This window comes from Facklamia languida CCUG 37842 (assembly GCF_000245795.1).
GTDB lineage: Bacteria > Bacillota > Bacilli > Lactobacillales > Aerococcaceae > Facklamia > Facklamia languida.
In genome coordinates this window covers 1186729-1244399 of the sequence record NZ_JH601133.1, presented here as the reverse complement: position 1 = coordinate 1244399, position 57671 = coordinate 1186729, and the positions used below count along the sequence as shown (strand labels likewise).

59 protein-coding genes (2 of these 59 only partly in view) are annotated in these 57671 nt (G+C 42.1%); 16 read left to right on the top strand and 43 right to left on the bottom strand.

All coding sequences use genetic code 11. The annotated features are described in order from the left end of the window. Positions 1–78, bottom strand: partial view of a CDP-alcohol phosphatidyltransferase family protein gene (locus tag HMPREF9708_RS05735; protein ID WP_006309316.1) — the beginning only. Its footprint begins 546 nt before the window's first position; 78 of the gene's 624 nt are visible here — the first part of the coding sequence; its start codon is at positions 76–78; its stop codon lies beyond the left edge, outside the window. Between the two features lie 139 nt (positions 79–217). Between HMPREF9708_RS05735 and HMPREF9708_RS05730 the strand changes: the two genes are divergently transcribed. Next, the gene (locus tag HMPREF9708_RS05730) at positions 218–1063 is read left to right on the top strand and encodes a DegV family protein (protein WP_006309315.1); all 846 of its coding nucleotides are present in this window, start codon (positions 218–220) and stop codon (positions 1061–1063) included. Between the two features lie 214 nt (positions 1064–1277). Here HMPREF9708_RS05730 and HMPREF9708_RS05725 read toward each other — a convergent pair whose 3' ends face one another. The 3 genes from HMPREF9708_RS05725 to HMPREF9708_RS05715 form a co-directional block, all read right to left on the bottom strand. Beyond that, positions 1278–2402 (bottom strand): alpha/beta fold hydrolase, encoded by a 1125-nt coding sequence (locus HMPREF9708_RS05725; protein ID WP_006309314.1) that lies wholly within the window; start codon positions 2400–2402, stop codon positions 1278–1280. A gap of 83 nt (positions 2403–2485) precedes the next feature. Next, positions 2486–3370, bottom strand: coding sequence for a polysaccharide deacetylase family protein (locus HMPREF9708_RS05720; protein ID WP_006309313.1), 885 nt, complete (start codon positions 3368–3370; stop codon positions 2486–2488). A 144-nt stretch (positions 3371–3514) separates the two neighbouring features. Beyond that, positions 3515–4342 (bottom strand): VOC family protein, encoded by an 828-nt coding sequence (locus HMPREF9708_RS05715; protein ID WP_006309312.1) that lies wholly within the window; start codon positions 4340–4342, stop codon positions 3515–3517. A gap of 301 nt (positions 4343–4643) precedes the next feature. Here HMPREF9708_RS05715 and HMPREF9708_RS05710 point away from each other — a divergent pair, with 301 nt between their 5' ends. Next, entirely contained in the window at positions 4644–5225 is a 582-nt protein-coding gene (locus HMPREF9708_RS05710; RefSeq protein ID WP_006309311.1) for a GNAT family N-acetyltransferase, read from the top strand. 112 nt (positions 5226–5337) lie between these two features. On the opposite strand, the gene HMPREF9708_RS05705 is transcribed toward HMPREF9708_RS05710, so the two are convergent. The 11 genes from HMPREF9708_RS05705 to HMPREF9708_RS05655 all read right to left on the bottom strand — a co-directional run bounded on the left by HMPREF9708_RS05705 (position 5338) and on the right by HMPREF9708_RS05655 (position 15437). After that, positions 5338–5814, bottom strand: coding sequence for an S-ribosylhomocysteine lyase (locus HMPREF9708_RS05705; protein WP_006309310.1), 477 nt, complete (start codon positions 5812–5814; stop codon positions 5338–5340). A gap of 53 nt (positions 5815–5867) precedes the next feature. Next, positions 5868–8216 carry a DNA internalization-related competence protein ComEC/Rec2 gene (locus HMPREF9708_RS05700; RefSeq protein ID WP_006309309.1) on the bottom strand — a complete coding sequence of 783 codons (2349 nt, stop codon included), beginning with the start codon at positions 8214–8216 and terminating at the stop codon, positions 5868–5870. Then, on the bottom strand, positions 8216–8899 hold the full coding sequence (locus HMPREF9708_RS05695) for a helix-hairpin-helix domain-containing protein (protein WP_006309308.1): 684 nt from the start codon (positions 8897–8899) through the stop codon (positions 8216–8218). Before HMPREF9708_RS05695 ends, HMPREF9708_RS05700 begins: the two co-directional genes overlap by 1 nt. 71 nt (positions 8900–8970) lie before the next feature. Next, the gene (gene coaD / locus HMPREF9708_RS05690; protein ID WP_006309307.1) at positions 8971–9474 is read right to left on the bottom strand and encodes a pantetheine-phosphate adenylyltransferase; all 504 of its coding nucleotides are present in this window, start codon (positions 9472–9474) and stop codon (positions 8971–8973) included. 1 nt (position 9475) lies between these two features. Then, on the bottom strand, positions 9476–10045 hold the full coding sequence (rsmD, locus tag HMPREF9708_RS05685; protein WP_006309306.1) for a 16S rRNA (guanine(966)-N(2))-methyltransferase RsmD: 570 nt from the start codon (positions 10043–10045) through the stop codon (positions 9476–9478). Between the two features lie 8 nt (positions 10046–10053). Further along, on the bottom strand, positions 10054–10410 hold the full coding sequence (locus HMPREF9708_RS05680; RefSeq protein WP_006309305.1) for a YlbG family protein: 357 nt from the start codon (positions 10408–10410) through the stop codon (positions 10054–10056). Next, entirely contained in the window at positions 10411–11550 is a 1140-nt protein-coding gene (locus HMPREF9708_RS05675; RefSeq protein ID WP_006309304.1) for an FtsW/RodA/SpoVE family cell cycle protein, read from the bottom strand. A gap of 229 nt (positions 11551–11779) precedes the next feature. Continuing rightward, complete coding sequence (locus HMPREF9708_RS05670; RefSeq protein WP_006309303.1) at positions 11780–12382, bottom strand: superoxide dismutase; 603 nt, start codon at positions 12380–12382, stop codon at positions 11780–11782. A gap of 151 nt (positions 12383–12533) precedes the next feature. Further along, on the bottom strand, positions 12534–14357 hold the full coding sequence (gene typA / locus HMPREF9708_RS05665; RefSeq protein WP_006309302.1) for a translational GTPase TypA: 1824 nt from the start codon (positions 14355–14357) through the stop codon (positions 12534–12536). Positions 14358–14366: 9 nt separating this feature from the next. Further along, positions 14367–15146: an inositol monophosphatase family protein gene (locus tag HMPREF9708_RS05660; RefSeq protein ID WP_006309301.1), complete on the bottom strand. Its 780-nt coding sequence runs from the start codon at positions 15144–15146 to the stop codon at positions 14367–14369. A gap of 9 nt (positions 15147–15155) precedes the next feature. After that, positions 15156–15437 carry a UPF0223 family protein gene (locus tag HMPREF9708_RS05655; RefSeq protein ID WP_198004236.1) on the bottom strand — a complete coding sequence of 94 codons (282 nt, stop codon included), beginning with the start codon at positions 15435–15437 and terminating at the stop codon, positions 15156–15158. 624 nt (positions 15438–16061) lie between these two features. On the opposite strand from HMPREF9708_RS05655, the gene HMPREF9708_RS05650 reads away from it, so the two are divergent. The 9 genes from HMPREF9708_RS05650 (at position 16062) to HMPREF9708_RS05610 (ending at position 25510) form a co-directional block, all read left to right on the top strand. Further along, positions 16062–16904: a hypothetical protein gene (locus HMPREF9708_RS05650; RefSeq protein WP_006309299.1), complete on the top strand. Its 843-nt coding sequence runs from the start codon at positions 16062–16064 to the stop codon at positions 16902–16904. Between the two features lie 191 nt (positions 16905–17095). Beyond that, complete coding sequence (locus HMPREF9708_RS05645; RefSeq protein ID WP_006309298.1) at positions 17096–17566, top strand: PTS sugar transporter subunit IIA; 471 nt, start codon at positions 17096–17098, stop codon at positions 17564–17566. Beyond that, entirely contained in the window at positions 17559–17834 is a 276-nt protein-coding gene (locus tag HMPREF9708_RS05640; protein ID WP_006309297.1) for a PTS sugar transporter subunit IIB, read from the top strand. The genes HMPREF9708_RS05645 and HMPREF9708_RS05640 overlap by 8 nt, the downstream gene beginning before the upstream one ends. Positions 17835–17852: 18 nt before the next feature. After that, positions 17853–19211 (top strand): PTS ascorbate transporter subunit IIC, encoded by a 1359-nt coding sequence (locus HMPREF9708_RS05635; RefSeq protein ID WP_006309296.1) that lies wholly within the window; start codon positions 17853–17855, stop codon positions 19209–19211. 27 nt (positions 19212–19238) lie between these two features. Continuing rightward, the gene (locus tag HMPREF9708_RS05630; RefSeq protein ID WP_006309295.1) at positions 19239–19949 is read left to right on the top strand and encodes a transaldolase; all 711 of its coding nucleotides are present in this window, start codon (positions 19239–19241) and stop codon (positions 19947–19949) included. A 189-nt stretch (positions 19950–20138) separates the two neighbouring features. Then, on the top strand, positions 20139–21929 hold the full coding sequence (locus tag HMPREF9708_RS05625; protein WP_198004235.1) for a sensor histidine kinase: 1791 nt from the start codon (positions 20139–20141) through the stop codon (positions 21927–21929). Then, entirely contained in the window at positions 21895–22638 is a 744-nt protein-coding gene (locus HMPREF9708_RS05620) for a LytR/AlgR family response regulator transcription factor (protein ID WP_006309293.1), read from the top strand. Before HMPREF9708_RS05625 ends, HMPREF9708_RS05620 begins: the two co-directional genes overlap by 35 nt. A gap of 137 nt (positions 22639–22775) precedes the next feature. Then, positions 22776–24248, top strand: a complete 1473-nt coding sequence (locus HMPREF9708_RS05615) for a carbon starvation CstA family protein (protein WP_040448140.1) — start codon at positions 22776–22778, stop codon at positions 24246–24248. Between the two features lie 236 nt (positions 24249–24484). Continuing rightward, a complete protein-coding gene (locus tag HMPREF9708_RS05610; protein WP_006309291.1) occupies positions 24485–25510 on the top strand; it encodes a PTS transporter subunit IIC in 1026 nt (341 codons plus the stop codon). 535 nt (positions 25511–26045) lie between these two features. Here the strand turns inward: HMPREF9708_RS05610 and HMPREF9708_RS05605 are convergent. The 5 genes from HMPREF9708_RS05605 to HMPREF9708_RS05585 form a co-directional block, all read right to left on the bottom strand. Then, complete coding sequence (locus HMPREF9708_RS05605; protein WP_006309290.1) at positions 26046–26474, bottom strand: arsenate reductase ArsC; 429 nt, start codon at positions 26472–26474, stop codon at positions 26046–26048. 17 nt (positions 26475–26491) lie between these two features. After that, positions 26492–26791 carry an ArsR/SmtB family transcription factor gene (locus HMPREF9708_RS05600; protein ID WP_006309289.1) on the bottom strand — a complete coding sequence of 100 codons (300 nt, stop codon included), beginning with the start codon at positions 26789–26791 and terminating at the stop codon, positions 26492–26494. A 376-nt stretch (positions 26792–27167) separates the two neighbouring features. Continuing rightward, on the bottom strand, positions 27168–28103 hold the full coding sequence (locus tag HMPREF9708_RS05595) for a sensor histidine kinase (RefSeq protein WP_006309288.1): 936 nt from the start codon (positions 28101–28103) through the stop codon (positions 27168–27170). After that, positions 28100–28759 (bottom strand): response regulator transcription factor, encoded by a 660-nt coding sequence (locus HMPREF9708_RS05590; protein ID WP_006309287.1) that lies wholly within the window; start codon positions 28757–28759, stop codon positions 28100–28102. The genes HMPREF9708_RS05595 and HMPREF9708_RS05590 overlap by 4 nt, the downstream gene beginning before the upstream one ends. A 10-nt stretch (positions 28760–28769) precedes the next feature. Then, a complete protein-coding gene (locus HMPREF9708_RS05585) occupies positions 28770–30554 on the bottom strand; it encodes a serine hydrolase domain-containing protein (RefSeq protein ID WP_006309286.1) in 1785 nt (594 codons plus the stop codon). A 195-nt stretch (positions 30555–30749) separates the two neighbouring features. Between HMPREF9708_RS05585 and HMPREF9708_RS05580 the strand changes: the two genes are divergently transcribed. Then, positions 30750–31499: a nitroreductase family protein gene (locus tag HMPREF9708_RS05580; RefSeq protein ID WP_006309285.1), complete on the top strand. Its 750-nt coding sequence runs from the start codon at positions 30750–30752 to the stop codon at positions 31497–31499. A gap of 210 nt (positions 31500–31709) precedes the next feature. Here the strand turns inward: HMPREF9708_RS05580 and abc-f are convergent, their stop codons facing one another. The 20 genes from abc-f to HMPREF9708_RS08610 form a co-directional block, all read right to left on the bottom strand. After that, complete coding sequence (abc-f, locus tag HMPREF9708_RS05575) at positions 31710–33233, bottom strand: ribosomal protection-like ABC-F family protein (protein ID WP_232215549.1); 1524 nt, start codon at positions 33231–33233, stop codon at positions 31710–31712. A gap of 261 nt (positions 33234–33494) precedes the next feature. Next, on the bottom strand, positions 33495–35060 hold the full coding sequence (locus tag HMPREF9708_RS05570) for a hypothetical protein (RefSeq protein WP_040447802.1): 1566 nt from the start codon (positions 35058–35060) through the stop codon (positions 33495–33497). A gap of 235 nt (positions 35061–35295) precedes the next feature. After that, on the bottom strand, positions 35296–36327 hold the full coding sequence (locus tag HMPREF9708_RS05565) for a S66 family peptidase (protein ID WP_006309282.1): 1032 nt from the start codon (positions 36325–36327) through the stop codon (positions 35296–35298). A 23-nt stretch (positions 36328–36350) separates the two neighbouring features. Beyond that, positions 36351–36683 carry a DUF2200 domain-containing protein gene (locus HMPREF9708_RS05560; RefSeq protein WP_040448138.1) on the bottom strand — a complete coding sequence of 111 codons (333 nt, stop codon included), beginning with the start codon at positions 36681–36683 and terminating at the stop codon, positions 36351–36353. Positions 36684–36765: 82 nt separating this feature from the next. Next, complete coding sequence (locus HMPREF9708_RS05555; RefSeq protein ID WP_006309280.1) at positions 36766–37170, bottom strand: GNAT family N-acetyltransferase; 405 nt, start codon at positions 37168–37170, stop codon at positions 36766–36768. Positions 37171–37464: 294 nt separating this feature from the next. After that, a complete protein-coding gene (locus tag HMPREF9708_RS05550) occupies positions 37465–39138 on the bottom strand; it encodes a sensor histidine kinase (RefSeq protein WP_006309279.1) in 1674 nt (557 codons plus the stop codon). Continuing rightward, positions 39122–39886 (bottom strand): response regulator transcription factor, encoded by a 765-nt coding sequence (locus HMPREF9708_RS05545; RefSeq protein WP_006309278.1) that lies wholly within the window; start codon positions 39884–39886, stop codon positions 39122–39124. Before HMPREF9708_RS05545 ends, HMPREF9708_RS05550 begins: the two co-directional genes overlap by 17 nt. A 6-nt stretch (positions 39887–39892) precedes the next feature. After that, the gene (gene msrAB / locus HMPREF9708_RS05540; RefSeq protein WP_006309277.1) at positions 39893–41029 is read right to left on the bottom strand and encodes a bifunctional peptide-methionine (S)-S-oxide reductase MsrA/peptide-methionine (R)-S-oxide reductase MsrB; all 1137 of its coding nucleotides are present in this window, start codon (positions 41027–41029) and stop codon (positions 39893–39895) included. A gap of 11 nt (positions 41030–41040) precedes the next feature. After that, positions 41041–41667, bottom strand: coding sequence for a redoxin family protein (locus HMPREF9708_RS05535; protein WP_006309276.1), 627 nt, complete (start codon positions 41665–41667; stop codon positions 41041–41043). Positions 41668–41686: 19 nt separating this feature from the next. Further along, on the bottom strand, positions 41687–42403 hold the full coding sequence (locus HMPREF9708_RS05530; RefSeq protein WP_006309275.1) for a cytochrome c biogenesis CcdA family protein: 717 nt from the start codon (positions 42401–42403) through the stop codon (positions 41687–41689). 343 nt (positions 42404–42746) lie between these two features. Then, complete coding sequence (locus HMPREF9708_RS05525; RefSeq protein ID WP_006309274.1) at positions 42747–43274, bottom strand: GNAT family N-acetyltransferase; 528 nt, start codon at positions 43272–43274, stop codon at positions 42747–42749. Between the two features lie 148 nt (positions 43275–43422). Further along, a complete protein-coding gene (gene phnE, locus HMPREF9708_RS05520; protein WP_006309273.1) occupies positions 43423–44232 on the bottom strand; it encodes a phosphonate ABC transporter, permease protein PhnE in 810 nt (269 codons plus the stop codon). A gap of 9 nt (positions 44233–44241) precedes the next feature. Further along, on the bottom strand, positions 44242–45066 hold the full coding sequence (gene phnE, locus HMPREF9708_RS05515) for a phosphonate ABC transporter, permease protein PhnE (protein ID WP_006309272.1): 825 nt from the start codon (positions 45064–45066) through the stop codon (positions 44242–44244). Continuing rightward, a complete protein-coding gene (gene phnC, locus HMPREF9708_RS05510) occupies positions 45059–45826 on the bottom strand; it encodes a phosphonate ABC transporter ATP-binding protein (protein WP_006309271.1) in 768 nt (255 codons plus the stop codon). The genes phnE (HMPREF9708_RS05515) and phnC overlap by 8 nt, the downstream gene beginning before the upstream one ends. An 81-nt stretch (positions 45827–45907) precedes the next feature. After that, positions 45908–46939 carry a phosphate/phosphite/phosphonate ABC transporter substrate-binding protein gene (locus HMPREF9708_RS05505; RefSeq protein WP_006309270.1) on the bottom strand — a complete coding sequence of 344 codons (1032 nt, stop codon included), beginning with the start codon at positions 46937–46939 and terminating at the stop codon, positions 45908–45910. A gap of 383 nt (positions 46940–47322) precedes the next feature. After that, positions 47323–47784 (bottom strand): hypothetical protein, encoded by a 462-nt coding sequence (locus HMPREF9708_RS05500; protein ID WP_006309269.1) that lies wholly within the window; start codon positions 47782–47784, stop codon positions 47323–47325. A 100-nt stretch (positions 47785–47884) separates the two neighbouring features. Beyond that, positions 47885–48637: a class I SAM-dependent methyltransferase gene (locus HMPREF9708_RS05495; RefSeq protein WP_006309268.1), complete on the bottom strand. Its 753-nt coding sequence runs from the start codon at positions 48635–48637 to the stop codon at positions 47885–47887. A gap of 57 nt (positions 48638–48694) precedes the next feature. After that, positions 48695–49177, bottom strand: a complete 483-nt coding sequence (locus tag HMPREF9708_RS05490) for a hypothetical protein (protein WP_006309267.1) — start codon at positions 49175–49177, stop codon at positions 48695–48697. 185 nt (positions 49178–49362) lie between these two features. Next, positions 49363–49506 carry a GrpB family protein gene (locus HMPREF9708_RS08615; protein WP_269534834.1) on the bottom strand — a complete coding sequence of 48 codons (144 nt, stop codon included), beginning with the start codon at positions 49504–49506 and terminating at the stop codon, positions 49363–49365. Between the two features lie 115 nt (positions 49507–49621). Then, positions 49622–49753: a GrpB family protein gene (locus HMPREF9708_RS08610; protein ID WP_269534839.1), complete on the bottom strand. Its 132-nt coding sequence runs from the start codon at positions 49751–49753 to the stop codon at positions 49622–49624. A 428-nt stretch (positions 49754–50181) separates the two neighbouring features. Between HMPREF9708_RS08610 and HMPREF9708_RS05485 the strand changes: the two genes are divergently transcribed. After that, positions 50182–50577 carry a helix-turn-helix domain-containing protein gene (locus HMPREF9708_RS05485; RefSeq protein ID WP_006309266.1) on the top strand — a complete coding sequence of 132 codons (396 nt, stop codon included), beginning with the start codon at positions 50182–50184 and terminating at the stop codon, positions 50575–50577. A 486-nt stretch (positions 50578–51063) separates the two neighbouring features. On the opposite strand, the gene zupT is transcribed toward HMPREF9708_RS05485, so the two are convergent. Then, positions 51064–51873, bottom strand: coding sequence for a zinc transporter ZupT (gene zupT / locus HMPREF9708_RS05480; RefSeq protein ID WP_006309265.1), 810 nt, complete (start codon positions 51871–51873; stop codon positions 51064–51066). Positions 51874–52867: 994 nt separating this feature from the next. Here zupT and HMPREF9708_RS05475 point away from each other — a divergent pair. From HMPREF9708_RS05475 to HMPREF9708_RS08185, 3 genes are all read left to right on the top strand, one after another. Then, entirely contained in the window at positions 52868–53323 is a 456-nt protein-coding gene (locus tag HMPREF9708_RS05475) for a CopY/TcrY family copper transport repressor (RefSeq protein ID WP_006309264.1), read from the top strand. 13 nt (positions 53324–53336) lie between these two features. After that, on the top strand, positions 53337–55433 hold the full coding sequence (locus HMPREF9708_RS05470; protein WP_006309261.1) for a heavy metal translocating P-type ATPase: 2097 nt from the start codon (positions 53337–53339) through the stop codon (positions 55431–55433). 212 nt (positions 55434–55645) lie between these two features. Beyond that, the gene (locus tag HMPREF9708_RS08185) at positions 55646–55774 is read left to right on the top strand and encodes an IS3 family transposase (RefSeq protein ID WP_408610323.1); all 129 of its coding nucleotides are present in this window, start codon (positions 55646–55648) and stop codon (positions 55772–55774) included. 98 nt (positions 55775–55872) lie between these two features. On the opposite strand, the gene HMPREF9708_RS05465 is transcribed toward HMPREF9708_RS08185, so the two are convergent. Together HMPREF9708_RS05465 and HMPREF9708_RS05460 are read right to left on the bottom strand one after the other, a co-directional pair. Then, the gene (locus HMPREF9708_RS05465) at positions 55873–57240 is read right to left on the bottom strand and encodes a pyridoxal phosphate-dependent decarboxylase family protein (RefSeq protein ID WP_006309260.1); all 1368 of its coding nucleotides are present in this window, start codon (positions 57238–57240) and stop codon (positions 55873–55875) included. A gap of 308 nt (positions 57241–57548) precedes the next feature. Further along, positions 57549–57671, bottom strand: partial view of a GNAT family N-acetyltransferase gene (locus tag HMPREF9708_RS05460; RefSeq protein WP_006309259.1) — the final stretch only. Its footprint extends 402 nt past the window's final position; 123 of the gene's 525 nt are visible here — the last part of the coding sequence; its start codon lies off the right edge, out of view — the gene reads right to left on this strand; its stop codon occupies positions 57549–57551.

Here is a 57671-nt window from a genome sequence, read left to right as displayed (position 1 = left end):
AGCAAAGGCAACCCCGAGGGCCCCGAAAACAAATCGGACAAGTATCGGTAAATTGGATTGATGAATATTTCCCAACATAACGCTTCCTCCTAGCAATCATTTATATTCATTTTACCTATTATACCATAGAATTTGCAAGTCCTAACCAACAAAGAAATTGCAAGAATATTATTAGTTCGTTATACTAGGACCAAAGAAATCAAAAGAGGTTTTGCCTATGACTTGGAAAATTGTAAGTGATTCTGGGGCAGACATTCAGTCAATCAGTGACTTGTCCCCCACCATTCAATACGAACGTGTTCCACTAATTTTAAATATTGATAACCATATTTTTACAGACGATCATACACTGAAGATAGCGCAAATTATGGACCGAATGGAAGCAACTAAGATTGCCGCAACTTCTGCTTGTCCTGGTCCAGATGCTTACGCTAAGGCTTATGAAGGAGCAGACAATATTTTGTGCTTTACCCTATCAGCCAATATCTCTGGTTCTTACAACTCAGCCGTCCTCGCCAAAGAAATGGTCTTAGAAAAGAATCCGCATGCGAACATCTATATCTTCAATACCCATTCAGCGGGTGCTGAAATTGACTTGTTGATCTATCAGGCGATCGACCTCATCCAACAAGACCTAGACTTCGAAACTGTTATCTCAAAGTTAGAAGCCTTCCACCGATCCACTCATACGAACTTCTTATTAGAGTCCGTCGATAGTCTAGTCAAGAATGGCCGCATTTCAAAAATTATTGGTCAAATGATTGGCCTCCTCGGGATTCGTTTGATTGGCAAACGCTCACCGGAAGGAACCATTGAATTAGCCCAAAAAGCTAAAGGAACAAGACGAGCCATGAAAGCCATGTTAGAAGAAATGAAGCATAATCATTTTGACGGTTTGGAACTAGTCATTAGCCATGTTCTAAATCCCGACGGCTGTCAAGATTTTGCCAACCTAGTCCGCCAGCATTACCCACAAGTTAAGGTCACCACCTTAGCTTGTTCAGGACTTTGTAGTTTTTATGCCCAACGTCACGGGCTCATTATTGCTTATTCTGGCAAATAGCCTAACTCCTATCATTAAAGCCTTTCAAGGCGTCGATAACTCGCCCTGGCTGACTGATTGATAATGAATGACTCGATAATTACTTTCAAAGAATTAACAACACAAGACACCGAATGATTGCCCACTGAGCGAGGTTCTCCTGCCAGTAGCTTCTCATTCGGTGTCTTTCCTTTTCTCAAAGAGGTCGAGAGGATTACCACCCTATTCTTTGCCTTTAACTGTGACTTTGAATAAAGGATAGAGTCTGACTGATAACTGCCTGAACTTGCGGATCATGGCCTGCAAGAATTTCATGCTGGCTATTTGGAACAACTATGTTCAAGACATTTGGTAAGTAATAGCCAAGATTATAATTCCCATTTGCTCGGACAATCTGGTCCTTCTCTGCTCTAAATTGAAGAACCGGCAGGTTCATCCCTTCAATTCTTTCTGGTTGATTGATCTCTTGAAGAAAGTCGAGAGCGGAATCGAGCCAATTAATCGAAGCTGAAAAAGTTGGGTATAGGTGTTCAGAAAAATTTAAAGCATGGTAAAAACTACCACGAGAATCTGAATTACAGAGCTTATTATTGGTTTGATAGGTCAAGCGCTTTAGAGCTTCCTTGTCTGTGGTTGTTGGGATATAGCGATGGCCATAGGCTAATTTCTTTGCCCTATCCGTAAAGAGATGGAGCCATTCATCCGGGATACCTCCAGTCTCAATCGCCATCATAGGAGCTGACAAGACCAAGCCATCAATCTTTTGCTCTTGTGCCTGGCCATACCCTGTTACAACGGCTCCCCCCATGGAGTGTCCCATTAACCACACGGGGGTGGCTGAATCACTCCGTTGACGAGCGTAGTCTACCATCAAATCGAGATCGGTCAGGTAGTCTTCAAAGCTATGACAATCAACCATCGTATGGTGGTCCGACTTCTTGGAATGGCCATGTCCACGGGCATCATAAACCAGCACTTGAATACCCGCTTGCAGGAAGTAGTAAATAACTTCGCGATATTTTTCTTTAAATTCATTAAATCCATGCACAAGCACCAGGGTCGCTTGGGCTTGGTCAGCTTGGTAGAAGTCATATGCTAGGGCAAAATCTTGCGATTGAATCCTGCCCGATTCCATCCGGTCCAAAAGGTAAGGCATGAGCTGCTGGTTCCATTCTTCTTCAAAACAATCCTCATGCAACCATTTAATCGCTAGGTGGTCATCATATGGGGCTAATAATCGCTCCTTAGGATTAAAAGACTGCAAGGGGTGACGGAACGGTTTAATAGACTGCAAAACTTTATAAGTAGCAAAGCCTACTAAGCTGCCAGCTAATAATTTTTTGGGAAATTGAGTCATCATCTCTTCCTTTCTCCTGATCTAAAGTTCCATTAACAATTAACTAGGAGCTTAATCGCGATTCCAAAAGAACATTTACTCATAAACTAGGACTCACTGGCTAGGATGTTTTCTCTGGATTCAATTAAGAGCGGATCAACAATTTGATAGCCCATTTCGCGATAGCCATCAATCATCTGATCGAGTGCTTCAAGCGTCCAGGACCGGTCATGCATGAGAACATTTGCTCCGTCATGCAAATGATGGGTGGTGAGGGAAATATTGACCAAAGCTTGGGCATCCAAATACTCATCCATCCAATCATAGCCAAAGTTCCAAGTCATTAATTGCATGCCCAGCTCATTACAGATCGCAATTGTATCTTTCGTATAAAGTCCAAAAGGTGGCCGAAACCATCGCGGCTTCTCACCTGTTATTTCTTCAACCAGTTGGCTAGTCTGACTGATTTCAGCATATTCTTGATCATAATCGAGTTCATGGAGGTTGGGATGTGTCTGGGTATGGTTCCCAATCTCAAATCCAAGATCATAAATTTCCTTGGTGATCTGCCGGCCTTCTTCGGTCTCTAAGTACATACCATTCACTAGAAAGATGGCATTCACATCTTTAGCCTTGAGTGTCTTGGCTATTTCAAGGGCATATGGATTTGGCATCTGAGGGGCGTCATCAAAGGTGAATAATAGGACCTTAGAATACGTCGAATCGGTAATGGGATAAACTTCTGATGAAAAACTTGGATCATTATAAATCTGATAGGCGTAACCCTCCTCATTAGGAGCAGCGTAATGCGCATAGTCCGTCCATGCTTGACGACCCTGAGAACCTTCTGGAGTAGCCTGGGCCTCTTCACTGGTTTCATGATGGGTTTCTTGAGTGGTTCCAACCAGGCTCGTCTCGATTTGATCTTCACTCTGATGCGTCTGACATCCAACAAGCAGAAGGCCCAGTACCAATAGCCATAATCGTTTCATAATCCTTTTCCTTTCTTTAAGACCTCATCTAGATAGAACAATTACATTATAGCATGATTGAGAGTCAAATATCACTCAAGAAACAGCATTGTCTTTGGACCTCACCCAAAGATTATCCACCCACCTTTCATAAAAAACCAAATTTTATAAAGGCTTATCTGCTGTCAATTCAATCCTAAAGTGCCCCAAATGGGTCGTGAGCGAATAGAATGGGCCATGATCTTCAATCCCGGATGACCGGATAGACAAGGCCTGATAACGACCATACCAGGCTTGTAAATCTTGGAGATCACTGACACTAAAGGCAAAATGATAAACAGCTCCTGCCCCAAGACTAGCCTGGGGACCTTTATCCTTTAGGCGCAAGAGGATTCTTGGTTCACCCGATCCTGGCCCCACTTCTAATAAGCACATCTGGTCATTTTTTTGAACTAGGTAAAAATTATACAGCGATTGAAGCATCCTTTGCATCTCCTCATAATAGGCCACATCGATCACAATGGGGCCCAATCCAAGGATCGGATTGCGGTGAGGCAGGCTCTCTTGTTTAGATGAAGCCTGGCTCTCCAAGCAGTCTGAAATAAGTTGAAAATGGAGTCCATCTTTTGTTTCAAAAGGAAGGACCGAGTAGCCAAAAAACTCCGAGATGGACCCATGTTGAATACCCAATGCATCAAAACGTTTGAGATAGCCTGTCAAGGCTGAGGCATTTGCCACCCGCAAAGAAATACCATGTACTTGATTGGTACCACCCTTGGCAACAGAGTATCGAGGAGAATAAAAAAAGTTTAGGTAGGGAGCCCTTGAGTGATTAAATAGCCCATATGCCTTTGTCTGATCATCTCCTACTGGCGGATTTACTCGCTGGTGAATGGGGACCAGTCCGAGTAAATCAGTCATCACTGAATCGATCGTTTGCATCCTATTGGTTAGGGCCGTCACGTGGTGAATACCCATTAACTTCTTGGGCATCCAATCAGCCTCCTTTCAAGTTTCCAGCAATACTTGTTTCAATCTTACTCTTTTCATTGGAAAGCGAAAATGCGAATGATCGAATTTTTATATTTTGGGCAGTCAGTTTGACTAAAACACTAGTCTTATACCAGGTGGAATAAAACCGGCTAAAGACTGATACCAATCGTCTTAACTCCATAGTCAAGAAGCTCAAATTGACTTTAAAAAAATTTACAAAAAAATTACAATTAAAGTATTGTAGTTTGGCTAAAAATAAATATAATGACAAGGTAAATATATTTAAGGAGGCTTCCACCCTATGTTTAATCAACCATCACTCACTATTCGTCGTGCCCTAACAAGTGATGCTGCGGCTATTCAAAGCATCTACCGTCCCTACATTGAGAAAACCAACTATAACTTAGAGGTGGAAATCCCTAGCCTTGAGAGCTTAAGAGACCGAATCCTAACCACCTCACAAAAGTACCCCTTCTTGGTAGCAGAATACCAAGGTCGGGTGATCGGCTTTGTTTATCTCAGTGATTTCTATGACTTTCCCCTTCTGAATGCTGGCTTACTCAGTATTTATTTGGCAGAAGATGCCCCGATCCGGGGCGTCGGACAAGAACTCTATACCCTAATGGAATACTTGTTAGTTAAACAAGGCAAAGTCCAACATATTATCTCATCTATCATTGCTGATAACGATCGTTCAATTCGCTTCCACCAAAAACAGGGCTTCAACCAAATTTTACACATCTCGAACCTGGCTCATAAAGGAAATGATGCAGTCGATGTCACCTGGTATCACAAACCCCTGGCTCAGGCCATTCCCTATATGGAGGAAACGCCAATCTTTGACCTCGCTTCCTTCAGTGACCTCTTGCAAGAGTCTTTCTAAACCATAAACACAAAGGCGCAAACTTAAAAAGTTGCGCCTTTTTATCATGCCGATTGACCTTGGGGAACCGTTTGGTTTTTAAGGGGTATTTTTTATGGTTCAAACCAAATATTTACTCAGGATAGGTAAAGGTCAGGTCTGTCCATTGGTCTAGGACTTGGATATATTTCTTGGCTTGGTACTTAGCCATTGGGAGATTCTGGTCAAGATAGTTCCCACAATCTCTAGCTGTGGCACCTGGAATATCCCCTTCAAAGTCTGCTGTGAACTGAAAGGCTTCCCGAATGAAATCAAGTAGGGCTTGCCCCTTAATTCGATCAGTTAATATCAAATAAAATCCAGTCCGACAGCCCATAGGTCCGAAATAAATCACATCCTGCTTGTGCTTTGGATGGTTCCTTAAGAAGGTTGCAACAATATGTTCAATGGTATGGATCTCCGCTGTATTCATAACGGGCTCAATGTTAGGAGCCGTCATCCGTAAATCATACGTCAGGACTTCTGTTTCTCCGACCTGGTCTGTTCTGGAAAGGTAGACCCCTGGTTGCAAGATTAAATGATTAATTGTGAAGCTTGGTATTTTTTCCATCACTATCTCCTTTCACCTCTTTTTCCTCAATTTAAGCCAAATGGAAGGTCTTGTCAACTTTCACTGCCAAGTGCAGTGCGTAGTCTTATCCCCCACCAGGGATGCCATTCTAGCTGAATGGCCCCTTGGCGATTCGTTTGGTAGCAGGGAATCGAACGAAGCCTTAGCCGATCCAGGACTTCTGGGTGAGGATGGCCATAAAGATTGTTCTCCCCAGCAGAAACTAGGCCAACTTTGACCTGCAAGTGATCGAGAAAAGCCAGACTCGATGAATGACGGCTACCATGGTGACCAAGCTTTAGAAAATCTGCCCTAAGATCTGGGTAGTGTTCCATCAGCTCAGCTTCCTGGTCGCTATTTAAATCTCCCATATTTAAGACTTGGTACGGCCCTAACTGTAATCGACTGATAATTGATGAATTGTTACTCACATCTGGATCATTGGGGTCATTGGACAATGTGATTAATTCTAGTTGGCCTGATAATAAGGACAGTTCCTGACTTTCCTTGAGTGGATGAACCTTTACTCGCGGATCAATCTCTTTCTCAATTTGACGCCACTGGTCACTCTCTAGGGTATAAGTCGTCAGGTAAAGGTGATGGACCTTAACACGGTTCATTAGACTTGCGAGATTCCCAATATGGTCACTATCTGGATGGGTTACGATAACTCCATGCAGTGATCCGACCCCTAAGGCCTTCAGAGCTGGCAATAAATTTCGCTTAGCAAAGTTTGGATCTACCAATTCACCCTGTTTCCAATTTGCTCGACCCCCTGTATCGATCAACCAGGCCCCCTGGTTAAAGGCGGGTTGGTACAAGAGAGCGTCTCCTTGCCCCACATCGATAATTGTCACTCGATGGGAAAGGTTTAAATAAGGGGACGTAAAAACCACTAAGTAAACAATCAAGCAGTAGAGTCCCGCTTGCTTAGGCTTTGTTCTTAACCAGTAGACCATCACAATGCCAGCGCTCAATAGCAGCAGGGTCTCCCAGACAATTGGTTGTCCATGAACAACAGTGGAAAGATTGAAAATGGATTGAATGGGGACATGGTTCCAAAACCAATCCATTAAGGCTGATGCCTCTGTAAATAGGACCGATAAAAAAGCAAACGGACCTGATGCAAAGCCTATGAGGGTCACAAATAGTAACCCATTCATCATGTAGCGGTCAAAAACATAGGAGAAGCCTAGGATGATGACTAATTGAAGGTAATTCCATTCATGGGAAATATGGAGCGTGATCGGCCAGGTAAACAATAAACAAATCAATGTCATTTCTAAGTGCTGTAGGTGGATCGATCGATTGAAATCAACCGTTTGCTGGTAGAACAACAAAATAAAGGAAATCAGAAAAGAAAGAAGGAAGCCGATATCGAAGAGATAGTGAGGTTGATAAAGTAGTAAAACCATGCCAATAAGCGCTAGTAAATCAATTCTTGATAAAGGCCAACCCAATCCCCTGCATACTTGCTGAGCAAAATAAAGTGTCAGGGACCTGACAACCCCGATCGGCCAAGAAATCAGACTCGCATAGAGTACTAACACCAGGCCAACCAACAGCCTGACGAACTCCACCTGGATTCCGGACCTTTTGAGGATTGAGTCCAAGCGGGTGCGGATAAAATCAATATGAAAACCCGAAATAGCAAAATAGTGTAGGACCCCTAATAAGGCAAAGACTTCTTTGATCTCTGACCATCGCGAAGATTCTAAATTAAAGAGCAGCTTATTACGGATAGCCACCAGAATCGATTGATCATGGTGGCGAAGTGAATTCAGGAAGTGAGTCCTAATATTTGTCCACCAAATCCAAGGGGCTTGAAATAAGTTATCCGTTAAGCGAACCGCTCGATTAATCTTCTTGACTTTTAGGGACCAGATCACCGATTGTTTCGCCAGATAATCCCGGTAGTTAAAAGTAGAGAAATTACGGGCAGGAGCAGGATAAGTTAGAACCCCCTCACACTCAATAAAATGATAATTAGCTTGACAAGCTTTCATCAAGTCATCATTATCAGCTGTTATCGGCCCCTGGTAAGTCATTCGAATCATTCGATCCCCGACTTTAACCTGCCCCCTGCCAGAAAAATAATCTTCCTCAAAACGTAAGCTTAAGGGATCCACCATGACTTGCAGAGTCTGGACCTGCCCTTCTTCAAACAGCCCTTTTTGTAGGATCATTTCTTGATTTTGGTGATAGAGTCGAAGGGCTATTAGACCCGATAAAATCATAAAAATTGGAATCAAGGCAACTTTCTTGGCGGACACGAGCCTGAATATCATTACAATGAATATCCCGACCGTCCATCCATTCAAATGCGTGATGGCAAATACTAAAGATCCGCAGCTCAGTAAAAGGAGGAGCCAATGGAATTTAAGGTCTCTTATCGGATTCATTAGGGCCCCACTGTAATCAAATCACGTAAAGATTCAAAAGTCTTAGGGCCAATCCCCGAGACTTGTTGCAATTCTTCAATGGTTTGAAAAGACCCATGTTCTTGGCGGTAGGCAATAATCTTTTGAGCCTTACTTGGTCCAATATTAGGGAGCGTCTCCAATTGACTTTGATCAGCAGTATTAATATTTATCTGCAGCTCTTTCCTTTCCGAACCACTTGTTGTAGCGTTCGGAAGATTAGTCAAAGGCATCTGGGCGCTATCTACTGGTTCTTCTGCTTGGCTGGCTTGGTATTCTTTCTGGGTTAAAACCTTCACCAGCATCTGATCTTCCAACAAGACGGCGAGATTCAAAGAATCTTCTGCTGCATCTGGTCTTAAGCCCCCTGCTCGCTCAATCAGGTCAAACAACCTGGAACCCAATGGTAAGGCATAGACCCCTTGCTGGTTCACAGCTCCTTTGATATCACAATAGATCAGCGCTTGTTGGCTTGTCTCATGTGTGACAAGCTCGTCGACCGGGTCTGAAAGCTGGCTTTCTAATGGGAGTTCGTCTGAAGGTGACTGCCAAGATTGACCCTTTACAAAGAAACACACCACCAGAATAAGAACCGCCAGAAAAAAGGCGGGGGCTCGTAGATAGTGAAAAGATCTTGGAAATTTAGAATTTGGATAATAGGTCATAGCCCTCGCTCCTGTAATTTATTATCCATAAATACACTTCTTTTCTTATTTTTGCGTCAAAAAAAACGAATCTAGGATTCGTTTTGACTTGTTTGATATTTATCTTGTAAGGCCCTGGCTACATTCTCTGGAACCATCTGGGACACATCGCCACCAAAATAGGCAATTTCTTTAATTAAGCTCGATGAGATATAGCGGTACTTGTCATCTGCTAAGAGAAGGACGGTCTCTAGGTGGTCAACTTGAGTCTGATTCACAGAAGCGATACTGGCTTCATATTCAAAGTCTTTACCTGAGCGCACCCCACGAATGAGCGAAGTCGCTTGTACGGATTGGTAGTAATGGGCAATTAAGCCATCTGTTAAGGTGTCAATTCGGACATTATCGAGATGGCTGGTCACCTCTTGAATTAATTGTTGACGTTCTTCTAATGTGAACACCGCTTGCTTGGCCGTATTCACTGCAATCAAGACAATAACTTGGTCAAAAAGACGACTCGATCGCTCAATTAAATTCAAATGCCCATAGGTTAGCGGGTCAAACGAACCGCCAAAAATGCCAATTTTTTTTGTCAATTTATTCCCCCCTTGCCTGGTAATGATAAAGGCTCACTATACTCATGCCATACTGTCTTTGTTTGTAGAGGACCAATTGGTCCATCTGGTCTGGTACCACATGACCCGTATCACTCTCACAAACAATCACACAGCCATCTGCCAGCATTCCTTCTTGACCGAGCCATAGGATATCCCCTGATAAATCTGCCTGCTTATATGGAGGATCGAGAAAAACCAAGTCAAACCCCTCCTCACCAGAGCGGAACCACTGGCTAAGTCGCTTGCGGTTAGGACCCCCTAAAACGGTAAACCGATCGGGTTCATTTGTCATCTGGATATTTTCGGAAATAACCCGAAGGGCCCGGTCACTTTTCTCGCAGAGGACCGCATGGTCGACCCCACGCGAGACGGCTTCAATCCCCAAAGCTCCTGATCCTGCATAAAAATCTAGGGCGAGCTGACATTTTCCAAGGTCGGGACCTATGAGATTGAACATAGCTTCCTTAATCTTATCGGTCGTCGGTCGAGTTGACTGGCCAGGGACCGCCTTGAGAGGACGTGAACGGTATTCTCCAGCAATAATCCGCATTTCATCACCTATTCTTCACTTGCTTCTTGTTCAATGGATTGGGCCAAGTCTTTAAAGAAGGTCTTGTAATCTGTCTGGGTGGGTTTTTCTTCTTTCTTCAAGTCTGGATCAATTCGATCTGGAATTGAATCTTTAAAGGTCATATCGATCTCATCCCGATAAGAAGGCTCCACCTCTCGAACAAAGTTCAAGCTCTTTAACTGGGTCATAATCGAAGAGGCATCGGCTTCATTCACATAAAGAATTACATACTTTAAGCGATCACTAATAAAGTGAACCGTCCCAAATTTTCTTAATTGTTTCCACTGCTTCAGCGTATAAAGCCAAACGACAAGTGATTGCCGTTTTACTACTTCAAAAGTCATTTATACCAACCTTTCTACTTTTACCATTTGTGCTCGTTGGCGCATTCTTCTCTCTTCTGCGATCATCTTCTGGACAAAGCCAATCAAGGTCAAGTTAATGATCATACTCGTTCCCCCGTAGGATAGGAAGGGTAAGGTGACCCCCGTTAAGGGAATTAAGCCGCAAAGGCCGCCAACATTGACACAGGTCTGAATGAGTAATAAGAGGGCAAATCCTGCGATACTGACCCGGTGGAAGCGACGATTCATGGTAGCTGCCACCCTCAAAAGATAAAAAATTAAGGTCATCAAAACCAGGACAACCAAACTACAGCCAATAAAGCCAAATTCTTCAGCAATCACAGCGAGAATAAAATCGGTATCAGCTGCTGGCAGGATCGCCTTCAGATGCCCCTGCCCCAACCCAAGTCCGAACCAGCCTCCTTTAGCAAAGGAAAGATAGGAACTAATAATTTGGAAGCCATCTGTCTGGGCATAGTTAAAGGGATTGATATAGATCCCAATCCGTTCAAAGACATGATAATTTGAATTAACAAGGAAATCACCAAAAACCCGACTTGCGCCTAAAGCCAGTCCAATCAATACTAGCGCCCCTGCTACCAGTAAGAGATTGGTCTTTGGGGGTAGAAGAAAGAGCATGGCCATGGCAACCCCTAATCCAACTAGGATGAGAACTGAGCCATAGTCCGGCTGGCTGCCAATTAAAATCAGGGACAAGACTACTAAGACAAGGGGAATATAGTAGTTGGAGACCGCTCCCTTTTCATACTTTAATAAATAGGTCCGTTTGGTATAGGTAATGACCCGGGCAATCGTTAGCACCATCAAGGGCTTCATCACTTCAGAAGGTTGAAATTTAAAGATTTTCAAGTCAATCCAGGATCTTGCCCCCCCACCATCGACACCAAATAAACTGGCAAACATAATCAGTCCGGTTGTGATCAATAATAAAAAATTAAGAAAATGCTTGTTGTCGATCCATCGATTAGGTATGAGGCGGATGACGAGGATCCCCGCCAATCCGATTAAAATAGCAACCCCTTGTACGACCACCTGCCGGATAGGTTGGGTATATAAATTAGCCGAGAAGACCATGACACATGAAATAACCAGTAAGGCACCCACTAAGCCAGTGATCATGGAGTCTCCCTTAGTGATCAATTTTAGATTTGACTGTATTTCTTGTAGCCAGGATGGACGATCTAGGGTCCTACTCCCTGGTTGAGAAAGAACTTCACCATTTAGATTCTCTTTAATCGTCTTCCCCCCCTTTCAAATTTATCCTATTATAGCACATGTCTCGAATCAAGAAGTGAATCACATGAAAAAAACCTAAGCCATTCGGCTTAGGCCAGAATTAATTTCGAATTTATTTAGTCAAACGCTCGCTGACTTTATCCCAATTGATAATCGTCCAAAAGGCTTCAATATAGTCTGGACGGCGATTTTGGTAATTTAGATAGTAGGCATGTTCCCAGACATCAATGCCTAAGAGGGGATTCCATCCATCAGAGATTGGGTTGTCTTGGTTGGGTGTGCCGATCACTTTCAATTGACCATCTTTCTCAGCTAGCCATGCCCAACCAGAACCAAATTGGCCAGCAGCCGCTTCACTAAAGGCTTCCTTAAAGTCTGCAAATGAACCAAAATTCGCTTCAATCTTATCCGCTAAGTCCCCTTGAGGCTGGTTGTCTTCAGCAGATGGTTGGAGCGCCTCCCAGAAAAGCGTATGGTTTAAGTGGCCGCCCCCATTATTTCGGACAGCAGTTTGAATGTCATTGGGTACTTGGTCAAGATTTGCGATCAAGTCTTCGATCGTCTTATCCGCCAATTCTGTTCCTTCCACTGCCTTATTTAGTTTTGTCACATAGCCATTATGATGCTTACTATGGTGGATTTCCATGGTCTTTTGATCAATAGCTGGTTCAAGCGCATCATAAGCGTAGGGTAGTTCTGGTAATTTAAAGGTCATCGTGATTCCTCCTTATCCTTGATGGCCTTATTTTAGCATGTTTCCATTATCCTCTAAAGCAAAATGCTTAATGCCAAGTATTAAGCTCGCTCGCTTATCAAAAAAAGACACCCCTACCTCAATGAGTATAGGGGTGCCAGGAAGTGATAATTTATTTCTTATTCGCCTTCTCACGCTGACCCTTATCCAAGATCTTCTTGCGTAGGCGGACGCTTTCAGGTGTAATTTCACAATATTCATCATCAGCCATGAATTGAATCGACTCTTCGAGCGTCATCTTACGCGGTGTCTTAATGACGGCTGTCTGGTCTTTGGTAGCTGAACGAACATTGGTCAGCTGCTTGGCCTTAGTGATGTTGACCGTTAAGTCCTTCTCCCGGTTATTCTCTCCGACAATCATACCAGCATAAACTTCTGTTCCGGGTTCCACGAAGATCGTTCCCCGGTCTTCCAAGTTCATAATCGAATAGGTCGTTGCCGTCCCATTATCAATGGAGACCAGTGTCCCATTACGACGTTGACCGATCTCGGCATGAATCAAAGGACGGTACTCATCAAAGGTATGGTTCATAATACCATATCCCCGGGTTAAGCTCATAAATTCGGTTGAAAAACCAATCAAACCACGTGCAGGCACTGAAAAGACCAAGCGCATTTGGCCGTTACCTGTTGAGACCATGTCAGCCATCTCCCCTCGGCGGTGACCTAAGGCTTCAATAATGCCGCCCATGTATTCTTCCGGTGTGTCGATTTGGACACGCTCAAAGGGCTCACACTGTACCCCATCCACTTCACGAACAATGACCTGCGGCCGTGACACTTGGAATTCATAGCCTTGGCGGCGCATATTTTCAATGAGGATGGAGAGGTGTAATTCACCCCGTCCTGCTACCCGGAAGGTATCAGGAGAATCCGTTGGTGTAACATTTAAGGAGACATCTGTATGTAATTCTTGCATCAACCGGTCTTCTAAGTTACGGGCCGTCACATACTTGCCTTCGCGACCCGCAAAGGGTGAATTGTTTGTTAAGAAATTCATTTCCAAGGTCGGTTCATCAATATGCAGCAGGGGCATTCCCTCTGGCGCTTCCACCGACGTAATTGTTTCACCCACATAAATATCGTCCATTCCGGAAATGGCGATCAAATCCCCTGCGACCGCCTCCTTGATCTCGATCCGGTCCAAGCCCAAGAAACCATAGAGTTTGGTGACACGGAAATTCTTCTTAGATCCATCAATCTTCAAGACCGTCACAGCATCCCCCACACGAATCTTGCCACGGAAGACTCGGCCAATTCCGATTCGTCCAACAAAGTCATTGTAGTCTAACATGGTGACTTGGCATTGCAAGGGTTCTTCTGAATTATCAATAGGAGCTGGCACATGTTCGATCACTGCATCAAAGATATAATCCATCGTATGCTCTTGATCAGCAGGATTCGATGAATCAGAAGAGGTACCGTTCAAAGCTGAAGCATAGACCACTGGGAATTCCAATTGATCGTCATCTGCCCCTAATTCAATCAAGAGTTCTAAGACCTCATCCACCACTTCATCCGGACGGGCCGAAGGCTTATCAATCTTATTGACAACCACAATCGGGGTCTTACCTTCCTCTAAAGCTTTCTTTAGAACAAAGCGTGTTTGCGGCATAGTCCCTTCATAAGCATCCACGACTAAAACCACTCCGTCGACCATCTTCATGATCCGTTCAACTTCCCCCCCAAAGTCTGCGTGCCCTGGGGTATCCATAATGTTAATGCGCTTGCCCTTATAATTTACGGCTGTATTCTTAGCCAGAATAGTAATCCCGCGTTCTCTTTCAATATCATTTCGGTCCATCGCCCGGTCATCTAACTGAGCGCGCGCATCGAGGGTGTCCGATTGTTTGAGTAATTCATTGACCAGAGTCGTCTTACCATGGTCGACGTGGGCAATGATCGCAATATTTCGAATATCATCTCTAGTTTTCATTCAAATCTCCTAATTCTCTGGCTGATTGATGATGGTCATCACTTCTTCATAAACATTGGGATGGGCAAAAACAGCAGGCCCTCCCTCTAATAAATTAATGGGATCCCCGTTCGGCCGGCTGTACCGGTAGCCCATCAAGTCTAAAATCACCATCCCGGCTGCAACATCCCAGGGCATCAAGCGCTTAGACAAGTAGCAGGCGGCTTCCCCGCGAATCACCGCGATTAATTCATAAGCCGCACAGCCGTAAGATCTTGATCCTAGGCTTTGGGTTAATAATTGATGGCTATGGTAATCATTGCGCATCAAAATGGAGCCACTGGTTATGATCAGACTCTGGGAAAGAGTGGATACTTCTCTCGCTTGGATGGGACGTTCATTACAAAAGACACCTATCCCTTTGATCCCATAATACAAATCATCATGCATCACATCATAGATATAGCCTGCTAAGGGCTGCCCGTCTTGATAAATCCCAATCATAATCCCAAAAATACGTCCCTGCTTCACAAAATTCAGGGTTCCATCGATTGGATCAAGGATCCACACGGTCCCCGCCAGGTCGGACAGTTCATGCCCCTTGCCTTCTTCGCCAATGACCTTATGGTCCGGATAATAGGTCTCAATCTTGTGAACAAAGTAGGCCTCAATTTCGCGATCCATCCGCGTCACCAGGTCATTAGGTTGGGTCTTCTCTTCGACCGCCAGGTCACTGGTCAAGGAATCCTTGAGGGAATCGCCCGCTATTTTTAACCATGAAATCACCCTTTGGTGTAGCTGAAAATCCATAAATGCCTCCTATTCCATACTCAAAGTCTGGCCTTCTTTGATAGTCTTGGCCTTTTGGACGGTTCGATAGATCGAATACCCGGATACTTCTTGGAAGGCACGGTCGATCTGTTTTTCTTCACTGATCGAATCCACAATGCCTTTAAAGGCTCGGTACTTGTCCAGCAAGTCTTTGGCGGTAATTTTAGACTCATAAGCTGTCTCAACAGCGACCATCAAGTCAATCACCGTAGCGATTTCTTCACTCGACCAGTCCGGATTCAACGGGTATGCATAATTCAATCGTGCCAACCTCCTCTAGATTCAATCAACTAGTAATAATATAACGTATTTGCCGCTAAAATAAAAAGTTTTTTTGACAATCAAAAGTTGATTGTCAAATACAAGGAATAATACCTCTCGATCACGCAAAGCAAAATATCCTCAATTCATCATTTGGTGGGGAGATAGATAAAAAAGAAGGCTGTCCAATCTTCATTAAAGGGGGCTGCTCTTCAAAACTGTCGCTTTTTCGGGCTCGATCCACTAGACAGTGCCTAAACGGTTACCCGTAAGGCATTGCATGCTAGGAAAACAAAGTAATTAAACATATTTAATTAAAAATTAAAAGGCAAGATAACCGTCAATCAGTCAGGTTTCACTGCTTATCATAGGGGACCGCCCTTCAAAGCCAAGCTTTTCCGGGCTAGGACCACTAGGCAATGCCTAAACGGTAAACCGTAAGGCTTTGCACGCTAGTTGGATCATCATACCCCTTAGGACTTCCTTTACCTCCCGATCCTTCTCTTCTAATTTTTTGAACCACTAGCTCCATCTTTTCAACTTTAGGCCCCCTTCCTATGCTATAATAATAGCGATTTTAAGGCTTTCATTGCTTAATATCAGACCCAATTTATAAAGAAAAGGAGTACGCTCATGCTAAATTCAAAAAACCGCTTAGCTAAAGTCTGGCTGGAACTTTTTATTTTCATACTGGTCATCTTCTTAACCAGTCTCAACTATTCACCAGAGGTCGCGGGTCAAAATGCCTGGTCGTTGATCCAGTTCTACACCTTGGGGCTCAGCCTCCATGCTCTCTGGCGGCTCGGTTTGCCTCAAGCCAATTCTTATCTCAAGGCTTTACCCTTAGGACTCCTAGTGGGAGCATCCTATATTGATACGAGCCTTCTAGTCCGACCTGTATTCGATCTGGCAGTTCTGATGCCCTTTCTGGTCATGGGCGGCTACACCTTTATCTGCTCTCTCAGCTTCTTTCGCTTACGGGAGGTCTACCCCTCATCCCCGATCGCCTTCTTCAATAATAAGCCTAGTCAGTCGGTTGCCTACAGCCTCTTGATCGGTCTTGTTTCAGGGCTTGTCCTTGGAGGTGTGAATCTCCTAATTGCCCAAGAGCCTCTTCATTTCCAAGGGTCGATCCATCCTTTTATCCTTTCACTCAGCCCTGGGATTATGGAAGAAATTGGGATGCGAACCAGTTTCTATGTCCATTGTCTGGTATTAATCAAGAACCAACCCCTCAAGCCAGCAGAGAATCGAACCCTATGGGCCATGATGCTTTTGCCTCATACCTTGATCCACCTGCCCTCGGTCTTCATTCAGGCTGGTTTCTCTTCAGGAATGCTCAGCTTAGTCCTGCTTGTTCTCCTCTTTGGTCTCCCCTTTGCCTGGCTCCAACGGCGGGTCAGTTTGCTATCTGCTTGCCTGAGTCATTGGTTGGTTGACACGATTCGTTTTCTCATGATTGGACTCCCCATTTAAGCGAGACGAACCCATCTGACTTTCGAAGGGGTATCTCTACATTCTTCTGTATAAAATTTATATGAGAAAATACTGATTATTCTCCTATAACAAAAGGATAAAATCCTCTTTTTGCCATATCCTAAGACGCGAATTTGTAGTAATATAGAGGTATCAAAGTTTTTAATGATTGATTAGAAGGAGGTGGTTTCTTGACCAAATTAATTACAAGTGAATTGCTTAGGATTGTCGATCAAGCTCCAAACTGGGAGACAGCCATCCGAATTGCTGCTGAAAGTTTGTTAGCAAATCATTACATTAATGATGCCTATGTGGAAAGTATGATTCAAAATGTCAGGGATCTCGGACCCTATATTGTGTTAGCACCGAATGTAGCCGTTCCGCATGCTCGACCTGATGGGAATGTCAACCGGATGGGAATCAGTCTAACCAAGTTCAAACAGCCCGTTAACTTTAGAAATGAGCAAGAGGATGAAGATAATTGGGTGAGCCTAATCTTCTGCTTGGCTGCAGTTGATGCTTCTTCGCATCTGGTTGCCTTACAGCAATTAGGCAGTATTCTCGATTCGGACGAAGTGATTGACCAACTCATTGCTGCAGACAATGAAGACCAGCTATTAGCTATCATCAATACGAAATTGGAGGAAGATCTCGATGATTAATATTGTGACAGTATGTGGAAACGGTATTGGAAGTAGTTTGTTATTAAAGATGAAAGTCGAAGCGATTTGTGACAGCATGGGTATTGACGCCAATGTTGAATCCTGTGACTCTAATGCGGCTGTCGGTAAGGAAGCAGACTTATTCGTAACGGTCAAAGAATTTAAGTCCATCTTTTCTGATGACCAAAAAGTAGCAATTGTTAAAAGCTATACCAACAGGAAGAAAATCGAAGAAGATTTGATCCCGGCTTTGGAAGCGTTTAAATAATGATTGGGGGATATAACGATGGACTTATTGAATTTTTTTAAAGATATTTTATCAGAACCTGCCTTCTTAATGGGGCTTATCGCGATGGTCGGGTTGATTGCCCTTAGAAAGCCAGCCCATAAAGTCATGACAGGAACCTTAGGACCCATCCTTGGCTATCTGATGTTGGCTGCAGGTGCCAATGTTATCGTGACTAACCTTGAACCCTTGAGCCAAATGATCCAACATGGCTTCAACATCACGGGTGTCGTTCCCAATAACGAAGCGATCACCTCTCTTGCCCAAGAAGTACTGGGTGTGGAAACCATGTCGATCTTATTAGTTGGACTTGTCTTTAACTTAATCATCGCCCGCTTTACCCGTTATAAGTATATCTTCTTAACGGGGCACCACAGCTTCTTCATGGCTTGTCTACTCTCCGCAACACTCGGAGCTATTGGCTTTAAGGGGGTCTTACTGGTCCTTTCCGGTGGCTTTATCTTAGGTGCATGGAGCGCCATCTCACCAGCCATTGGACAAAAATACACCTTACAAGCGACAGATGGTGACGAAATTGCCATGGGACACTTTGGTTCTTTAGGCTATTACCTATCCGCCTTCATTGGTTCGCTTGTGGGATCAGATTCCAAGTCGACTGAAGATATCGAAATCCCAGAAAAATGGAGTTTTCTTCGTAATACCACCATTTCCACTGCCTTAACCATGATCGTCTTCTACTTGATCGCCTGCTTCAAGGCTGGTCCAGAATTTGTAGGCAGTCTCTCTCAAGGACAAAACCCTTATATCTTCGCAATAGTGTCCGCTTTAAGCTTTGCGGTAGGGGTTGCGATTGTTTATTCTGGGGTAAGAATGATCTTAGCGGACTTAATTCCAGCCTTTGAAGGAATTGCAACCAAGCTGATCCCCAACTCAGTTCCGGCTGTGGATTGTGCCGTCTTCTTCCCTTATGCACCAACGGCTGTCATCCTAGGCTTTGCCTTCAGTTTCCTCGGCGGCTTAATTGGAATGTTCATCCTGGGTGCCATTGGTGGTGTCTTAATTATTCCAGGTCTCGTTCCTCACTTCTTCTGTGGGGCAACAGCCGGAATCTATGGGAATGCAACCGGTGGCCGAAGAGGGGCAATGGTTGGAGCCTTCATTAATGGATTATTCCTTGCCTTCTTACCTGCCTTCCTCTTACCCGTTCTCGGTCAACTCGGCTTCAGTAATACGACCTTTGGTGACTTTGACTTTGGTGTGATCGGAATTTTACTCGGTAAGATCGGTAACTCATTGGGACACTTGGGTGTCTTTGTGATCATGGCTGCCCTCTTGGCTGCTCTAATCATCCCATCCTTCATGTCTCAGAAAGATACAGCCATTAACAACGAACAATAGCCTGATAGACTAAAAGTGAGGTGCAAAATGGAGAACATTAAAACAAAAATTTATTCAGACGGTGCTGTCTTAGCCGACATGATTGAATCCTTGAATTCAGGAAAGGTAACGGGCTTTACAACAAACCCTTCCTTGATGAAGAAGGCGGGGATCACCGACTATGTTGAATTTGCCAAGGAAGTCCTGCAGGAAATAACCGAATATCCCGTTTCTTTTGAAGTCTTCTCGGATGATTTAGAGACGATGGAGAAGGAAGCAGATAAGATAGCAGCCTTGGGTCAAAATGTCTATGTCAAAATCCCCGTAACCACCAGTAATGGGACATCCACTGCTCCCCTCTTGAAGAAGTTAAGTAGCAAGGGGGTCAAACTGAATGTCACAGCGATCTTTACCGTTGAACAAGTCCAAGAAGTGGTTGACCATTTAACGGATGGGGTAGCAAGTATCGTCTCTGTCTTTGCGGGTCGCATTGCCGATACTGGCGTGGACCCTATGCCAATTATGAAAGAAGCCTTGGCTATCTGCCAGACTAAGGAAGGCTGTGAACTGCTCTGGGCCTCTCCGCGAGAAGTACTGAACATCTACCAAGCGAATGCGTTAGGCGTTGATATCATCACTTGTACGCCCGCTATCATCAAGAAGCTCTCCCTAAGTGGCAAAGACTTAAATGAGTATTCACTGGAGACAGTCAAGACCTTCTGTAAAGACTCACAGGAATTAGGCTTCTCAATTCTCTAATCCTTTCTTTGCTTATCAAAAAGGCGACTCGCATTGCTGCGGGTCGCCATTTTTTTATTTCGATAGGATTCACTCAGTTCAGATGCCTTATAAGAATAGATGGTTGGTTATCCAATTTAATACGCCTTACCTATCTTTCATAAGAAGGGTATAATGAGAACAATGACCGATCTAAAGGATGGTGTTGCTATGTCCATGTTAACTTTATTCATGCTTTTACTCGAACGAACTGCTCTGATGCTCCTATTTGCCTATATCTTGATGAACTTTACCTTTCTCAAGGCCCCCCTCTCCCAACGTGACCAGAAACGGTCGATCGTCATTCTAACTTTGGTCTTCTTGATCTTTGGATTTTTCTCCAACCTATCGGGTGTGGTGGTTCAAGTCCCCCATCTCACGCTTTCCAGTTTCTCCTTGAAACTGCCTGATGATGCCGTGATTGCCAATTCCCGGGTCCTCTCCATTTCCGTGGCAGGGTTAATTGGAGGTCCTTGGGTCGGCGGAATTGTCGGAATCACAACAGGAATCCTTCGCTTCTTACAAGGTGGGCTCAGCCCCTTGACCTATCTAATTTCTTCTTCACTAACCGGGATTGCCTCCGGTCTGATTGGTCGCCACTTCATTCATAAAAGTGAACTCCCTCAACCCGCCATAGGAGGCTTAACGGGGCTGGTACTTGAAGGCGTACAAATTATCTGTATCTACCTCTTGGCCTGGGATAGTCAAGAAGCCCTCGCTCTCATCCAACTGATCGCCCTCCCTATGGCTCTGATTAATAGTTTGGGGCTCTACCTCTTCTTAGCCATTATCCGGCAAAGCTTGCGGCATGAAGACTCTTTGAAAGCCGTCCAAACAGAAGACGTCTTAAACTTGACCCAGCAAACCTTCTCCCTCTTCCACGATGGTCTCAATCAGGAGACCGCCCAAAAAGCGGCTCAACTAATTTACCAAACCATGAAAATCGCAGCCGTTTCAATCACGGACCAGAAGGAGATTTTGGCCTTCATCGGGGCTGGCAGTGACCACCACCTGGTGGGAATGCCCTTGCAGACCAACTTATCTTATACCTCCATTGACACAGGTCAGACCCACCTCGCCTTGGACCCTGATGATATTGGCTGCCACCATCCTGGATGCCCACTCAAGGCTGGCATTATTGTTCCGCTTAAGACAGAAGACACGGTCGCAGGAACCTTGAAATTCTACTTTGACGACGAGAACCAACTCACCCAAGAAAAGGAGAATTGGGCAACGGGACTGGGCGCCATCTTCTCCACCCAGCTCCAACTGGGAATTGCCCAGAGGCAGAAGGCCCTCCTCAAAGAAGCAGAATTACGGTCGTTACAAGGGCAAGTCAATCCCCACTTCTTCTTCAATGCCATGAATACCATTCGCGCTGTGATTCGAACCGACCCGGACCAGGCCCGTCAACTTTTAAGCAAGTTAAGTAACTACTTCCGATCAAATATTAAGGGCCACCGCGAGACGCAAATCCCCTTAACGGAAGAACTCCAATATGTTCAAAACTACCTTGAAATTGAACAAACCCGGTTTCCTGACCGTTTCCAAGTCGACTTCCAAATGGATCCAGGCCTCGAGATGATTCGAGTCCCCCCTTTCATCATCCAAGTCCTAGTCGAGAATGCCATTAAACATGCCTTCGGCAGTCGGCCCAAAGACAATCAGATTCGAGTCGAAATCCTGGACCAAGACCAGCTTATCCAAATTAAGGTCCAAGATAATGGCCTTGGGATTTCCGACGCGATCATCAGCCGACTGGGCAAGGAAGCTATCAGTGAGAGCCAAGGGTCGGGTACTGCCATTGAAAATCTTAACAAGCGATTGATGGGTCTCTATGGCCCTCAACATTCCTTGGCCATTCAGACCAGCCCTCAAGGCACATCCTTCACCATTCGAATCCCTAAAGAGAAAGGAAAGATCGCTCATGACGAAAGCAACCCAGATCCTACTCGTAGATGATGAGGCCTTAGCACGCAATGAGCTCAGCTACTTGCTCACCACCCATCGGGAAGATCTCGAAATTCATGAAGCCAGCTCCATTAAGGAGGCCTTAAACTGCTTGATCAGCCAAAAGATTGACCTCATCTTTCTCGACATGCAACTTCAAGATGAGCAGGGGGTGGAACTGCTGGATTCTCTCTCTCACTTGAATCAAAAGCCGCTGGTCATCTTCGCGACTGCCTTTGATGACTATGCGGTCAAAGCCTTTGAAGTCCAAGCCCAAGATTACCTGCTCAAACCCTTTGAAGATGAACGGGTGGCTCAAGTTCTCGACCGGGCACTGGCTGAATTAGACAAGTCCCCTCGCAAAGTGTCCCCCAAGCCCCTCCCATCAAGCAAATGGGTCAGCCTGCCTATTCAAGGAGACGACCGGATCCATGTCTTGAATTTTGCGGAGATGGTTGTCCTGGAAGCGCGCCAAGGCCTCGTTGAAATCCACACACCCAACCAGGTCTTTACCACACAAAAAACCTTAAAAGACTTAGAAAGTCAGCTTCCTGCTGACGACTTCATTCGAACCCACCGGTCCTTTATCCTGAATCGCAACCATATCAAGGAGATCCAGCCCTGGTTCAACCGGACCTACCAAGTCACCCTAACAGGCAATATTAAAGTCCCTGTCAGCCGGTCTTATCTGGACGATTTCCGCAACAAGATCGGAATCTAACCGATTTCACTTATGCATAATGACCATTTCAACCCATAATATGTGCATCTCATCGAAATATCCTCTTTACATTCCTTTCTTAGTTATACTAGCGATAAGAGAAAACCAAGTATTCAATCAAGGAAAGGATGATGAAGATGATTTCCCTATTAGGTGGAATTGGTCTTTTAATTATTGGCTATGTAATCTATGGACGATTTATCGAAGCAAACTTTCAAATTGAGCCAGACCGCAAGACACCAGCTGAAGTGCTACGGGACAACATGGACTTTGTTCCCATGCCTCGGTGGAAGAATGCCATCATTGAGCTCTTAAACATTGCGGGAACGGGTCCAATCTTTGGTCCCATCATGGGAGCCCTCTATGGTCCTGTGGCTTATGTCTGGATTGTGATCGGTTGTATCTTCGGTGGAGCTGTTCATGACTATATGATCGGCATGATCTCCTTACGCAACAACGGTGCCCACTTACCAGAACTGACCAGCAAGTACATTGGTAAACCTGTCAAGCATGTCGTAAATATCTTTGCGATTATTCTCTTACTCTTGGTCGGAACCGTCTTCGTGATTTCACCTGCCAATTTAATTTCTAACTTCACACCTTCTTGGTTATCAGTCGGAATGATTACGGGATTGATCTTTATCTATTATTTCGTTTCAACCTTCTTACCGATTGATAAGACCATGGGTAAGATCTACCCCATATTTGGTGCAATCCTCATCGTATCAACAGTGGCCATCGGTATCATGCTGCTCTTCCAAGGGAAGCCATTACCAGAGTTAACATCTGCTAATCTCTACTTAGAAAATGTCAATGGAACGCCAATCTTTCCAGCTCTCTTCTTCACCGTCTCCTGTGGAGCCTTATCCGGCTTCCATGCTACCCAGTCCCCAATGGTTGCACGAACCATGAAGTCTGAAAAGGGAGGTCGTCCGGTATTCTATGGTATGATGATCGGTGAAGGGGTCATCGCCATGATTTGGGCTGCTGCTTCCATGACCCTCTTTGATGGCCAAACGCTCAGCCAACTCATTGCTCAAGGAACCCCGTCAGCCGTCGTTAACCAAGTATCCTACATGCTTTTAGGTTCAGTCTTTGGTTTCCTGGCAATTCTTGGCGTCATTGTCCTTCCCATCTCTTCTGGTTTATCCGCCTTCCGTTCCTTAAGAAACATTGTGGCAGAGTATATCCACCTACCCCAAAACAAGATTCGCAATGTCTTAATCCTAACGATACCAATCTTTGTGATTTCCTTTATCTTAACCCTGATGGACTTTAACGCCCTCTGGCGTTACTTTAACTGGGCCAACCAAGTGACAGCAGTTATCTCACTTTTCGTTTCAACCCGGTACTTGCGCTTAAAGGGACGCAACTTTATGGTGACCCTAATTCCTGGCATCTTCATGCTCTACGCTTGTGTGGTATATATCTTGAGTGAACCCATTGGCTTAAATCTTGGCCTTACCCCACTCTGCTATGGCTTGTCCCTAGCAGTCTCCCTGGGTCTACTCGGCCTCTTATATTATACGGGCAGCCATAAGATTCAGGAATTGCCATCGGACTCCCCTCTTCTCAATGACCACCTTCCGATCACAACTCCTAATACTTAACCTCATCGAAGGTTCCCCGTTTTTGAATCAAAATCAACCCGCACAGAACTTGGCTTTCTACCAGTTCGTGCGGGTTTTTCTTTGGAGATTCACTGACAAGCAGGATTAAGGCCTCATTCTGGCAACCCTAAAGAGAAAATCCAGAAAAGAAGAAAATCACTAATCAAGGGAATTCCCACCCTTCGAGTAGTCTTTTGTACTATAATAGTCAGTAAGAATCAAATAAGGAGCTCATCATGAAAGCATTTTTAAAGAGAAAAAATATTCATTTATCTGCTAAAACATACCTAGTCGATGCCTTAGGATCGGTCGCATTTGGCTTGTTCGCGACCTTACTAGTGGGCACCATCCTCAACTCTATTGGAAATGTCTTTGACATACCTTTCCTAACAGACCGTCTCTTTCCTTTAGCTCAGTTAAGTGCTGGACCAGCGATTGCTGTAGCCATCGCGCTTAGCCTAAAAGCCGACCGCTTGATCCTCCTCGCCATTCCCGTTGTGGGCCTGAGCGCCTATGAGAGCGGTGGGGTCATCGGTGTCTATCTCTCGAGTATCATTGCGATTGAACTCGCTAAAATCATCTCCAAAGAGACCAAGCTTGACATCATTCTAACCCCCGCCTTCACCCTTTTAACGGGTGTCTTACTGGGCGATTTCATCGGAGCTCCCATCGGTCGCATGACCCAATCTTTAGGTGAATTAATCATCCATGCGACCAATCTGAATCCCTTCCTGATGGGAATCCTCGTCTCACTTCTTATTGGAATGGCACTCACCATGCCGATCTCTTCAGCCGCAATCTGTATGATGCTAGGCCTCAATGGCCTGGCAGCTGGGGCCGCTACAGTTGGCTGCTCCTCTCAGATGATTGGCTTTGCGGTCATCTCCTATAAGGATAACGGACTGGATGGCTTACTGGCTCAAGGACTTGGCACAAGCATGTTTCAAGTCGGTAACATCCTTAAAAACCCCTGGATCTGGTTGCCTCCTAGTCTGGCCAGTGTGATCATCGCACCCTTAGCGACTATGGTCTTTAAATTGGAAAATTCCCCTCTCGGTGCCGGCATGGGGACTAGCGGCTTGGTTGGCCAAATTGCAACCCTGTCGGAGATGGCCCCCCATTCGGATCTCTCTTCTACTTTACTCGCCATCGCCCTTCTTCATTTCATCTTGCCTGCCCTAATCTCCTACATCACCTACAAAATTCTCTACAAGTACCGGCTCATTAAGGATTCGGATATGAAGATTGATTTTTCAAATTAGGAGTTGACACACATCGCCCTCACTTAACTAAAAAGACACAGCCCTTGTCGAACTGATAAAAGGCTGTGTCTTTTTTATTTAGTCTAAGATCTTGATTAAGGACTTAATTTTCATGATAGACCACATTGAATCTCTCATCAGGACCCCACTGATGTGAAGCCATAGTGGTCTTCAATCATCTGGTTAATCTTAGTATGCATCATCTTCCTCCTTTCGCAGAAACTTACTTTCATTGTACTATCAGTCCTCATAAATATTATATACGAAAGTGATGCATTATTTAGGGACTTCCCAACAGAAAAAGAGCAGCCCTGTAAAATGGCTGCCCTTTGAATCCTTTAATTAATTTTGAAACTTTTGACTCATTGAATTGGCTATTCTGACAAAGTAGAATGGTTGTTGGAATTGAAACATTATAAAATTTATAATGAGCTAAGGTATTTGGAATTTGAGGCAGAAAAGTTCCAATCGTCACTCCGACAAACATACATATCAGTAGCTAAACGGTCAGGTGACGCTCAAAAAACTGATTTCTTTATTGTTTTTCATAACAATAGTCTCCTTTATTTTTTATTTCTTCAATTAACCGAAGCACTTCCTCTTGAATTTGATGGATCACGCTGACGTAAGCGGCATCTTCTTTACCACTTGGATCTTCTAGACCCCAGTCAAAGCGCTGATGCTTATAGGGTAGATTTGGACAAGCCACATTACACCCCATCGTAATGACATAATCAACAGGAGGAATCTCAGTGATTAACTTTGGTTTTTGTGTCTCCTCCATATCAATTTGATGCAGCTTTTTCATCAATCGAACGGCATCTTGGTTAATCTGATCCTTCAATTCAGTGCCGGCTGAATAAACCTCTAACGTATCGCTCCCCCATTTTTTGGCTAGCGCTTCTGCAATTTGACTCCGACAAGCATTATGAACACAGACAAAGGCAACTTTAACTCTTACCATCTTTATCCCCTCATTCTTTATTTATGACAAATACAATCCTTATTTTCAGTGGTCATGCTCTCGATAAATGATTTTAAGTCGTTGAATGTTGTCTCATTTAAAGTATAACGCATCCAGGACCCTTCTTTTCTCGCATTAACGAGTTCACTTTTATTCAATAAATTCATATGATAGCTTAAAGTTGACTGGGAGATATTTAATTTTTCTAGAATATCACACGCACACATTTCACCGCAGGACAACATATCAATAATTTTTAAGCGCGTCTCCTCCCCTAGGGTCTTCAGGGTGGTAGCATAATCACGATACGATTCCACTTCTCTTCTTCCCTCCTGTCGATTTGAATTCGACATATCGAAACATATCAATGTCTAAGCCAATCTTACCAAAACACATTGATAAATATCAATATTTTTTGGTGGATTGATTATGCCACATGTATGAATCATCCTAAAATATCTGATGCTCTCCACAACCGTTAGAATCATTTATATGACTGGTTGATGCAGCTAAGTGAAAATCCTCTAATACACTAACTATTAGACTCTTTGATCAACGAACTCAATAAAGTTATATAAAGATCATTTAAAATTAGTTAAAACCACCTTTCTCTCTGATTGCATCCAATTGAGTGAAAGGTGGTAGTTTTATAAAGTAACAATTTATTAACATGATGTTCAAATGAGTATAGTTTTATCTTTTTTGATTTATCTTAGGAAATCGTACGATAAATGCCTTGGTGAAGGAGTCATAGGGGGATTCAAAACCAATGCTGCCATGGTATTTCTCAACCAACTTAGACACAATTGCGAGTCCAAGGCCATATCCCTTGCCAGCAGTACGAGCGCTATCTCCAGTATAAAAAGCTTCAAAGAGATGGTCATCCTGAATTTCATTGCCAGAATCTGCTAGATAAATGAGAAGCTCCTTGTCTCTTTCCTGTATACCGAATTTTAAGGAAGTTCCTGGCGGATTATGCTTGATGGCATTTACCAATAAATTCTCACAGATTCGGTAAAAGTCCATTTCCAATATTGGGAATTCAAATTGCCCGTCAACATCCAGTTCATAATGAATCGCTCTTTCTTCAATCATCCAGTAATTATCTGCTATCAGACGAACGATCACTGAAGATAGATCAATGGGGTCAACCACCTCTTGGAGATTGGAAGTGGCATGAAGCAGACGCGAATAGGTGAGAAGATCATTCAAAAGAATAACAGCATGGTCGGTTTTTTCCCGAATGATACCATATATTTCTTTTTGTTTGGCTTCTTCAATCTTATCGTCCATCAAGGCCTGAGCATAACCCTTAATAACCGTCATGGGTGTCTTTAAATCATGGGCAATCGCAGAATATAAGAAATGTTCCCGCGCGACCTGTTGATGGACCTCATCGTCGATAAAGACTTTGATCCTTCGATAAAAAGATCGACCTACCAAAGCAAAAACAATGCAGAATAGGACAAGATTTAGGACCAGCATTAAGACGAGATAGGCTGTTCCAAGGTCTTGAACGTATCTCTCTAGGAAATAATCAACCCCGTCATTGATCACAGCCAAAATGAAGCTGAGTAAGAGTGTGTGAAGGATGAAAGAACGTATAATCTTTTGCTTTAATCGTTTCATGACCGCCACCGATACCCTATTCCTCGGATCGTCTCTATCCGATCATCGCCCACGATCTGTCTCAGCCGATTCATGATGACTCGAATAGAGTTGTCATTATAAAGATACTCTTCTTCCCATCCAGCCTTATAAATTTGTTCTTTAGTGAAGACCCGCATGGGTTCACTCATTAATAAATAAAGGACAGCAAACTCAACTTTTGTTAAATCTGCTAAATGATCCTCTACTTTTACTTGGCAGCAGTGAAGGTCTAAAAGAATCCCGTCTCTTTCTAAATAATGGTCTGGTTCCGTCGACTTTTTCAACCGGCTCTTCACTTTGGCTAAGACTTCCATCGGTTCAAAAGGCTTCGTGATATAATCATCCGCTCCGATTTCATAACCCTTTAGCTTGTCCTCTAAGCTATCAAGCGCGGAAATAATAATCAAGGGAATATCGAGTTGATCTCGGACCAACCGAATCAAATCCAGCCCATTTATTGAGGGCATCATGATATCGATCAACGCCAGATCAATGGGTTCCTTCTTTAGTATCTCTAGAGCCCTTTGTCCTTGATTAGCTGAATGAATCTGATAGAGGTCCGAATCAAAATAGAGCACGAGCAGGTCGATGATGGCTTGTTCATCATCGCAGATAAGAATTTGATACTTCTTCATCATTTCCCTCCTAAGACCAGAAATTATAAAGTTCAAAGAAATAGACAAAGACCGGGGCAAGCAAGGGCCAGGAAACTGAGATGAGAGAGGCATGACTTCTCCCTTTAAACTTATTATAGAGTTCTTTACAGAAAATTACGATCGTCACACCGCTAGCCAAGACACAAATCAGCGATACGAAACACAATTTCAGTCGTGTATAGTCACTTGTCATTAACCATAAGTGAAGAAAGGCAAGGCCAACGATTAATCCCGCTATCTGACTAATCAATCCGGATGTGATAGCTTGAGCTTTTCCTCTTAACCGTCTGATCAATCGGATGACCAACCGAATTATGGTGACGACCATACTGATGAGAAGACCGATGATTAAGCCATAAGCTAGGATGCATTCGCTTAGCGATAAGCGCACCCTATCCGTTGAGAAATCCTCTAGCACATGTCCATCCCCTCTTTCCACAACTTTATAGGCAAAACCATTCTCATTATCAAATTGGTAACGGTGGTTTCCCATAGAAGTGACCTGCAAATCGGCTAAAGGTACACGAAAAAGACTGGCATCCTCCGTTTGCTGAATCGGTAAGACCCCAGCTAAGTACTTAATAAACCGTAAGGATCCTCGATGAATACTGCGCTGGCTCGTATATAAGCCTGAAATCTTGCTTCCCTTTTGAGGGGTCCCCTCACCACTTCCATATAATAATTGTGCGAGTCCATAATTATAGGCTGTCTCCCCGGGCTCGTTGGTCATAACAGCATATCCCGTTTCAGTTATCGGATTAAACCAAAAGGATGAAGTATATCCTTGAGTATTTCCACTATGTCCGATCAAATGGACGGCATGATCAAAGGCTAGTAAACCATGGTGAATCCTTGCGAGTCCATCCTCATAGAAGACACTCGCTTCTTTCATCCGATCAAAAGTCTCCGCTTTCTTAAAAAAACGGGGATGGCTGCGAGTAAACTCCATTGCGAACGTAAGAAAATCATCAAATGTCCCAGCAGTCGCCCCAGCTGGATAGAGTCCAATATGCGTGATGCAAGAACCCAAACTTTCTTTATCCTCCGATGTATAATAGTAACTTTTTGATTGACGTCGATGTTCTTTGACATATAGATTATCCTGCCAATCAGCCGCTACCGCGGTATGATCCATTCCTAATGGTTCAAAGATATTGGCTTGAACATACGCATGAAAGGCTTGTCCACTTACGGATTCTACTAGATAAGCCGCCAAAGCCGGTGTCCAATTATTGTAAGCAGTCACCCCGCCTGGTTTGAAAACCTGGTCCGGTTGGCTATCAATCAACAGGTCTCCTAAGTCTGGTATGACTTCATTCTCCGCATATTCAACTTTGAGTCCAACTTCTTGAAAGCCTGTTTGTAAGTTCATAATATCTAGGACTCGAACTGGGTCAGGATAGGTCAACTTGGCGGCAAAGTCCTCTGGCAAGTAAGTCTTGATATCTTCATTCAGGTCAATTTGACCAGATTCTTGCAGCTGCATTAAAGCCACCCAAACCAAGACCTTGGAAACAGACCCCCACTCATAAATGCTGTTTTCATCCGCAGCAATCTGCCCTTCCCGATCGATAAAGCCATAATGAGTCTGATAGACTGGGGCCCCTCGTTGAAAGACACCCAGAGACACTGCAGCAGTGCCCTCCTTTCTTTCTTCAATGAAGGCTGCAACCTCTTGACCAATTTCTTCTTGCTCAAGAGCATGGATCGTTCCATCTGCGCCGATGTGAGATAATAATAAGACACTTGTGAAGAATACGATTAATCGTTTCATAAGACCACCTCCTGCATCTAATATAAACTAGGCTGCTTAATCTAAGATTAACTCGTATTAACTGAATATTATTTCACCCTTCTTTCATCTGATAGCTAGCTCAAAAAGATCCCCTCCCAGCTGCCATTACCAAAGATCTCCCAGAAATGTTATCATTAGAATGAAATCGTAAGATTCAATATAAAGGAGCGTCTCATGAACCAAACCATTACTCACCAATTAAACCATCGAACCATCAGAGAATTTAAGAAAGAAAAACTCGATGACCAGACCATCCAAACCCTGTTAAAGGTTGCTAATGCCAGCGCTACCAGCAATGGCATGCAGTCCTATTCGATCATCCGTGTTGAAAGTCAAACCCTTAAGGATGCCTTGGCTGAGAATGGGCAGCAAGCCTATATGGCACAAGCGCCTCATTTGTGGATCTTTATCGCAGACCTTCACCGTAACTACTCCATTGCCCGCGAGAATGAGGTCGAGAATGATCTGATGATTGGCTTTGATAAGTTCATCCAAGCCTTTACCGATGCGATTATTGCAGCCCAGAATGTCGTCAATGCTGCAGAAAGTATGGGCTTGGGAACCAATTATTTCGGTAACATTCATAATGATACAGCCCATGTCATTGACTTATTGAAGCTCCCCCAATTAACCTACCCTGCAGTTGGACTTAGCTTTGGAATTCCGGACCAAGACCCCCAAATCAAACCCAAGATGTCAATGGCTATCAAGAGTTTTGTCGACCATTACCAAGAATTCGACCATTATATGGAAGTCATTGCGGATTATGACCAAGAAATGCAGACCTACTACGACTTGAGAGATTCCAATCGCCGGTCCGATAAATTCTCAAGCCAAATCTTGAAGAAACAAGGGACCCGGCTAGAAAAACGGGAAGAAATGTTTAAAACACTGATCAAACAAGGCTTCGTGATCAAGCAATAGCCGCTTAATGCAAGGAAAGCGCTGGGACATGTGACTTACAATAAATTAAAGAACGAAATACCCAATGTGCGATCACATGAAAGAAGACGCCGGCTCCCCAGCTAGCAAAAGCTTGGCTCCGGAGTCCGATTCTGTGATGGTTCATTCAGAGTATTTCGTTCTTTTCATTTTTAAAATAACTTTGTCGACTTACGAAAAGTCGTCTTGCCTTTAACGGTTCTGTCTGCGCCTTATTTCTTCTTTAAGGGCTTTGATCTCAGTCCAATCAACCTCTGGGTCTGCTATCATTTGGTCAAGCTGAAATTCCAATAAGGCGAGTTCCTTATCTTTGTGATCCTGGTTTTTCGCCAAATAAGAAACCGTTACCATTTGTTGGTTCTCAATATAATAAGACCGATCCACTGTATGCTCAACAAAAACCTGGTCATGGGAAACTAATAGAATGGCTGCTGGATGATGGTTGATAAATTTCTCAACAGTTTCAAGCGTCTGGAGATCCAAAAAGTTGGTCGGCTCATCCAAGATCAATAGGTGATAATCGCCCAACAAAAGCTTAGCAAAGGACAAGCGAACGCGTTCGCCACCAGACAGAGTCGCTACTTGTTCATTAAGCCTTGTGATATCGAACCCCATTGCGGCCAAGACATTTCGGATAACGGCCTCATCTTGTAGACTCCCTTCGACCACATTCGCTAGAACCGTCTTGTCCTTATCTAAATGATCAAAATTTTGATCATAATAACCAATGCTTAAGGCATCTGCATAGTATCCTTTCAATCCACCCTGCACCAGGAGTTTCAAGAAGGTTGTCTTCCCCGCCTGATTGGCCCCTTGAATGGCTACCTTATCGCCTGCTTTTATGGTGAATTCGGCGAAGGTAAATAAAAGGCGATCGTTGACTTTAACTGCACCGGAATCGAGGTTGATCAAAGTTTGCCCCTTAGTACTTGCTAAGTTCCCAACAGACTTGAAAGTATAAGATCGCTCGGCTTGAGGACGGTCGACTGCTTCCATCTGGTCGATTCGTTTTTGCAGCGCTTTGGCTGATTTGGCCAGGCCTTTTTGTTGGCCATCGTATTTCCCCATCCGGCTGTTCACCTTATAGTCTGAGTAAGAGATGGTCTTTTTCTTCTTCTTGAAGGTCTGGGCCCGCTCTCGACGCTGGCTTGCTTCATGCTCTAATTGTTGAATTTTCTTTTGATAGTTTTGATAAGCTTGACGCTGGTTTTCAAGCTGGGCCAGCTTCATTTGTTCATAATCCAGATAATTACCAACAAACACCTTCAAGTGTCCTTGGTCGAGTGCCCAGATTTGGCTAACGATTGCATTCAAAAATTCACGATTGTGTGAAACAACTAAAAGTGTCCCATCATAAGCCTCTAGGTCCTGCATTAATTGATGAATATTCGCTTGATCGAGATTAGCGGTCGGTTCATCCAGAATCAGGATCGGTGGCTTCTTGGCCATGGCCTCCTCGATCATCCGCTTCATTTGTTGCCCACCTGATTCAGAGGTCCCTTGCTTGATTTGCGGCACATAGGCAAAATCTTGATGCAAACGAATGTGTCCGCGGTAATTTAAGTCCAGTCCGACGATCATCTTCAATAGCGTCGACTTACCAGCCCCATTCTGACCGATGAGACCAATTCGGTCTCCTTGATTAACGGTGGCATCATTAATTTGAAACAATGAACTGCCTTTAATTTCCTTGGTCACACTTGATAATTTAATCATTTCCATTGGATACTACCCCATTTCTTAACCGATAGCTAGCAAAAAATTGATCTCTGAGCTAAAAAATGGGTACACAAAAAGGACAGGGTCCTTCCAACCAACTGTCTGAGTGCACACTCCTCCCTTGAATGAAGGGTTCTTGCTCAGATGTTAGATGGAAATGTTCATGTCCTTTTACCTCGTATTCTTAATGATGCATTCATTATAACATTTCCAGGGGCAAATACCAAAAAAATTAGGATGAAAGGTCTGGCAATCCCCTTATAGCTTAGAAATTCCAACGATTTGATCGACAAGATCCTGGTTTAGTTGATAGTCGCTAGGGACAGACAGACTTGGCTGATAAGGTCCAGGATCCACCCCGTGATTTCTTTCAATGGCAGTAGTGGTGATCAATTCTTGGTCACCAGCCAATCCTTCATAGAATATGTCGCCGGTCGTTAGATCATAGACAAAGACAGGATATTCTGAAGCAAAAGGTTCATACAATCCCAGGCCAATTCTAATGCTAGAACCTGCTTGTTCTAGCAGGTAGAGGTCATGTCCCTGCAGGGTCATCCCAGAAGAAATGGCCACCTGGTTAAAAATCTCATTCAAGATCGGATCCTGCTTAATCTTCTCCGAGTTATATAAACGATCAGCCAAGGCAACTTTAGAACTTCGCAAATATTGCTCAAACCGCGCCGGGTCTTCCGTGCGACGAATAAAATCATAGGCTCTTAGCCGGATGAGATTAGCCAGTTCTGCTTCAAGGTCACTATAGCCACCCTTAATCAATTCATAAATAAAGGTCTCGTCATAGACTTGAAGCGCCGTCTCTAAGTCTGGTTCCACTGATAATACCTGATCGTACCAAATAGCCAACAAGGGATCGACGGTGAAATCATAAGAACCCGCACGGATCCCATCTAAATTTACCGTATGGGCCACATTAAATTCGGCATCGATCCGGGCGAGCAGATCCCACCACTCACGACTAGGATCAAACTCAGGGCGGCCATTCATAATATCATAGTGATCAATCATTCGCATCCGGCCATCATAATTACCCACCATCCGATACTCGAGCCAAACTTGCTCATCCATCTCATTAAGTAAGCCTGTTAAATCCGGGTATGCCAGGGAGAGCGTTCCTTGCGAATTATGAAATAAGAAAGCTTGGTCGGTTCCATAATGATAATTGGCATTCAGCCCTTGGACCACGACATTGGTAGAGACCGTTACTTCCCGAACACCTGACCCATCACTACTATAGACCTTGATGATCTGGTTGGGTAATTCTTGGAAGAAAAAATCATAATTAGCGGACGCATCGAAAATATTACCCTGAAAGTTTACTTCTCCATTCTTTGTATCCATCTGAATATGACGAAAAGTCGGCGTCAACAGATAAAAATCAACAATCGAATCGATTAAGGAGACATCAACAGAATAATCTTTGCTGTCATCAGTTGCTTGAGGGCCAGATGAGACTCCCTCTTCTTCATTTAAACTATCCACATATTCAATAAAATATTCCGGCATCGTCTTATAGACAGCCCCCATCCTATTCGGTGGAATATGGGATTCAACCATATTGTAGAAAGCCTGACGATTATCTTTTTGATAGTGCATATAATTGGCATCGATATCTGCGATAATCGCTTCGATAATCTCATCAGCTTCCGCTTGGGACATAACATTCCCGTCAAAGTCAGGCGCCATCAGCATATGATAAGCCTCTTCCATCATGATCAAATTTCGATCAGCAGCCTCAATTTCACTTCGCCCAAACGAGGAAAAGAAGCCAGCAACAAGGATTAACAAAGTCAAGAACCTTTTACTCATCCCACACCCTCCATTAATCATAGTAAATATAATACGATCAACCTCAGTATAGACCATTATCGCTCCCAAAGGAATAAGGAATTGATTTTTTGGTGAATAACTAGTCCAACAAAAAAGCCACCCTTTCAGGTGACAGTCTTTAGAGGCTGGTAGGCCATCCTCAAAGAAAATTCTAAAATTTGCCGCTATCTACTAGATTGTGACATTCAGACTTAGTCGATAATAAAGCGGGCTCTTAGTCCTCAAATCGAATCCGCTGTTCAACTGCATCCACGAAAGCAGGGACACCGAAGGGAACGATACAGCGTGGCATGGCATGCCCCACATTTAGATTGTAGAGAATGGGCAGATTCGTATTTCCTATCTCTTGCACTAAAATGTCCTTATAGGCTTCATAATAGGCTTCATCTTGAGGCTTACCCACCAAGAGACCTGAAAGGACCTCAAAAATTCCATAATCCGCCAGGGTTTGAATCATCTTCTTGAATAAATCAGGGGCTGTTTTTTCTTCACTGGTCTCTAAGAGTAGGATTTTATCACGCCAGTCTTCAAGGGAGGGGAAGAGTTGATACTTGTTTGTGATTGCGACCGAATCTGCATGCCTGGCGTTATTAAAGAATTGATCGATCGATTCTAAGCAGCCTCCCAGTATTTCTCCCTCAAATTTAGTAGGGCCTTGTAGGAGCTCAAAGCCATTATTTTGATAAGCAGGCATCTCAGTTCCAACCTGGCTGACACCAAAGTCCTCGCGATTGGGGTACCAAACGTCACTCGGTCGAATTTCCGTAATCCTTCCTTTATGGATCAGTTCCTCAAAGTAATGGGCGGTATAATCAAGCATCTGGTCAGACAGCTCTGCGATATCTGGCAAGAAGGCTTGCCCATAGAAAGTTTTGATGCCAAGTTTATGGAACATAAAGTGGTTGGCGGTGGTATCCGAAAAACCAAGGAAGACCTTTTGCTTGGCCACCTTGGCCAGGGCATCCTGGTCAAAGAGATGAGGCGCCAAGCGATAAGTATCATCCCCACCGATGGCACATAAGATCATGTCAATCGAATCATCCGCCATTGCTTGTAAGAGGTCCTCCGCCCTAGCCTCTGGGTGGGCTTGAAGATAGGTGATGCCTTTTCTTGAATTGGGGAGGAATTCCACTTCGAGACCAAGGCTTATTAAACGTTCTAAACCAATCGCAATCTGGTGGTCAACAAAAGCCTCGCCTAAGAGGCCACTCGATAGGCTCACAATTCCTATTTTTTTTATTTTCATACTCTGCCTCCTTCTTTTAATAATCAAACCCCTTTACGTAAAATCTTATCCATGGCTTTCCCCTTGGCTAGTTCATCCACCAGCTTATCCAAGTAGCGGATCTCTTGCATGAGCGGTTCTTCAATTTGCTCGACAGCCACTCCACACACTTTCCCAGTAATCAACTTGCGATCGGGATTGAGCTGGGGTGCCTCTAAAAAGAAGTCGCCATAGTTTATTTCAGATTGCATATAGGCTTCAATCACTTCAGGGTCATAGCCCGTTAGCCATGTCGTAATTTGTAGGACTTCGTCCTTGGTGCGCCCTTTTCTTTCAGCTTTAGCGATCAACATGGGATAAACCTTAGCAAAAGGCATGGTATAGATTTTATGATTCAACCTAGCATCCTCCTTTAAGTTCTTGACTAATAGTTAAGCTAAAGGTTACTATAAACGTTCTTTACAATAAACGCATAAAGCCACAACAGCCCAATTCCGAATACTCCTTAAATCCTACCGACTGGTAGAAGGCAATAGTTTTGTCGGTTATGTCCGTAGCCAACTCAACTTGTCGAACGTCTTGGTACAGATCGAGCATGGCCTTAACCAGACCGCTGCCGATTCCTTGTCGCTGATAAGCAGGATCGACCAAGAGATCTTGGATAAAAACAATGGTAGCCCCATCACCAACGGCTCGGATAATCCCTAGTAATTGGTCTTGGTCATAGGCCGCCAATATTTTCAAAGATCTTTTATAACCTTTCCTTAGAGCAGGCATATTCTTTGTATAAACTTGCCACCCAACGGCATCGTAGAGTTGCTTAATCGCATCGAAGTTAAAATCTGTGTATTCTTTAATCTCCATACATACTTTCTCCCTTCTATCTGACTTCATGTGTGCGAAACCAAGACAGACCATGATCATCTTGAGCCATCCCACCCAACCTTTGAAAAAAAAGGCTATATTTAAGAGTTCCATTTACTTGGGGGGCCACCCCTCTTTCTTGAACGGAAAGTCCTAGTCCTCTCTGAAGTTGGGGCACACTTGCTGATTTGTTGAACAAATCATAGCATAAAGGCAACAGACGGTCACTCTTTAAGCCAACAAAAAGACCATGGCATCGTATCTGAAATCGATCCTTAATGATCCAGACATTTTCTATAGGCTTAATCGATATTCAACGACTGTGACATCTGCTTGCCGGTACATTTTTATGCCGTATCGGTTGCCACATAGGATCTTGATTCTTTGGTCGACATTTTGCATGCCGATGCCACCAAGTTTAGTTTTGATTCGATTTTGGGGGTCTCGTTCAAAGTCTACCCCATTATTTTCGACTTTAATGATCAAGTCTTCGTCATCGAGGTAGGAAGAGATTTTGATCAATGATTTTGTTTTTTTGGGCTTGATCCCGTGATAAATGGCATTCTCTACAATCGGTTGGAGAATGAGTTTTGGAACCTGTAGTTCTAGCGTATTTTCTTCGATTGCCAACAAATAGTCAAATCTATCGTCATAGCGAACTTTTTGGATATCCATGTAATGTTTGACATGGTCGAGTTCTTTTTCCAAAGCGATAAAATCTTGGTTAATACTCAAGGTACTTCTTAAGATCCAGCCTAAGGATTTGGTGACCTCGATGGCCTTGTCATTTTCCTCAAGTTCAACCAGCCAGAGGATCGTGTCTAAAGTATTGTAGATAAAGTGTGGATTGATCTGACTCTGCAGCGCCCTCAATTCATAGAGACGCTTGGCATTCTCTTTCTCTTCGATATTTTTTGTAAGCTCTTTAATTCGGTCCAATAAGAGATTGTATTCTTTCTTTAAGGTGTGAATTTCAATCGAGTCGGTAGCTTCCATTTCAATCTTGGAAAAACTTGCATCAACCTTCTTCATTTCTTCGACTAACCTGGTCAGTGGCTTGCTGACCCACCTTGAAATCAGGATCGATAAGGCAATCGATGCAAACAAAATGATCATAGACCATGTCACTGTATTGCCAATCAGCTTGTTTTGAAGCTGGTCGATTTGGTCTGTCGAAGAAACTCCTACGAGTAACCAATCCGTATTCGGAATGTAGACATTGGCACCAACAAATCCCTCATCTAATGACTTCATTCGATTGTTGATGAGTTGTAAATACTTATCCTGTTCTTCCAAGGAGCTGGTATTCATCTGGTTTGAATCAAACAATAATTTTTCTTCAGACGAAGTGATAAAGGCATAGCCCTTCTCCCCAAAATTGATCGAAGACACATAATCTTCGATCAACCGATAAGACAAATCGATCACGACATACCCCTGAACTTGTTGGTCCTGCACAATTTCATGACTGATTGATATGACTCTTTCAGTTTTATTCATCGAGAAGCCTTTATGATTCTCTGTAGTCACCATGGCCATATTTTTTGATTTCTGCAGGTCTTGATACCACTTTATATTCTTCATATTGTCAGCCAATTCAAAATCGGTGGGGCTGGTCGAAATCAGTTTACCCTTACTTGAGATAACCGTTATCCTCTTGATCAGGGCATCATTTTGTTCAGTTAAGTCAATAATGGTCTTAATTGATTGCTTAGAGGACTGGTTTAGATTTTCAATCTCGGGTGTCATGGCCAGGACACTTGAGATTCCTTTTATTTTTTCTAAATAGGATGAAATATAGATACTGGCATTTTTCAGTTGTTGCTCAGTTTGTTGTAACTTACTATCTCTCAAGATCGAAACCGAATAGGTGTAATGACGATAGGACAAAAGGCTGACCAAAAGGATTGAAATAATAAAGAAATAGAGGCTAATTTTCGTGCTAAATTTTTTAAGAATGTTTTTCATCTGTCAATCCTTGCTTAAACTGCTTGGGGGTTATCTTATAATACTTCTTAAATTTGGTCACAAAGTAATTCACGTCTTCAATCCCAATTTTCTGAGCAATTTCATAGTTTTTCATATCTGTTGATAGAAGGAGAATTTTGGCCTTTTCCATCCTTCTCTTATTAATATAATCTTGAAAAGCCAGTCCATATATCTGTTTGACTAGGACACTTAAATAGCTGCTATTATATCCAATCTCTTCCCCCATTTTGCTTAAGGAGAAGTCGATATTAAATAGATTCGCTTCAATGTAATCCTTAATATACTGCTTTTCCTCACCGACTTCGATGATTTCCTCTTGGTTGATACTCTTAAGTGTTTCTTCTTTTCTTAAATGCGTAATTTTATCGATCGCATTGGTCAGAATATACTCAATATCCTTTTTGGATACAGGTTTTAAGATGTAATCATCTACCCCGGCTCTTATGGCTGTCTGAGCATATTCAAAGTAGTCATAGCCGGTCAGGATGACAATATACACATGGGGGTTCTTTTCTTTAATTATCTTGACAGCGGTTAGCCCGTCCACCTCTGGCATGTTGATATCCATCAAAACCATGTCAGGGTCATGGGCATTGGCCAAATCGATAGCTTCCTGGCCGTCCTCCGCTTCAAACACTTCCGTAATATTGAGCTTGTCATAATCAACTAATTTTTTGATTCCTTTTCGGATGATAGATTCATCATCGGCAATTAATAATTTATACATGTCGACCTACTTTATCAAATGGGTTAAATAGCCATATCCTTCTTCTTCCATATCCTCTAGAGGAACAAATCGGATGGAGGCACTATTGATACAAAATCTTAAGCCACCTAACTCTGCTGGGCCATCTTCAAACACATGCCCCAAGTGTGAATTGCCTGAACGACTTCTGACTTCTGTTCTTTCCATATTATAACTCATATCTTTATGGTAAGTCACGACCTCTTTGGCAATGGGTTTGGCGAAGGAGGGCCAACCACAGCCCGAATCAAATTTATCGGTGGAAGTAAATAAGGGTTCGCCTGTTGCTACATCCACATAAATTCCTGGGTCCTTATTATCCCAATACTCATTGGAAAAGGCATGTTCCGTGTCATTTTCTTGAGTCACCTTATATTGAATGTCCGTCAATTGCTTCTTCAATTCTTCATCTGAAGGTTTTGGATACTGGGAAGGGTCAATAATCACTTCATTCGCTTTTGAGAGATCAATATGGCAATAACCATTTGGGTTTTTCTTTAAGTAGTCTTGATGGTAGTCTTCCGCTTCATAGAAATTATCTAGCTTCTCAACTTCAACGACAATCTTGGCCTGATACTTTTCTTGTTCTTGTCCCAGCCTCTCTTCAATCACTGTTCGTTCAGTCTCATCGGTATAATATACACCTGAGCGATATTGGGGTCCCCGGTCATTTCCCTGTTTATTTAAACTGGTTGGATCCACCACTCGCAGATAATAATCGAGAATTTTTTCCAAGGAAATTATGGCGGGGTCATAATCCACCCTTACCGTTTCAGCATGACCGGAATTCTTGTGGGAAACATCGTCATAAGTTGGGTTTTCTGTCTTACCATTGGCATAACCACTTACTACATCTGCCACGCCATACACCTTCTCTAGATAGGCTTCTAAGCCCCAGAAGCAACCCCCTGCTAAATAAATGGTTTTTAATTTTGACTTGGAATAATCGACCGCATCATTCGGATTATCATTTGCAGCTTTCTTTTGCTGTTGGCTGATAATAGCGTCGATCTTCTGACTCATCTCATCCTTCATCTCGTCCTGATTCGGCATGTTGGCATTGATAGTACAAGCTGTAACCAAGAAAGTCATTGACAATACAATGAGAAATAGCAACTTCTTCATGTTAATCCTCCTTACTTCACTTCGGCGTAAATTTGATCGAGTGTTTCTTTATTTAATTGCCCTGGAGCCACTTTAACCAAAACACCATCAGATCCCACAATAGCATTGGTCGGTGTTGAACGAACGCCATAATCTTCAATAAATTGACCAGACTCATCCATTAATACTTTTATATTTTTATAGTTGAGGCTTTCAAACCATTTGATAAAGTCTTCTTTACTCTTCTCGCCATTATGACCGGGTGAAACGACCGTGACAATTTCATACTCTTCTGTATTTTTCGAAAGTTCATCTAATTCAGATAAGCCGGCTAAACAAATCGGACACCATGAAGCCCAATATTTAACATAGACTTTCTTCCCTTGCTGATCACTTAGCTTGTATCGATTTCCATCTAAGTCTGGCAAGTCGAAGTCTGGAGCCAAGTCGCCTTGATTCATCTTCTTACTTGCCATGGCTTCTGCCATTTCGTCTGATGACTGACCCACCTTTTCTTCCGATTTCATAGTATTCATCTTATCTTCCATAGTTGTTTCTTTGTCTTCCTGCATCTTATCCTGGTTTGCTTGATTTCCTGTTGAGCAAGCTGTTAATAAGAGGGACAATGCGATGAATCCTGTTAATAAGCCTTTTTTCATGATAGTTTCTCCTTTTCTCCTAATTGAACAAGTTATTAAAGAATGCGGTTAAATTGGGTAATTGATTACTCATAAGCACAATTCCCATTAAAGCTACTAGAAATCCGCCAATACGCTTAATTGTCACCAGATGTTTCTTAAATAATTTAAAGTGATTCATCAGGGCACTTGACGCAATCGCCATGATTAGAAAGGGAATCATCAAGCCGATTGAATAAATTAACATCAAGAAGGCTCCGTAAAATTGTTGCCCACTGCTTGCTGAGGTAATGAGTACAGCCGCTAAGATTGGTCCAACACAAGGGGTCCACCCTAGGCTAAACGAGACACCCATTAAGTAAGCTCCCAAGGCTCTTGGTTTATGATGGTTAAATTGGAAGCCCTTGATTTTGTTGATTTGGTCAAGATGAATGAGATCCATTTGATGAATTCCCAATAGAAAGACCAAAAATCCCGCAGCCGTCAAAACCCATCGATTGTTTATGACGCTTCCAATGACACCTGCTCCAAATCCTAAAATCGCAAAACTTGTTGACAGCCCTAACACGAAGGCCATGGTTTTAATCATCGCTCCCTTATTTAATTCATACCTCCCAAATTTAATTTTCTTATATTCTCCTGCCTTATCTGTCAATAGACCAATATATACCGGTATGAGTGGAAATGTGCACGGTGCAAAAAATGAGAGAAAACCTGCAATAAACACTGAACTGACTAATAACTCATTTTGTAACATGATCCTGCGCCTCCTTTAGTTTTTTTATTGTTGTCTTTACTATACGTTCATTCTTGCAAGCGGTTAATCGAAAATAATCAATAAAAACTTGAAAATCGTTAGATACCTAAGTTTAAAATGCAAAATCCCCGAAAAGCGAGTGTTTTAGACTCGCTTTTCGGGGATCTTTGTCGATCAATTGGCATCCAGATCTAGCTCTGTGAAGTAGAGGGTGGAGGACCCAAGTGATACAGTCCTAATCCTTCATTTATGAGTTAGTGAATATGATTTTCACCCGACAGTTAGACTGTCTTGTTTCCCTATCTTCATTGCCCTATTTGCAGGCTCTATCTTTTTATACTGATCAATGAACCGAGATCCAGTAGCGCTGCTCGATTTGACCTTCCGAATTGACAAATTCATTCTCCAGAAGCCCTCCATTTTTCATAATGGACTTCGCTGAGCCGACGTTCTCTTTATCACAGGTCATCAAAACTTTTGAAATGCCGAGCTTTTGACACTCAATCAAGGCCAGTCGGATCATTTCCGTGGCGTAACCCTTCCTTCTTTCGCTCGGCCGAATGCCAGTCGCAATGTGACCACCTGTTTGTAGAAGAGAGTCGGTTAAATAGTGGCGAATCGTCACGGCTCCCACAAGTCTGTCGCGCTCTTCATCCAGTAGAAAGAAAACCGATTCAGGCACCCGGCCATCTCTTTCAACTCGATTCTCTAACTTGGCAAGATAATCATCAAAATCATGGTAGTCATGTCTAAAAATAGCGGATGGTGAACGATTGGTGTGATGGATCTCCTGGTCACGTTTCCACTCAGACAACATTTCTGCCAGTTCTTCTTGGTAGTCATTGGTTAATTTAATTAATTTTACTTTCATTGATTCGATTCCTTTACATTGGTTAATAACTTCCTAATGCAAAACCTCCCAGCCAAGTCATTTGACATGAATGGAATGGGAGGTGTGGGTCATAAAGACTAAAAGTTCACTCTTGTAGAATCAAAGCACTGGAGGCTTCCCTTCAAAATTAGCCATTGGTCAATCGTTTGCGAATAGCTGAAGAAGAGAATTCCACAACAAGGATCAGAACGACAAGTCCGACGAGAATCGCGCCGACTTGCGACCAACGGTTAGAAGACATGGCAAATTTAAGTGGGGCCCCAATCCCACCACCTCCTACCAGACCGAGAATCGAAGCATCTCTTAAGTTCATGTCAAAGCGGAAGATCATGGTGGATAGTAAGCTGGACCATAATTGAGGGATAATCCCACAACGAATCTTCTCAAAGGTATTACAACCCGCTGCATCGAGGGCTTCTAGAATAGACTTATCCATATCATCAATGGCCTCACTAAACAACTTGGTCAACATCCCGATCGAAGTCACGGAGATGGTCATTACCCCCGCAAAGGGGCCAGGACCCGTCACTCGAATAAACATCAGCCCATAGACAAAGGCTGGGATGGTCCGAATGGCCATCACCAAGAAGCGCGTTACTACGACAACCGGCACTGGAACCACTTTGCTCGATGCCAGGAAGGAAAGAGGAAATGAGAAGACAGCTCCAACCAGGGTTCCTAAGAAAGCAATCGCCATGGTCTCTAATAATAAATAGGGAACAGACTGCTTGGTCGTGTTAAAGAGGAGGTCCTTGTCAGGATTGACAATTCCTTGAATAATACTCAGGGCGAAAGTTAATCCCTTCTTTGCAATTCCCACCTCCGTAATGGTTGAGGCTGACCAGATCACCAAGGCAGCTACTAAGAGGGTCCAGGCCATTAATTGCCACCGTCTGGTCTCTTTACTTTCATACATTTGATTAATTTTATCTAACATGACTTCCTCCTAAGTGAGCCGCGTTCTCAGATAGCGACTGATACTTTCAATCACTACGACCGTTAAGAAGAGACAAAGCAGGATCATTCCGACATTCTGATATTCGCGCCAGCCAAGGTTCTCATCAAGAATAATCCCGATCCCCCCTGCTCCAACATAACCCAGAATAGCCGCGTGGCGGACATTTCCTTCGAAGGTATACAAGACCACGGATAAGTAACTCGGTAGGACCTGAGGCTTGATCGCCCCCAGAAAACTATACAATTTATTGGCCCCTAAGGCTTCCATGGCTTCATAGGGTGACATGTCGGCTGTCTCAATCGCTTCATAGAGTTGTTTCGTTACGAATGAGAAGGTAAAGAGGGCAATCGCCAAGGTCCCAGCAAAAGTCCCTAAACCAAAAATATAAGTCAAAATCAATGCAGAGACTAGAGTCGGTAAGGTTCTGATCAGACTCAAGAGTAATTTCAAAAGGCTAGTAATCCAGTGGTTGCGGGTTAAGTTGGTAGCCGACCACATGGCATAAGGGATAGCCAAAAGGGCCCCAATAAAGGTCCCCAAGACAGACATTTTAATCGTATCGAGCAGCGGAGGAATTACTTCCTTAAAGTAGGCGGTATTCGGTGGCACCATCCGCTTTAAGATCACAAAGAACTCTTCTCCTCGTTTGATTAGGACTTGGAGGTCAAACCCCGTCATCCGGCCTGACCAATAAATCAGTAAAGCAATTAACAAGACGATGATGAGGCTATAAGAACGTTTCTTATAAACCTTCTTACCATTGGCCAGCACCAGTTCTTTGGGCCGCATAAATGAAGGAAATTGTTTATTCATTGGACTCACGTCCCTCTGCTATGCTTTTTCCTTTATAAATATGATTCAGAACTTCTTGCGTCACCTCATTAGAGGGTCCATCATAAACGATTGCACCTTGCCGGATGCCAATAATACGGTCACAATACTCCAGTGCTAATTCCACGTGGTGAATATTAATGATCACGGTAATGTTGTCAGTTTTATTAATATTTTGGAAATCACGCATCACCACTGCTGCTGTCACAGGGTCTAAGGAAGCGACTGGTTCATCGGCAAGAATGATCCGGGGGTCTTGAGCCAGGGTTCTAGCCAAGGCCACCCGCTGCTGTTGCCCCCCTGACAGGTGGTCCACCCGGGTATAGGCCTTGTCGAGAATACCAACCCGATCTAAGGCTTCCAAGGCTTTTAGTTCTTCTTCTTTCTTGTAATAGCCAATCAGAACACGCCAAAAAGGCAGGTCAGGAACAAAAGCCGATAAGACGTTGGTAATAACCTTGGCACGCGTCACCAAGTTAAAAGATTGGAAGATCATCCCGATCTTACGACGAAACTGGCGCAAGCTTTTACCCTTCAAGCTATTCACATCCACCCCATCAACGGTTAATTCCCCTTCTGAAATGGAATGCATTTTGTTGATGGTTCGAATGAGGGTTGACTTTCCTGCTCCAGATAGGCCGATAATGCCTACGAATTCTCCCTGATCGATCTCTAAATTAATATCTTGTAATGCTAGGATACCCTTGGGATATCTCTTAAAGACATGCTCAAATTTGATCATAGCGTTCTCCTTTTAATCGCTTAACTAAAGAAACACCCACCATCCAGTGGGTGTTTGACTAAATGAATTGGACTGTATGAATTAGTTACCTTGTTCGCGTAAAATCTTTTGTGCTTCACGCTCAGTCTCATAATCTTCAGCTTTGGCTGGTTTATAACCTTCGTGGCTGTAGATGGCAATAACTTCTTTACCTTCTTCGGTTTCAGCGATATTGATGAAGGCATTTTGAAGCGCTGTTTTTAATTCATCGGTCATTGTTTCAGAAGTCTTACTTACAGAAACAGTGTCATTATAGACATTTGGTGTGACACCGATGACATTGGTTTCTTCCCAGATGCTTGCTTCGCGTCCCATATCGGCTGTCCAAGCTTCTTCATTATCACGACGTAAGTCCGCAAAACCAACGACCACGTCCACTTGTTCTGAAGCTAAACGTGCAATAGACGATGGGTAAGAGTCCGCTTGAACAACATTTGAGAGATCAGAAATTTGTTTACCATCGAATTTGCTACCTAACCAAATAGAAGGGTAGATATAACCTGATGAAGAAGAGGAGGACATTACAGACCACTTAGCAGAATCTAAGTCTTCCCAAGTTAATTCTTCGCCATTGTTGACCTTGTCTGCTAATTCTTGTCCCTTTTCAGAAGGTCCAGCGATGATTAAGCCCTTGTAGTAAGATACTTGATCTTCAATTAACTCAGTCGGTTTACCGTCATTCCAGTCTGCTGGATTCTCAGAGTCTTTTGAGAGACCTTGACGAGTGGAGGTTAAAATAACATCGACATCGTCTTCAAATAGGACATACGTTCCACCAGGAATGAGCCCCACATCAATCGTACCTGCTGCCATTCCTTCACCAACTGCTTCATAAGAAGTTCCGACTGTAATTTCAACATTCTTCACGTCGAAACCTTCCTTAGCTAACTCATCAATCAAAAGTTGTTTTAAAGGTTCTGTTGTTGTAATGATTTCTTCTGGATCACGAGATGGTACAAAAGCAACTTTTAAGGTATCAATTTCAACAGGTTCTTGAGCATTGACACTAAAGACATTAAAGAAAACACTCACCAAAAGCGATAGGACGAGTAAAAGACCAAATTTTTTCTTCACAGATATAACCTCCGTATAGTTGATAAATCAATTATAACCGACTCCATACGGTCGGACAACTTGTATCGCTAACTTTACATAAACTTTACAATTCACCAGTGGACCAGCCAAAGACCTTCAAAAAGAATTCAAAGACAATCGCTGAAACACCGGCTATTTATTATGAAAACGACTCCCCCCTGACTCCCGTCCATCTCAGCGCTACTAGTAGAAACCGTCCTCCAGGTATAAGTCCATGCTAAGTTTGGCCTATCAGCTAACGCCAAAGAGACCTTGCAGTAGATAGTGCTGGGTCTCATTAAAAATCCCTTCTATTCAGTGAAGTACCTGTATAGCAGGATCGGTCTAGTAATTTCAGCCCGATGACAGAGGTTCACTGAACATTAATCAATCTTTCTTAAGCCATCATATAGGTCATTAAACGACTTAATGTTTTGCATTCTTCCAAAGGACAAGTCTTTATCCTCGCCGAACTCGAATAAGAAGCACTTGGCAAGTTCTTCGACAGTCGTTTCTAAGGCAGTGAAGAATTCTCGATAGGCAAAGTTTTGTTCTTTGCTATCTGTTTCAAAGAGATTGATAATCAAACTCTCACACACTTGGTCAAGTGGGTAGAGCTTGATATGCATCAGCTCATGAACAATAGTTTCTTCGATATTCTCATCTTTGGGATTGGCGGCATCGATCATTAGGATCGCCTTTTTATCGGTCGGATCAATTTTAAAATCACCTGTTTTATGCCAATTTTCATCTTCAATAAATTCAAGTTTAACGTCCCACTCAGGCACAATGCGCAATTTTTTTGTGTAAAGATCAAATAAACGTTTCGCCTTTTCTCTATCCATATTCTTCCTCCAAGTTTATATAGTTAGAAATCCAAAAGTCTTAAAGAGCTAGTTCTACCTTCTGGAATTATTTGAGGTTAAGAGACCAAATTTAAGTCTTTTAATACTTCACAGCTTTCGTCACAATATAGGATTTGATGTTTAAGTCATGCAGCCTGCCAAAACCATTTGTATCCTCATAAAGGTCAAGTAAAGTAAAGCCCGCCTTCAGTTGGCCACCAATTTGTTCGGTCATATTATGGGAAAATTGCATGCCCCCATCTTCTTGCTCCATATAGGCTCTTGATTTTTCATCTTTTAAGGGATTAAAGGGCATTTTGAATACAATTTCTTTTTCATTCTGATCGACAATGTAATTAATTTCATTATTTAATCCTGCTAATAATAGACCACCCTTTTTTAGAACGCGATACGCCTCATTAAAGACATGATAGACATCTTCCACGTAACAATTGGATACGGGATGAAATACTAGATCAAATGATTCATCCTCAAAGGGTAACCTTTTTGTCATATCGCCTTCAATTGCTTGAATTTGATAGGACTCTCTTTCAGAAATCTTAAGTTCTGATTCGATTTGTTTTGAAGAATAATCAAGAACGGTACAGTCGGCACCAAGCGCTTGGAAGATTGGCATCTGTTGGCCCCCACCGGAAGCTAAGCCTAGGATCTTCTTGCCTTTCAAATCCCCAAACCAATCTTTTGGAACCGCTACTGTGGGCGTCAGGAAGACTTTCCACTCACCATTCTTTGCCTTGATGTAATCCTCATGGGAAATCGGTTTGCCCCACTCCCAACCTTCTTCAACCCATCTGTTAATCGTTTCTTTGTTAATATCCTGATAGGATTTCATCAATACCTGACCTCCATACTTTGCTGATTGCAATAAATTCTCAACTGCACTAATTGATTAGGATACCGGATTCTCAAGGACCACCTGATAACCTTGGTCGGCGCTACCCGTTACTTTGAAGCGATAGGTTTCACCATACCTGGCATCAATTGTCATCCAATCCATCCTCTTTGAATCCTCTTCCGGATAAATATTCTCATAGTTGGGGGCAACATACTTCGTGATAATAGAAAAACGGACTTTGAGATCATCTAGGTCTTCCAACCTGTTAAGGTCCTCTTTAGTATAATGATTAACCAGTAAATCATCCTGTTTGAGAAGGGACTTATCGGCATTTGAAATCCCTCCACTAAAAGTCTCTCCCGCAACTTCTAAATCAATAATGAATAGGCCAATATCCTCTTCAACATCAAGTTGGATTTCCATTCTAATTTCATCATCCGCCACTGACACCTTAGGATCTAAGTGGAAAAACCTAAAATAAATAAACGCTATCAGTAGCACGGTGGCTACTATAATCAACCCTTTTGATTTCTTCATGTCGGTCTCCCATCCTCCTCTCTTAGTTGGTAAATTCGATTTACCCACTATCGCTTCCCGGATTTTCTTGGATCACTGTAAGGAATAAAAGCATGTGGTCTACAAACCTTTATCCAGATATGTTACTCGTTTAATTTCTTAATTTCCGCGCCTATTAATCATAACATTTTTTTACAAACAGCTACTTAAATGCGTCCTATTTCTTCCGGATGGAGTTTTGCCCCCTGCTCTTTAATCGATGAATATTCGGAGACGGCATCAGGATGAACCCTAAGATAATCTCTAAAGGCGATATATTTTTTGCTCGAGCGAATCGAATGGGCATACATATAAGTGATAGTGAGTCAAATGGTCTTTGCCATTATATTTGAAGGCTTCTCGTCCTAGAATTCCAAGATTACCTTCATGTTGATAATCTATTTTCTCTAAAGCCCTTATGACGGGTTACAAATATGTATCCTCTTTAACGACGATATCAATATCAATTATTGGCTTTGCAGACAAGCCCGGGACTGACCTACTCCCACCATGGTCAATCCCAATAATTAATTTCTCTAATACAGTTAATCGTTCCACTTTTATTTTTAAGAAATCTCGTTTCCATCGCTCATCATAAGGTACAACAACCACCTTTTTAAAATCTAGTTTATCTTATTTAACAACCCCATGTGTACTCCTGTCACTAACATAATTTAAAATAATCATTTTCGGCCCACTATCTTTCCAGAATCATTTCAATAAATTTTAAATGCCCTTATTCTCCACTACCTCTGATAGAATAAAATGGATACAATAAAGACATATTACTTTTACCGATTAAAAATAATAAATATTTAACTTTACTTATTAGTCCTAACTAAATTCCAACCGTTTAACCCAGGATCACATCAATCGATCACTGGTAAATTTATTAGGTGTGAATCTCCTTCACATCAAGCTTTGTGAAAGAGTGGAACACAAAACAAGCTAGCAATCTTGTAAGATAAAATCATGGAGGGGAAAACATGTTTGCGTCAAAAATTAAAGAGCTTAGACAAAACCAGAATTTAACACAGCAGGACTTAGCAGAAATTTTAAAAGTTTCGAGGAGTTCTATTTCGAAATGGGAAACTAAAGCAAGTTACCCTGACATAACAACCTTGATTCAAATTTCTGATCACTTTTCAGTTTCTCTTGATTATCTATTGAAAGGAGATATAGAAATGACAGGCCAATTAGACAAAGAAGTAAATAGGGGTCGGTTTATTTTGAAATGGTATATTGAGTTACCTTTATTTATCATTTCTTTTTTTGGGATCACTTTGATTCTCAACAATTTGTTGGGAGTAAAGTTCAATACAGTCACAGAGTTATTTACAGCCATTTTATTTTATGGTGTATATAAATATTTAGATAAGTAGCTCTGGATACAGTATCCAACCTAGAGCTATCATTACTGCAACAATGGTCATTGTTGCATTTACAATACTGAATGGAAAGCACAGTTTAAAATATTTAATGATTTTTGTTCAGCAAAAGGCTGGTAATCCATTTTAAAGACCACTTTCCTTCTCCTAATCCAAGTCAATTTTTATTAAAATGGCTTGGATTTTTTTATTATCATTTTATTGGGGGTTTTTAAACACTAAATTCCTTCGCATATTTCATAACACCTACTATCGTATCAGAAGAAGGAATAACATAATCCGTTTATCGGAATAATACCTATTTATGGTATCGGAAGACCGAATGGGTGTTATTTAGGGTATTGGGTAGCTGGCTACTTTTTGCCTGAATTTGTACTAAACAAAGGATTTTAATGTAAAGATTTATGAGAAAAGAGTTGCCACAAAACAAGTCTTTTGCAGCAACTCCTGAACGAATTATTTTAATTATTTTTTCCCCAATTAGAAGAACAGCACGATACTAAATGCGATGACCACCATTCCAAAACATAGACCATAAGTTGAGTTATGATGCCCTCCATATTTTTCAGCAGTTGGCAATAATTTATCCACAGAAATAAACACCATGATCCCTGCGACAATCGAGAAAATGAGTCCAAACATTGAAACAGATGTAAATGAACTTAAGAACAGATAGGCAACGACGCCGCCAAGTGGCTCAAATAAGCCTGATAAGAAGGCATAATAGATGGCTTTCTTCTTATTTCCTGTTGAATAATAAATCGGAATGGCCACGGTCATTCCTTCTGGAATGTTATGGATAGCGATCGCAATTGCAATGGTTAGACCAAGTTTTGGATCATGCATCGTCGCAACAAATGTGGCTAATCCTTCCGGAAAATTATGTAATGCGATTGCTAAGGCAGACTTAATGCCGGTTTTATATAATTCTTGGTCCCCAAGATGCGCTAATTCCCTCTTTTCTTTTTCGGTATAGGAATAGTATTCATGGGGGTTGTCTTTTTCTGGAACTACTTTATCAATAATCGCATTGACAAAAAAGCCAATAAAAAATCCTAAACAGGCTAGAATAAATCCATTTCTTTCTCCATAGACTTCTTGTAGAGAAGACAAGGTACTCGGAAACATGTCGACGAATGAGAGGAAAATCATGATACCGGCTGAAAAACCTAATGACAAGGATAAAAATTTAGTATTATCTAATTTAGACTTCAGCACAATTAAGCCACCTATTCCAGTTGCTAAACCTGCGATGACAGTCAATAAGACTGCTGTTATTATATTCTCCATTGTGACCTCCTCTTGTGATACTTTGTTTTCTAAATCACAAAAAATCATACTAACATATCCGACTGATTTAGTCCAAATTAAAATAATTTTCTAAGAGAAGACATTATTCAAACCTCCTCTTGAATTCTGGTTCTAGGTGAGGAACCTCTTGAAAGAGTTAATATCAAGATCTTTGGAAATATACACAAAAAAAGAACTAGGCGACTCAAGGCAGCCTAGTTTCTAAAAAGTATTCGATCTCTCTTTGGCGAAGAGCTTATATTCCTTCAAAAGGCAATCTGTATCCACTCGATTTATTTAGAGAATTTTCGCTGGCAGATTAAAAAATCAACTTGCCACCATTAAAAGTTAAAAAGCCATGTCTATTGATCTTCTATCTAAGTGACCATACGAAAATGTTGGAAGGATGATCTTACCTGACAAAACCCACTCAACCACATTTGATCATAAATCAAATCACTGATCTTTCAAGGAAAGGGATCAAGTGGATTGTCGTCGAATCTAAGACCAGAAGTCCTCAAACACTGCTTATATAAAGAGCGACTATCTCAGGCATACGGTCCGGATTAACAACGAGTAACTCAGCATGGTTTTTGTTTTAAGGAGGTGACTCCTAACCTGTGAGCCAAACGATCATGCTTCAGCTCTTTGTCAAGCCGTAACTATCAGAGAGGAAGAACTTTAGATAGAACGTTAACCTGGTGGCTAACTTATACTTGAAGTTTACAATAAAGAAAATTTTAAATTTATTACTATTTAACCTTCGAAACTGGCATAATAACCAATTTACATAAAATCACTTTTTAATTTTAGTCCTTGATTCTTAACACCCTCTCAAAGTTTTAGCCCATTAAATCCATTGGATAAAAGTACAGAATAAAAATCGGTTGTAAACCTTACATTTATTAAAAAGACTTGACATATTTCGTTTACAACAGTAGACTTAATTTGAGCATATTTGTTTACTTCTGTAAACAACGAGGAGGAAAAAAGAATGAGCACAATAGAATTTAATACTTATATCACAGATGCTGAATGGGAGGTCATGCGTGTAGTTTGGGCAAATGATCGAGTAACTAGTAAAAAAGTCATCTCCATATTGCAAGAAAAAATGGACTGGACACAATCCACTATCAAAACGATCTTAGGTCGATTAGTTGAAAAAGGCGTTCTAAAGACAGAGCAAGAAGGTAGAAAGTTTATTTATACTGCCAATATTGAAGAGAAAAAAGCCATAAGAGATTATACAGACAATATTTTTAAACGTATTTGTCGAAAAAAAGTCGGAAAAGTCATAGGAAGTATCATTGAAGATCATGTCTTAAGCTTCGATGATATAGAGCGACTAGAAGAAATATTAGAGATGAAAAAATCTTCCGCATTAGAAGAAGTGGATTGCAATTGTCTAGAAGGACAATGTGAATGTCATTTACATCAGTATGGAGAATAAGGAGGAATTTAAAATGAAGAATAACAACAAACATTCGTCCCACCGTCACCATAATCACGGCGATACGAATCACTTAAAACACAACAATAGCAAAACAGAACAACATGGAGACCATAAACATCACGATCATCATGCGGGTCATGAACACGGCGGACACGGAGGGCATGAGCATCATCATCACGGTAACTTTAAGGAACTATTCTTAAAGTCATTACCACTAGGAATCATTATTATGCTCTTATCCCCTATGGCTGGCTTCGAGCTACCATTCCAGTTTACTTTTCCATATTCTGATATTGTAGTCGCTATTTTATCTACTATTTTAATTATTTATGGTGGACGTCCATTCTATCAAGGTGCAGTTGATGAATTTAAACAAAAAGAACCTGGAATGATGGCTCTAGTTTCTTTAGGTTTAAGTGTTTCATATTTATACAGTATTTATGCTGTGATCAGTACCTACGTAACGGGTAAACACGTGATGGACTTTTTCTTTGAATTTGCCTCATTACTATTAATCATGCTATTAGGTCACTGGATTGAGATGAAAGCTATTGGAGAAGCAGGCGACGCACAAAGAGAATTGGCTAAGTTGGTACCAAAAGATGCTCATGTTGTATTAGAAGATGATTCAATTGAAACACGTCCAGTTGCTGACTTAAAGGTAGGTGATTTAATTCGTGTTCAAGCCGGAGAAAATGTGCCAGCAGACGGAACTATCGAGCGTGGCGAATCACGTTTAAATGAAGCTCTTTTAACTGGGGAATCCAAAGCAGTTAAAAAAGGTCCTGGCGATGAAGTAATCGGGGGCTCAACAAATGGAGAAGGGGTTCTTTATATTAAAGTACTTGAGACAGGCGATAAGTCCTTTATCTCTCAAGTACAGGATTTAATCAGCCAAGCTCAAAGTCAACCTTCTCGTGCAGAAAATATTGCGCAAAAGGTTGCAGGGTGGCTCTTCTATATTGCTGTTATTGTCGCGCTAATTGCTTTTGTAACATGGATGGTTATAGAAGATGTGCCAACGGCAGTTATATTTACTATCACGACATTAGTTATTGCTTGTCCGCACGCATTGGGTCTGGCTATTCCATTGGTAACCGCCCGTAGCACAAGCTTAGGAGCTAGCCGTGGCTTACTAGTAAAAGACCGCCAAGCCTTAGAAATAGCTCAAGATGCAGATGTGATGATTTTAGATAAAACAGGTACTTTAACAACTGGTGAGTTTAAAGTATTAGATGTAAAACTTCTTAATGACAAATATACAAAAGAGGAAATCACTGCCTTGTTGGCAGGTATTGAAGGAGGATCTAGCCACCCAATTGCTCAATCAATTATTAGTTTCGCTAAGCAGCAAGGTATAAGTCCAGTATCTTTTGATTCAATTGATGTGATTTCCGGTGCTGGCGTAGAAGGTAAAGCCAACGGACATAGTTACCAATTAATCAGTCAAAAAGCATACGGACGTAATTTGGATATTGATATTCCAAAAGGAGCAACTCTCAGTATATTAGTAGAAAACGATGATGCCATTGGTGCTGTAGCTTTAGGGGACGAATTAAAACCAACGAGTAAAGAGTTAATTAAAGCTCTTAAAAAGAACAATATTCAACCAATTATGGCAACAGGTGATAATGAAAAAGCAGCTCAAGGCGCGGCAGAAGAATTAGGGATTGAATATAGATCAAATCAATCGCCACAAGACAAGTATGAGTTAGTAAAAGCACTTAAAGATGAAGGAAAAAAAGTTATCATGGTAGGTGACGGTGTCAATGATGCTCCTTCTCTTGCCTTGGCAGACGTTGGTATAGCGGTCGGTGCAGGAACTCAAGTAGCGTTGGATTCAGCTGATGTCATCTTGACTCAGTCCGATCCAGGAGATATTGAATCATTCATTGAATTAGCACACAAAACAACTCGTAAAATGAAACAAAACCTCTTTTGGGGAGCCGGCTATAACTTTATAGCTATCCCTCTAGCTGCAGGAATTTTGGCTCCTATTGGTATCACATTAAGTCCTGCATTAGGAGCAATTCTAATGTCTGTATCGACAGTCATCGTCGCCATTAATGCTCTTTTATTAAGTTTAGATCCAAAAAATAACGATTAACAGATCGAATGATTGAAACTCCTTAAGGTATCAGGATACAATAGTTTTACAGGAGAAAAAGAGAGGCGGATTTTATAATCAACTTAGCCACCATAAAAAAATAAAAAAACTCCACTTATTTAAAAAAGTGTACTGACCCCCTAAAGTTGGACCGAATTATCCAACCTTAGGGGGTCATTAGTGTGATGAAACAAGAGATGTATTAATGAAAAATATATCGAAGTTATAAAGCGCTAGAAACTGCAATCACAGATTACATTCATTACTATAATGAAGAACGAATTAAAGAAAAATTGAATTGGCTAAGTCCTGTTGCCTATAGAAAAGCACAGGTGGATTAAGGATTTCTCTTTGAGTCAAAAAGAGACAAACACAAAATTGTGTTCATCTCTATGGTCCAACTATTTGGGGTCACTCTAAAGTGAAGCCTCATGTATTTCTATTTTGTTGTTTCAAGTATAATATTTATTACCTTATCTATATCAGTATTAGGATTTAAGAAGGCTAGTCTTAGAATCACTTCCCCATCTATACTGGATGGTAAACACAAGATTCTACCTTCTAATGCTAATTCATTTGACCACTTTTGATAATCTTTTAGTTCCCAAGTCTTCCTTTTAAATGCAACTACAGACAAAGTTGGTTCCATTACTAATTCTAGGTGTTCACTCTCTTTTATTGCTTGTGCACATTTCTTTGCATTGTCTAAGCATTTCTCAATCGCATCGGAATATTTTTTGCTACCGTAAGTGACTAGAGAATACCAGAGTGGAAGTCCCCTGGTTCTTCTAGATAGATGAATGGCCATATCAGATGGATTGCTTTGGCTATGGTCTACACCTTCAAGATACTCTGCGTGTTGAGAGAAAGTTTGATAAACATTTTTTGGATTTCTATATATCAAACAACAGCTATCATAGGGAGCAAACAACCATTTATGAGGATCTACAATAAATGAATCTGCATTTTCTATACCATTATATAAGTCTCTCGCACTTGGGGCTAATATTCCAGCTCCCCCATAGGCTCCGTCGATATGTAGCCATATATCATATTCTTGACAAACCTTGCTGATCGATTGAACGTCATCAATTGTTCCTGTATTGGTTGTACCAGTAGTTGCTACAACTGCAAAAACCCCTTCATTTTCATCGATTAAAGTTCTTACAGCTTCTCCAGTCATCCTTCCATTTTCATCGGTCTCAGCTACCAAAACATCGACGTCTAGGACTTTTGCTATTGTTCGAACGGATGAATGGGTATCCTTAGAAATAATTAATTTGTAGCCATCACTTGGTCTACCCTTAGGATATCTTTCTTCAGTTTTCCATTTATTCTTTGCATTTTCTCTAGCACAGGCAAGGGCAGAAAGATTACCATGAGTTCCTCCAGATACAAAAGTGCCTATAGCTTCTTCTGGCCAATTAAGATTCTCTTTAAGCCAATCAACCACTTGGTTTTCAGCGTATATAGCACCAGCACCATTTTCCCAGATTCCACCAAATACATTCGCTGCAGATACTACCTCATCAAAGGCAACAGCTGCCTTAGTTGGAGCACATGGAATATATGCAAAATTCATAGGATCATCTGATGAGCGCGTCGCCTTGTTTAGAGTCTCAAAAATATCTAAAGCTTTTTTAGGACCAATGCCATCTTCAGTTATTGTGTCTCCAACCTTATTTCTTAATTCATTAGCTGAGAGAGCAGTCGTTTTAGAATCTGATCCCGTAACTGTTCTATTCTTAGCCCAATCTAATGTTAGTTCCACTGCCTCATCTTCATAATTCCAAAATTTATTATCCATAGTTCACCTCAAAAATTAATCTTTATTTTTATAACCCTTACCAGTAAAATACATAAAAAATCAGATATGCGCAAGCACATGGTGTGAAATAATAAATCAATTTGATAGAAATCGTTTTAATATTTTAAACTATTAATGTATCTAACTAGCATACTTATATATTATCTTTAAAATATCACTATGATTACTAAAACGATATGATAACAATCAACTACGTAATAAATGCTATTATTCCATAAATTCTAAAAATAACAAACAACTTTTTTATTCGATGAATTGCAATAATTATTCGCCTCATTATATTGAGATTATTTTAAATCATCAATGAGCATCCCATAGACATAGCTGTCTGTCCATTCACCCTTATTCCAATAGTCTTTAATAAAATGAGCTTCCAGTCTCATACCAAGATTCTTACACAATTTAGCAGA

Coding starts and splice junctions, on each gene's coding strand:
- zupT (WP_006309265.1), bottom strand. CDS start 51,873: ATGGAGAATATAATAACAGCAGTCTTATTGACTGTCATCGCAGGTTTA.
- HMPREF9708_RS05545 (WP_006309278.1), bottom strand. CDS start 39,886: ATGTATAAATTATTAATTGCCGATGATGAATCTATCATCCGAAAAGGA.
- phnE (WP_006309273.1), bottom strand. CDS start 44,232: ATGTTAGATAAAATTAATCAAATGTATGAAAGTAAAGAGACCAGACGG.
- HMPREF9708_RS05565 (WP_006309282.1), bottom strand. CDS start 36,327: ATGAAAATAAAAAAAATAGGAATTGTGAGCCTATCGAGTGGCCTCTTA.
- HMPREF9708_RS05465 (WP_006309260.1), bottom strand. CDS start 57,240: ATGGATAATAAATTTTGGAATTATGAAGATGAGGCAGTGGAACTAACA.
- phnC (WP_006309271.1), bottom strand. CDS start 45,826: ATGATCAAATTTGAGCATGTCTTTAAGAGATATCCCAAGGGTATCCTA.
- HMPREF9708_RS05675 (WP_006309304.1), bottom strand. CDS start 11,550: ATGATCACTGGCTTAGTGGGTGCCTTACTGGTTATTTCATGTGTCATG.
- HMPREF9708_RS05500 (WP_006309269.1), bottom strand. CDS start 47,784: ATGGATAGAGAAAAGGCGAAACGTTTATTTGATCTTTACACAAAAAAA.
- HMPREF9708_RS05620 (WP_006309293.1), top strand. CDS start 21,895: ATGACGAAAGCAACCCAGATCCTACTCGTAGATGATGAGGCCTTAGCA.
- msrAB (WP_006309277.1), bottom strand. CDS start 41,029: ATGAAGAAGTTGCTATTTCTCATTGTATTGTCAATGACTTTCTTGGTT.
- HMPREF9708_RS05640 (WP_006309297.1), top strand. CDS start 17,559: ATGATTAATATTGTGACAGTATGTGGAAACGGTATTGGAAGTAGTTTG.
- HMPREF9708_RS05595 (WP_006309288.1), bottom strand. CDS start 28,103: ATGAAACGATTAAAGCAAAAGATTATACGTTCTTTCATCCTTCACACA.
- rsmD (WP_006309306.1), bottom strand. CDS start 10,045: ATGCGGATTATTGCTGGAGAATACCGTTCACGTCCTCTCAAGGCGGTC.
- HMPREF9708_RS05720 (WP_006309313.1), bottom strand. CDS start 3,370: ATGAAACGATTATGGCTATTGGTACTGGGCCTTCTGCTTGTTGGATGT.
- HMPREF9708_RS05555 (WP_006309280.1), bottom strand. CDS start 37,170: ATGGAGATTAAAGAATACACAGATTTTAACTTCGATGCGATTAAGCAA.
- HMPREF9708_RS05680 (WP_006309305.1), bottom strand. CDS start 10,410: ATGACTTTTGAAGTAGTAAAACGGCAATCACTTGTCGTTTGGCTTTAT.
- HMPREF9708_RS05550 (WP_006309279.1), bottom strand. CDS start 39,138: ATGAAAAACATTCTTAAAAAATTTAGCACGAAAATTAGCCTCTATTTC.
- HMPREF9708_RS05525 (WP_006309274.1), bottom strand. CDS start 43,274: ATGAAAGTAAAATTAATTAAATTAACCAATGACTACCAAGAAGAACTG.
- HMPREF9708_RS05635 (WP_006309296.1), top strand. CDS start 17,853: ATGGACTTATTGAATTTTTTTAAAGATATTTTATCAGAACCTGCCTTC.
- HMPREF9708_RS05605 (WP_006309290.1), bottom strand. CDS start 26,474: ATGGTAAGAGTTAAAGTTGCCTTTGTCTGTGTTCATAATGCTTGTCGG.
- HMPREF9708_RS05625 (WP_198004235.1), top strand. CDS start 20,139: ATGTCCATGTTAACTTTATTCATGCTTTTACTCGAACGAACTGCTCTG.
- HMPREF9708_RS05725 (WP_006309314.1), bottom strand. CDS start 2,402: ATGATGACTCAATTTCCCAAAAAATTATTAGCTGGCAGCTTAGTAGGC.
- HMPREF9708_RS05705 (WP_006309310.1), bottom strand. CDS start 5,814: ATGGAAAAAATACCAAGCTTCACAATTAATCATTTAATCTTGCAACCA.
- HMPREF9708_RS08615 (WP_269534834.1), bottom strand. CDS start 49,506: ATGTATGCCCATTCGATTCGCTCGAGCAAAAAATATATCGCCTTTAGA.
- HMPREF9708_RS05660 (WP_006309301.1), bottom strand. CDS start 15,146: ATGGATTTTCAGCTACACCAAAGGGTGATTTCATGGTTAAAAATAGCG.
- HMPREF9708_RS05630 (WP_006309295.1), top strand. CDS start 19,239: ATGGAGAACATTAAAACAAAAATTTATTCAGACGGTGCTGTCTTAGCC.
- abc-f (WP_232215549.1), bottom strand. CDS start 33,233: ATGATTAAATTATCAAGTGTGACCAAGGAAATTAAAGGCAGTTCATTG.
- HMPREF9708_RS05590 (WP_006309287.1), bottom strand. CDS start 28,759: ATGAAGAAGTATCAAATTCTTATCTGCGATGATGAACAAGCCATCATC.
- HMPREF9708_RS05490 (WP_006309267.1), bottom strand. CDS start 49,177: ATGAAGAAATCAAAAGGGTTGATTATAGTAGCCACCGTGCTACTGATA.
- HMPREF9708_RS05530 (WP_006309275.1), bottom strand. CDS start 42,403: ATGTTACAAAATGAGTTATTAGTCAGTTCAGTGTTTATTGCAGGTTTT.
- HMPREF9708_RS05730 (WP_006309315.1), top strand. CDS start 218: ATGACTTGGAAAATTGTAAGTGATTCTGGGGCAGACATTCAGTCAATC.
- HMPREF9708_RS05700 (WP_006309309.1), bottom strand. CDS start 8,216: ATGAATCCGATAAGAGACCTTAAATTCCATTGGCTCCTCCTTTTACTG.
- typA (WP_006309302.1), bottom strand. CDS start 14,357: ATGAAAACTAGAGATGATATTCGAAATATTGCGATCATTGCCCACGTC.
- HMPREF9708_RS05715 (WP_006309312.1), bottom strand. CDS start 4,342: ATGCCCAAGAAGTTAATGGGTATTCACCACGTGACGGCCCTAACCAAT.
- HMPREF9708_RS05695 (WP_006309308.1), bottom strand. CDS start 8,899: ATGACCTATTATCCAAATTCTAAATTTCCAAGATCTTTTCACTATCTA.
- HMPREF9708_RS05670 (WP_006309303.1), bottom strand. CDS start 12,382: ATGACCTTTAAATTACCAGAACTACCCTACGCTTATGATGCGCTTGAA.
- HMPREF9708_RS05495 (WP_006309268.1), bottom strand. CDS start 48,637: ATGAAATCCTATCAGGATATTAACAAAGAAACGATTAACAGATGGGTT.
- HMPREF9708_RS05580 (WP_006309285.1), top strand. CDS start 30,750: ATGAACCAAACCATTACTCACCAATTAAACCATCGAACCATCAGAGAA.
- HMPREF9708_RS05570 (WP_040447802.1), bottom strand. CDS start 35,060: ATGAGTAAAAGGTTCTTGACTTTGTTAATCCTTGTTGCTGGCTTCTTT.
- HMPREF9708_RS05535 (WP_006309276.1), bottom strand. CDS start 41,667: ATGAAAAAAGGCTTATTAACAGGATTCATCGCATTGTCCCTCTTATTA.
- HMPREF9708_RS05560 (WP_040448138.1), bottom strand. CDS start 36,683: ATGCCTTTTGCTAAGGTTTATCCCATGTTGATCGCTAAAGCTGAAAGA.
- HMPREF9708_RS05710 (WP_006309311.1), top strand. CDS start 4,644: ATGTTTAATCAACCATCACTCACTATTCGTCGTGCCCTAACAAGTGAT.
- HMPREF9708_RS05485 (WP_006309266.1), top strand. CDS start 50,182: ATGTTTGCGTCAAAAATTAAAGAGCTTAGACAAAACCAGAATTTAACA.
- HMPREF9708_RS05650 (WP_006309299.1), top strand. CDS start 16,062: ATGCTAAATTCAAAAAACCGCTTAGCTAAAGTCTGGCTGGAACTTTTT.
- HMPREF9708_RS05610 (WP_006309291.1), top strand. CDS start 24,485: ATGAAAGCATTTTTAAAGAGAAAAAATATTCATTTATCTGCTAAAACA.
- HMPREF9708_RS05615 (WP_040448140.1), top strand. CDS start 22,776: ATGATTTCCCTATTAGGTGGAATTGGTCTTTTAATTATTGGCTATGTA.
- phnE (WP_006309272.1), bottom strand. CDS start 45,066: ATGAATAAACAATTTCCTTCATTTATGCGGCCCAAAGAACTGGTGCTG.
- HMPREF9708_RS05475 (WP_006309264.1), top strand. CDS start 52,868: ATGAGCACAATAGAATTTAATACTTATATCACAGATGCTGAATGGGAG.
- HMPREF9708_RS05470 (WP_006309261.1), top strand. CDS start 53,337: ATGAAGAATAACAACAAACATTCGTCCCACCGTCACCATAATCACGGC.
- HMPREF9708_RS05585 (WP_006309286.1), bottom strand. CDS start 30,554: ATGAAACGATTAATCGTATTCTTCACAAGTGTCTTATTATTATCTCAC.